We start from the raw sequence: 50212 nt of genomic DNA, 5'->3' as shown, positions 1-50212 counted from the left end.
ATATCTGGCGTTGACTTTTGGCACGCTGTTGAGTTCTCAAGGAACGGACGCTTCCTTCGCGCCGCCTTCCGGCAGGCCCTCCGGGCTTCGTTCTTCCGTGTCTCCAGCTTATCAGATGTTTTCCGCTCCGTTTCCGGGGCTTCGTTCACCCAACTCGCCGGTGTCTTCCGGGGTTTGACGCCCCGTCCGACGTTCCAAACTCTAGCCGATCCCCGCTCCGAAAGGCGAATCCAGCCGCAATCCGATAAAACGAGCACGCCGAATAAGCACCAGGCCGCGACGCGAAAACGACGAAGCAGCCCGGCCCTAACCGGAAGTGGTGTTTCAAGGGATTGGCCGCCCCGGGACCGTCCGCGCGGCTGCGTGTCCGGTGCTCCCTGTCAGGCGACTAGGAGACACTACCCCTCCTGCGGGCCCACGCCAAATGCCCCAGGCGTCCTGTACCCGTCAACGGCGGCGTTCATCGTTTGTCTACCGCCCTCCGCCAAGCTCGTGCCCCGACAGCGCCCCGAGGACCCGGTGGCCCACGGACGCACGAGAGAACGACGACGTACACGGGGACATGAAGACGGCGAAGGCCCTCCGGCAGATCGCCCCGGCCGCTGCCACCACCGCGCTCGCCGTGGCCGGGACCGTGGCCTCGACCGGTACGGCGCAGGCGGCCGTCGAGCGGCAGATCGACCACGTCTCGATCTGGGACGACGAGCCGCTCTACCCGGGCTGGTACATCGAGTCCGGCTCCACCCGGATGATCATGCAGCCCGACGGCAACTTCGTCGTCTACCAGTACGGGACCCAGGTCAAGATGGCCAGCAACACCGTCGGCTGCGGCTACAAGGCCGTCATGCAGGTCGACGGCAACTTCGTCGTCTACTCCGCCAACGGCGGCGCCTGCTGGTCCTCCGGCACCTACGGCCACCCGCACGCCAAGCTGACCGTCACCGCCGCCGGCACCTCGGGCGTCTACTGGGAGGGCAGCGGCATCCCCCGTCTGCCCCACTCCTCCACCTCCGGCCCCGTCTCCGGCTCCGGCGCGGTCTTCTTCTCCTCCGACCTGTACTGAGCCCGGCCCCGGCCCGTCACCGGGCCCGGCCCAGCCCGTCCCCCCGCAGGGCGAGCCAGCGCACCAGGTCGGCCACCGACCACTGCGGACGGGCGGCGAGCCGCTCCGCCGCCGTCCGCAGCAGGACCGGCAGGTGGCCGCAGAGCGCGGCCACCTCGGCCACCGCCTCCGGCTCCCGGCGGACCCGGTCCGCGCCGGCGATCCGGGCCAGCAGCTCGTAGGCGTCGTGCGGCTCCAGCGGTCCCACCGCCAGCCGTACGGCGCCGTCGGGCAGCGCACCCGGCTCGGCGCCGGCCACCACCGCCGCGCAGCCGGCCACCGGGGGCAGTAGAGCTCCCGGCTCGGCCACCCCGTCGAGCAGCACCAGCACCCGGCGCCCGGCCAGCACGGCGCGGTAGCGCGCGGAGAGCTCGTCAAGACCGGCCGAGGGGCTCAGCCGCTCCCCCAGGGCCCGCAGGAAGCCGGCCAGCACCACTCCGGCCTCACCGCCGGCGGCGTACAGCCGGCCGTCCGGAAAGGCGTCCTGGACGGCGTGCGCCACGTGCACCGCCAGCGCCGACGCACCGCAGCCCGCCGGACCGGACAGCCCCAGGACCGGCGTCCCGCCGGCCCGCAGCACCCGCTCCGCCTCCCGCACCTGCCCGGCCCGCCCGACCAGGTCGGGGATGTCCGGCGGCAGCTGGCTCGGCCTCGGCAGCCGCCGCAGCGCCACCGGGGCCCCGCCGCGCCGGAGCTGCTCGGCCAGCTCGACCAGCGCCGGCGCCGGTTCGAGCCCGAGCTCCCCGTCCAGCCGCTCCCGCAGCGCCTCGTACCCCGCCAGCGCCTCCGCCGTCCGTCCGCAGCGGTGCAGCGCCAGCAGGTGCAGCCGGTGCAGCTCCTCGTCCTGCGGCTGCTCGGCGGCCAGGGCGGCCAGCGGCTCCAGCGCCTCGGCGTGCCGGCCGAGCGAGAGGTCCAGGCCGAGCAGCGTCTTCACCGCCGCGAACCGCCCGGCGGCCAGCCGCTCCCGGACCCGTGCCGCGAACGCCCCGGGCACGCCGTCCAGTGCCCGCTGCCCCTCCCAGGAGTCCAGCGCACGCGCCAGCGACTCGCGCGCCCGGAGCGGATCGCGGTGACGCAGCGCGACGGCCTCCGCCACCTCGGCCTCGTAGCGGAAGAGGTCCACCGTGGTGCGCGGCACCTCCAGCCGGTAGCCGCCGGCCGCCCCGACCAGCAGCCCCGGCTCGTCCAGGGCGCGCCGCAGGCGGTGGACATGGGTGCCGATCTGCCCGACCGGATCCTTCGGCCAGCGGCTGTCGTCCGCCCCCCACAGGTCCTCGACCAGGCGATCCGTCGGCACCAGCTGCCCCGGCGGAATCAGCAGGGCCGCCAGCACGGCCCGCTGCTGCGGCCGGCCGAGGTCGAGCTCACGACCGTCCTGCCGGGCCCGCAGCGGCCCCAGCAGGCTGAAAACGAGCCCCACGGCCCACCCCTCGCAGCCCTCGATCCGGTGCACAATCTGTGACAGAGCATAGGCCGCCGGGGTATGGGGGCCCCGCCGTCCGGACGGAACTGGCGGGATCCCGGCACAGAACGACTCTTCGGGGACGGGACATGGGTGACGTGGGGGGATCCGGGCTGCGGTTCGGACTGCTGGGACCGCTGCGGGCCTGGTACGGCGAACGGGAGTTGGAACTGGGCCGACCGCAGCAGCGGGCCGTGCTCGCCGTGCTGCTGGCCGCCGCCGGGCGCCCGGTGTCCGTCCCGGTCGTGGTCGAGGGGGTGTGGGGCGGTGCCGCGCCGGCCGATCCGCGCAAGGCCGTCCAACTCGCCGTCTCCCGGCTGCGCACCGCGTTCCGGCCGTACGCCGGGGCGGACCCGGAGCGGATGCCGCTGGTCCGCGTCGGCGACGGCTACGCGTTCCGGGCGCCCGGCGCCGAGCTGGACACCGCCGAGTGGGAGGCGCTGCTGGCCGAGGCCGGACGGCTGCGCGAGTCGGCGGCGCCGCCGCAGGAGGTGCGGGAGGTGCTGCGCCGCGCCCACCGGCTGTGGGTCGGCGAGGCGCTGGCCGGGCTGCCCGGACCGCACGCCGACGCCGTCCGCGCCCGCCTCACCGAGCAGCGGATCTCCGCCAAGGAGACGGAGCTGGAGCTGGACGCCGATCTCGGCGACCGCCCCGACCTCACCGCGGCGATCGCCGCCCTCGCCCTGGAGCAGCCCGGCCGCCCCCGGCTCACCACCGTCCTGATGCGCGCCCTCTACCAGGCGGGCCGCAAGGCCGAGGCGCTCGCCGTGTACGAGGACGCCCGCGCCTCGCTGCCCCCCGGGGCGGAAGCGCCCGCCGAGCTTCAGCTGCGCATCCTGCGCGAGGACGCCGCCCTGCTGCCCGCGACCGCCGCCGCCGAGCCCGCCGCCGAGCCCTGGCGGGCGCCCGACCAACTGCCCTCCGGCCTGCCCGACTTCACCGGACGCACCGAGGAGGTCGCGGCCCTCACCGACCGCCTCGCCGGCGCCGGCGGGCGGGCCGTCGTGGTCTCCGCCCTGGACGGCATGGGCGGCGTCGGCAAGACCACCCTCGCCGTGCACGCGGCCCGCCGGGCCCGCGACCGCTTCCCCGACGGGCAGCTCTTCGCCGACCTGCGCGGCGCCGACCGCACCCCGCCCGACCCCGGCACGGTACTCGCCGGCTTCCTGCGCGACCTCGGCGTCGCCCCGGGCGAGATCCCCCCGGACACCGGGGAGCGCAGCGCGCTCTACCGCTCAGCGCTGGCCGGGCGCCGCGTCCTGGTCGTCCTCGACAACGCGGCCACCCCCGCCCACGTCGAACCGCTGCTGCCCGGCTCCCCCGGCTGCGCCGTGCTCGTCACCAGCCGCCACCGGCTGACCGGCCTGTCCGGCGCGCACCAGCTGCGCCTGGACACCCTGCCGGCCGGGCAGGCGCTGGAGCTGCTCACCCGGATCGTCGGCGCCGAGCGCGTCGCCGCCGAACCCGCGGCCGCCGAGGAGGTCGTCCGGGCCTGCGGGCTGCTGCCGCTCGCCGTCCGCATCGTCGCCTCCCGGCTCACCGCCGACCCGGCGCTCACCCTGGCCGCCCTCGCCGAAGGCCTGCGCCGGGAGCACCGGCTGGCCGAACTCAACGACGGCGAGCGGACGGTGGAGGCCAGCTTCGCGCTCTCCTACCACCGCCTGGACGTCGAACTGGCCCGCGCCTTCCGGCTGCTGTCGCTGCCCGACGCCCCCGACATCCCGCTGCCCTGCGCCGCCGCCCTGCTCGACCGCAGCGAGACCGAGACCGACGAACTGCTGGAGACCCTCGTCGACCTCAACCTCCTGCACTCCCCGCGCTTCGGCCGGTACGGCTACCACGACCTCGTCCGCGCCTACGCCCGCACCCGGCTCGCCGCCGAGGACGGCGCCGCCGAACGCACCGCGGCCACCGGGCGGCTGCTCGACTTCTGCCTCGCCACCGCCCGCAACGCCGACCTCGCCGCCCGCAGGCCCGACCCGGCCGAGCTCAGCCTGCTCGACGTCCCCGTGGCCCACCCCGGCCGGCCCGTCCCGGACGGCACCGAGGCCGTGCGCTGGATGCGCGAGCAGGCCGAGGTGCACGCCGCCGTCATCACCCTGAGCTGCGCCGACCCGGCCCTGCCGCTGGACCGCGCCGCCGAACTCGCCGACCGGATGAGCTCGGTGCTCGCCGAACGCACCCAGACCACCGTCATCGCCGACCTCGCCGAACGCCTCGCCGCCGAGGCCGAGGCCCGCGGCGACCTCGGCCCGCTCGCCCTCGCCCGGTACGTGCGCGGCAGCATGCTCTGGCACGTCAACCGCTACGCCGAGTCCGCGCAGGAGGTCCGCCGGGCCGTCGACGTCTGCACCACCGCCGGCACCGACCGGGTGCTCGCCAAGGCCCTGCTCACCCTCGGCGGCAACGCCCGCGTCCACGGCCGCTACGCCGAGGCCGCCGACCACGCCGGCCGCGCCGCCGGGCTGTTCCGCCGCCTGCAGGCCGCCCGCTCCGAGGGCAGCGCGCTCGGCGAGTTCGCCTTCAGCTGTGCCCGGACCGGCCGGCTCGACGAGGCCCGGGCGGCCGCCGAGCGCAGCGCCCGGCTGATGAGCCGCTCCGGCCCGGTCTCCGCGGCCACCGGCCGCTACTACCTCGCCCGGGTGCTGCGGCTGTGCGGCGACCCGGAGGAGGCGCTCACCCACGCCGTCGGCGCCCGCGACGAGTTCTCCGCCCTCCAGGTCACCGTCTTCGCGGCCGCCGCCGGCGACCTCGCCGCACGTATCCACGCCGAGGCCGGGCGCTGGCTGCTCGCCCTCGACGCCGCCGAGGCCGTCCTCCCGCTCGCCCGCCGCACCAGCGCCGCCCTGGAGGCCGCCCTGCTGCACACCCTCGGCACGGCGCTCGCCGGCCTCGGCCGCCCGAGCCAGGCCCGGGCCTGTCTGACGGACGCGCTGGAGGTGTACGAGCGGCTGGGGCTCGCGGAGGAGTCCGCGCAGGTCAGGGCGGAACTGGCGCGGTAGACGCGGCATCAACAGCCGTACGGGCTGAGCGCGTTGACCACTCGTCTACCGCCGTGCGGAAACGTCTCCTCCGTCAGGCCCCGGACCGCCGAGAGCGCGGCCCGGAGCGACACCACAGACGAGAGGCGCCACCATGCCCACCCTCCCGCAGCACGGCCAGACCTGGACGCTGAAGTCCGCCAACGGAACGGTCGCCGACGTCCGCTCCAGCCAGACCGCCGCCGGCACCGCCATCCAGTCCTGGGCCTCCAACGGCACCACCGCCCAGGGCTGGACCTTCTGGGCCAAGGAGAACGGCAGCTTCCTCCTGGAGACCCTGCTGACCACCGGCAAGCACGTCGGCGGCCAGGCCATGGTCATGGACTACAACTACTCCATCGGCCAGACCTGGCTGTACAACGAGCACAACCAGCCCAACCAGCACTGGTGCTTCGAGCCGCTCGACAACGACTGGATCCGGATCCGCACCACCCGCACCAACGAGGGCATGCTCTTCCTCACTGCCGCCGCCCCCGGCTCGCCGCTCGCCGTGGCCCGGCAGGACGACGGCAACCCGGCGCAGCGCTGGCAGCTCGTCCCGGCGGGCAACGCCGACGGCGGCGGCGGCCGGCAGCAGCCCCAGCCCCAGCCGCAGGCCGGCGGCGGCGACTTCCGCACCGAGATGCTGAACTCCGTCAACGCCGAGCGCGGCCGGGTCGGCGCCCCGCCGGTGCGCCTGGACGACCGGCTCAGCGCGGCCGCCCAGCGCCACGCCGACGACATGGCCTCGCACGACCTCACCCAGCACAACGGCACCGACGGCAGCTCCCCGTGGGACCGCATCGCGGCCGCCGGCTTCGCCTCGCGCGCCTCGGCCGAGAACGTCACCCCGGGCAACAGCGTGCCGGAGGCGATGCAGATGTGGATGAACAGCCCGGGCCACCGGGTGAACATCCTCAGCCCCGACTACAACTGCATCGGCATCGGCTACGCCCCCCGCCGGCGCGGCAACTGGGGCCGCTACGTGCAGACCTTCGGCAAGGCCTGAGCACCCGACCCGCACCCTTCCAGCAACAAGGAGTACACACCCATGTCCTCGAACGCGGCGGACCTGATCCGCGTCGCCCGAGACGAGGTCGGCTACCACGAGGGCCGCAGCGGCGGGCACTGGAACAACATCCAGAAGTTCTCCCCCGCCGTCCCCGGCCTGGAGTGGTCCCAGGGCGAGGCCTGGTGCGCCACCTTCGTCGCCTGGTGCGCCGAGCAGTCCGGCAACGGCGGGCTGTTCCCGGTCACCGCCTCCTGTGCCGAGGGCGTCGCCTGGTTCAAGGAGCGCGGCCGCTTCACCGAGTACCCGGTGATCGGCGGCCAGGTCTTCTTCGGGCCCGGCGGCGGCAGCCACACCGGCATCTGCATCGCCTACACCAGCACCACCATCACCACCGTCGAGGGCAACACCAACGACGGGGGCAGCTCCGAGGGGGACGGCGTCTACCTGAAGACCCGCGAGCGCCGCTCGGACTGGGTCTACGGCTACGGCATCCCGGACTTCGCCGAGGGCGCCGTCCTCGCCGACCCGGAGTGGAAGGACCGGCCCGGGGCGCTCTACTTCGGGCAGGAGGCCTCCGCGGCGGACAGCCCGGGCGACGCCGCCCCGGCCGACCGCGCCGGCGACGGCGGCAGCAGCAGCGACGGCTACGAGCCCTTCCCCGGCGCCGACTTCTTCCACGACGGCCAGAACAGCGACGTCATCACCCGGATGGGCGAGCGCCTCGTCGCCGAGGGCTGCTCCGCCTACGCCGAGGGCCCGGGCCCCGAGTGGTCCGACGCCGACCGCGAGTCCTTCCGCAACTGGCAGCACAAGCTCGGCGACTCGGGCCCGGACGCCGACGGCATCCCCGGCCCCAAGCAGTGGGCCGCGCTCGCCGTCCCGCGCGGCTGACACCGGGCCCGTCCGACCCATCCGAAGGAGAACACCCGTGAACACCACCCGTACCCGTGGGATCCTCGCCACGCTGGGCGCCGTCGCGACCGTCGCGGGGGCGGTCGTGGCCGGCGCGCCGGCGGCGCAGGCCGCGCAGGCCGCGCAGGCCGGCGCCTGCGACATGACGCCCGCCGCCGGGGCACTGACGGCCGTGCACAACGGCTCCGGAGCGGGCGCGCTCGACCTGTTCCACGACGTCGAGGCCAACGGCCAGCCGATCGTCGTCTGGGAGGCCAACCAGTCGCCCGCGCAGACCTGGTGGTTCTGGCGCTACTGCGACGGCACCACCGCGTTCTCGCACGGCCAGGGCAAGGTGATCGACCTCGACACCGGCTCGGGCGCCGTCCGCCTCTGGGACACCCCCGACGGGCTGGACGGCCTCAACCGCCCGGCCGGCGACAGGATGCCCGCCAACCAGAAGTGGCGGCTGACCGACGAGGACCGCGGCTGGTACCTGGTCCGCAGCGCGGCGACCGGCCAGTGCCTCACCTCCAACGGCGGCGGCCAGGCCACCGGGGTGGCCCCCTGCGACCCCGCCGCCCCGGCCCAGCGCTGGCTGCTGGGCTGACGAACCACCCCTGCCCGGCTCCGGCCCCGGGCGGGCGAACCACCGGCCCGGCCCGCTCCCCGACAGGGAGCGGGCCGGGCCTATCCTCGTCCGCGTGCCCCTCATCAGCCTGCACGACCGCACCGCGCTCGCCGCCCGGTTCCGCACCGACCCGGCGCTGCACCTCTTCGAGCTCGGCGACCTGGACGACGCCCTCTGGCCCAACACCACCTGGTACACCGCCGCCGACGGCCAGGGGCCGGTCGCCCTGCTCTACAGCGGCGGGGACACCCCCGTCCTGCTCGCCTCCGCCCGGCCCGCGGACGTCCCCCCGCTGGAGGAGCTGCTGCGCGAGCTCCGCCCCTTCCTGCCGCGCCGCTTCACCGCCGGGCTGCCGGACGGCGCCGAGCGAGCCCTCGCGCCCGACTACGCGGTCGAGCGCCGCACGCCGCTGCTGCGGATGCTCCGCACCGGCGGGACCGACGGGCCGCCCGCCGGAACGCCCCACGGCGCCGAGCAGCTGACCCCCGGCGACGCGGACGCCGTCCGCGCGCTGCTCGCCGAGTCCTACCCCGACTCCTGGTTCGACCCCCGGCTGCTGGCCGACGGCGGGTACGTCGGCGTCCGCGAGGACGGCCGGCTGCTGGCCGTGGCGGGGGTGCACGTCCGCTCCCCCGCCCAGCGGGTCGCCCTCCTCGGCAACGTGGCCACCCACCCAGACGCCCGCGGCCGCGGCCTCGCCAGGGCCTGCGTCAGCGCGCTCTGCCGCCACCTGGCCGCGACCACCGACCACCTGGGCCTGAACGTCCGGACGGACAACGCCCCGGCGATCCGGCTCTACGAGCGACTGGGCTTCACCACCGTCGCCACGTACAACGAGCTGGTGCTCGGCCCGGCGCGGTAGCGCGGACCCCTCCGGTCGCACACGGACCCGTCCACCGGGCCCCCACCCGGCCCGCACCGGTGCCGCACAGCCTGCGCACCGGCGCCGGGCGGCCCCCGCCGCCCCCGGAGCCGTCCGGTGATCACGACTCGGTCTCCCTTGTCACAGCCGCACGGGGAAGTCGTCACGACCGTGTCAGAGAGGCACCGCAACCGTGGTCCCGATCGTTCGCGCTGCGCTATGAACGTCCCTCAGGAGGACCGCCGGGACGGTGGTCCGCAACCACGGGGGACCCCACGTGAAGCCCATCCGCAGCAGTCGCCGCTCCCTGGCCCTGGCCTCGCTGGCCGCTGTCGGCGCGCTCACCCTGACCGCCTGCAACGACGACGCCGCGTCGTCCGACACCGCGACGACCCCGCCGGCGACCGGCGCGCCGGCCACCAAGGCCGCCCCGTCGAGCGCCGCGGCCACCACCCCGGCCGCCTCCGGCTCGGCCTCCGCCCCGGCGGGCGGCGCATCCGGCACCGCGGCCGCGCCCGCGCCGGCCGGCAGTGCCCCGGCCGCCGGGACGACGCTGAAGCTCGGCGACACCGCCACCATCCCGTTCAGCTCGGGCAGCACCAAGGGCACCATCGCGCTCGCGGTCACCTCGATCGAGAAGGGCGACCCGGCCGACCTCGCCGCGCTCAACCTGGGCGACAAGGCCAAGGGCCTGGTGCCGTACTACATCCACTACAAGGTCACCAACGCCGGCAGCACCGACCTCTCCTTCACCAGCGTCAACCACATGAAGGGCCTGCTGGCGGACGGCACCGAGGCGCAGGAGCTGATGGTCATCGGCTCCTTCGCCAAGTGCAAGAGCGAGTCGCTGCCCAAGGGCTTCACCAACGGCCAGTCCGCCACCTCCTGCGCGGTGGCGATGTCCCCGGAGGCGTCCAAGGTCGCGGGCGCCGAGTACTGGGGCGACCCGTACACCCTCGGCAAGGGACTCAACTGGAAGTGACCCGCCAAATCCGGGGCGGGGGCGGCCGGGTGCCGCCCCCGCCCCGCGCGTTCGGCCCCGGGCCGCCGCGGCCCGGGCGATCGACCGGCCCACAGGCCCCCGGCGCGGTTCGTCCGGGTACAGCGGACCCGCCCTCGCCGCCGAACAGACGTGCTCTATGCTGCGTACGGCTTCTACACCTGTGTAGAGGTGATACGGAAGCGCCGCCCCGACTTACGACCGCCCGGGCCCGCGAGGAACCGGCCGACCGGCCACCGGCGTCCGGAACTGGCAGCGCCACGAACAGATTTCCGGACCCGCGGACCGAAGGACCGACGGACGGCACGCGGCGCGGGCGCCGTCGGGGCGCACGGAGCACGGGAACACCGGGGTGAGACGTGGCGGGGCAGCGAGGACGGTCGGCCGACCAGCGGACGCGCCGACGGGCGGCGGACGGACCCGCGGGCGGCGTGCGCCGCCCGCTGCCCGGCGGCCCCGCCCTGCCGGTGGCCGTCGCCCTCGGCCTCCCGGTGGCCGGCGCCGCGGTCGGCGAACTCGCCGGGCTGGGCCCGGCCTTCGCCGTCGCCGCGGTGCTGGGCACCGGCCTGGCCGCGGCGCTGAGCGGCCGCAACGGCTGGTGGTGGCTGCTCGCCACCTCCCCGCTGGTGGTGCTCGGATCGACCGCCGCCGTCGAGCTGGCCGCCCACCGCGACCGGTACCAGGGCAAGGGCCTGGCCACCGGCGCCGCGAAGTGGGTGGTGCACGGCTTTCCCGTGATGGCCGGGGCCGCCGCCGCGGCCGTCATCGTGATCGCGGTCCGGCTGGTCCGGGCGAGGAGGAGGCAGCATGGCTGACAACGCCGGAACCGACGGGACCGCCCGGGCGGGCCGCCCCTCCCCCGCGCTGATCGCGGGCCGGGCGCTGGCCTGCACCCTCGGCTTCGCGGTGTTCGCCGCCAGCGGGGTGGTCTGGTACGAGTACAAGCAGCTCACCGACGGGATGACCACCTCCGGCGTCATCGCCGAGACCAGGAAGGACGCGCCCAAGCACCTCGACAACTCGGTCAACCTGCTGCTGATCGGCCTGGACAGCCGCAAGAACATGGACGGCACCGACCTCCCGCCCGAGTTCGTCCAGGACGAACTGCACGCCGGCCACAGCTCCGACATCGGCGGCTACAACACCAACTCCCTGATCCTGCTCCACATACCCGCCAACGGCGGCAAGGTGCAGGCCGTCTCGATCCCCCGCGACGACTACGTCATGACCTACGACGCCAACGGCGCCCAGATGGGCATGGCCAAGATCAAGGAGGCCTACGGCGCGGCCAAGGACAAGGCCGACGCGGGCCTGCGGGCCAAGGGCCTCAAGGGCGCCGACCTGGAGAAGGCCGGGCGGGACATCGGCCGCGCGGCGACCATCCGCACCGTGCAGAAGTTCCTCGACCAGCCCGTCGACCACATCGCCGAGGTCAACCTGATGGGCTTCTACGACATCGCCAAGGCCCTCCAGCCGATCGAGGTCTGCCTCACCCACGACACCAAGGACCCGGCCATGGAGGGCCAGGGCTCCGGGGCCGACTTCCACAAGGGCGTCAACCAGCTCAACGCCTCGCAGGCGCTCTCCTTCGTCCGCCAGCGCCACAACCTCGACGGCCCGGACGGCAACACCGGCGACTTCGCCCGCACCCACCGCCAGCAGGCCTTCATCTCCTCGGTGGTGCACAACCTCAAGCAGAAGGGCGTCCTCGGCGACCTGGCCAAGATGCAGGAGCTGATGGGGGTGATGCAGAAGGACCTGGTGATCGACAACGAGTGGAACGTCCTCGACTTCGCCCAGCAGGCCCCCAACCTCACCGGCGGCAACGTCGAGTTCAACACCCTCACCTTCGACGGCTTCGGCACCAGGAACGGCCAGGACGTCAACCTGGTGACCCCGGCGAAGGTCCAGAAGGTGGTCAAGCAGCTCTTCGGCTACGCCGACGCCGCGGCCCCGCCCGCCCAGGCCGACCCGGCCGCCGCCTCCGCCGCACCCGCCGCCCAGGCCCCCGCCGCCCCGCCGGCCGTCACCACGCCCCCGGCCGCCACCGCGACCGTCACCGTGGACGTCTTCAACGCCTCCTCCGCCACCGGGGTCACCTCCGCCGGGGAGGCGAAGGCGCTGGCCGGCCTCGGCTTCAAGGAGGGCCGCACCGGGCCGGCCGCCACCCGCCCCAGGACCACCACGGTCAGCTACGGCAAGGGCGCCAAGGCGGCCGCCGAGCAGGTCGCGGCCCGCTACGGGGTGACCGCCACGGAGTCCGCCGCCACCGCCGCCGACCGCGTCGTCGTCACCCTCGGCACCACCTTCACCGGCGTCGCCACCGACCAGCCCGCCGCCCCGACCGGCGCCCCGACCGACCCGGCCGCCAACCTGCCCATGCAGGGCCCGGCCGTCGACGCCCAGTCCGACGGCGGCATCCCCTGCGTCTACTGACGCGCCCCGCACCGACCGCCGAGGGCGGCACCCCGCCCGGGGTGCCGCCCTCGGCGGTTCCCCGCTCCACCGCCCGCACCGGCGGGCGGGCCCGCGGAAATCCTTGGCCAGATTCTCCGTACTATGTATAGTGTACTGCGTACGGGATAACCGTGCGCTGCCGACGAGAGGGTCTCCGCCTTGCAGATCACCAAGTCCGCCGTCTCCCTGACCGTCGAGGACGTCAGCGCCTCCGCCGCCTTCCTCCAGCGGCACTTCGGCTACACCGAGGAGATGTCCGCCGACGGCTTCGTCTCCCTCGCACACCCCGGCGGCGGGGTCAACGTCGTCTACCTGCGACGCGGGCTCGACATCCTGCCCGAGGACCAGCGCCACCGCCTCGCGGACGGCGTGATCCTGGCGTTCGTCGTCGAGGACGCCGCCGCCGAGGAGCGGCGGCTGCGCGCGGAGGGGGTCGCCGTCACCCTGCCCCTGCGCGAGGAACCGTGGGGCGAGAAGCTCTTCCAGGTCGCCGACCCGAACGGGGTGGTGGTCGAGCTGGTCGAGTGGGTCCGCCAGTAGCGGACAGCACGGCGCCCCCGCTCCCGGCCGGGAGCGGGGGCGCCGTGGTCGTCGCGCCGGGCGGTCAGTCCACCGTCCAGGTGTCGCCGCCGGCGAGCAGCGCGGCGAGGTCCCCCGGGCCGCGCTGGGCGGCGGCCGTCTCCAGCTGGCCCGCCATCAGCTCGTCGTAGACCGGCCGCCGGACGCTGCGCAGCACGCCGATCGGCGTGTGGTGCAGGGTGTCCGCGTCGGCGATCCGGGAGAGCGCGAAGGCGGTGGCGGGGCCGGCCGCATGGGCGTCGTGGACCAGGACGTCCGCCGCGTTCTCCGCCGTGACGGGGGCGGTGAACAGCTCGCCGTCCGGCCCCCGGAAGACGCCGTTCGCCAGCTCGGCACCGAAGCGGACGGGCTTCCCGTGCTCCAGCCGGATCAGCGCCTCGTCCCGGCTACCGGCATCCTTCAGCACCTCGAAGGCGCCGTCGTTGAAGATGTTGCAGTTCTGGTAGATCTCCACCAGCGCCGTGCCCTCGTGCTCGGCGGCCGCCCGGAGCACCGACTGGAGGTGCTGGCGGTCCGAGTCGATGGTGCGGGCGACGAAACTGGCCTCGGCACCGATCGCCAGCGACAGCGGGTTGAACGGCGCGTCCAGCGAGCCCATCGGGGTGGACGTGGTGATCTTGCCGATCTCGCTGGTGGGCGAGTACTGGCCCTTGGTGAGGCCGTAGATACGGTTGTTGAACAACAGGATCTTCAGGTTGACGTTCCGCCGCAGGGCGTGGATCAGATGGTTGCCGCCGATCGACAGCGCGTCGCCGTCCCCGGTCACCACCCAGACGCTCAGGTCCCGGCGGGCGGTGGCCAGCCCGGTCGCGATCGCCGGCGCCCGGCCGTGGATCGAGTGCACCCCGTAGGTGTTCATGTAGTACGGGAAGCGCGAGGAGCAGCCGATGCCGGAGACGAACACGGTGTTCTCGCGCCTGACGCCCAGCTCCGGCATGAAGGACTGCACCGCCGCCAGGATCGCGTAGTCCCCGCAGCCCGGGCACCAGCGCACCTCCTGGTCGGTCTTGAAGTCCCGGGCGCTCTGCGGGCCCTCGGCCTTGGGCACCAGCCGCAGGGACGGGAATCCGTTCTCGCTCACCGGTGGTCCTCCTCGTCCAGGCTGCCGACCGCCGCCCACAGCACGTCCGCCAACTGGGCCGCCTTGAAGGGCAGTCCGCGCACCTGGTTGTAGGACTCGGCGTCCACCAGGTACTTCGCCCGCAGCAGCAGGGCCAGCTGCCCGAGGTTCATCTCGGGCACGATGACCTTCTCGTAACTCCGCAGCACCGAGCCCAGGTTGGCCGGGAACGGGTTGAGGTTGCGCAGGTGCGCCTGGGCGACCTCGCCGCCGTCCGCGCGCACCCGGCGCACCGCGGCGGTGATCGGCCCGTAGGTCGAGCCCCAGCCGAGCACCAGCACCCGGGCGTCGCCGGTCGGGTCGTCCACCTCGACCGGCTTCACCGTGATGCCGTCGACCTTGGCCTGCCGGGTGCGGACCATGAAGTCGTGGTTGGCCGGGTCGTAGGAGATGTTGCCGCTACCGTCCTGCTTCTCGATGCCGCCGATCCGGTGCTCCAGCCCGGGCGTGCCGGGCAGCGCCCAGGGCCTGGCCAGGGTCCGCGGATCGCGCAGGTACGGCCAGAAGGCGCCGTCCTCGCGGTTCGGACCGGTGGCGAACGACGGGTCGATCTCCGGCAGTTCGTCCACCTCGGGGATCCGCCAGGGCTCCGAGCCGTTGGCCAGGTAGCCGTCCGAGAGCAGGAACACCGGGGTGCGGTAGGTGACGGCGATCCGGGCCGCCTCCAGCGCCGCGTCGAAGCACTCGGCGGGCGTGGCCGGGGCGACGATCGGCACCGGCGCCTCGCCGTTGCGGCCGAACATCGCCTGGAGCAGGTCGGCCTGCTCGGTCTTGGTCGGCAGCCCGGTGGACGGGCCGCCGCGCTGGATGTCCACGACCAGCAGCGGCAGTTCGAGCGAGACGGCCAGACCGATCGTCTCGGACTTCAGGGCGACGCCGGGGCCGGAGGTGGTGGTCACCCCGAGCGCTCCGCCGAAGGCCGCGCCGAGCGCCGCACCGATGCCCGCGATCTCGTCCTCCGCCTGGAAGGTGCGCACCCCGAAGTTCTTGTGCCGGCTCAGCTCGTGCAGGATGTCCGAGGCCGGGGTGATCGGGTACGAGCCCAGGTACAGCGGGAGGCCGGAGCGCTGCGCGGCCGCGATCAGCCCGTAGGACAGCGCGAGGTTGCCGGAGATGTTGCGGTAGCGTCCGGCCGGGAGCCGGGCCGGCGGCACCTCGTAGGAGACGGCGAAGGACTCCGTGGTCTCGCCGAAGTTCCAGCCCGCCCGGAAGGCGCTGATGTTCGCCTCGGCGATCTGCGGCTTCTTCGCGAACTTGGTGCGCAGGAACGACTCCGTCCCGTGCGTGGGCCGGTGGTACATCCAGGACAGCAGGCCCAGGGCGAACATGTTCTTCGCCCGCTCGGCGTCCTTGCGGGCCAGGCCGCTGTCCTTGAGCGCCTCCAGGGTCAGCGTGGTCAGCGGCACCCTGTGCAGGTGGAAGCCGTCCAGCGAGCCGTCGCTCAGCGGGTCCGCCGGGTAGCCGACCTTGGCCAGCGCCCGCTTGGTGAACTCGTCGGTGTTGACGATGATCTCGGCGCCGCGCGGCAGGTCCGGGAGGTTCGCCTTCAGCGCGGCCGGGTTCATCGCGACCAGCACGTTCGGGGCGTCGCCCGGGGTCAGGATGTCGTGGTCGGCGAAGTGCAGCTGGAAGGAGGAGACGCCGGGCAGGGTGCCGGCGGGCGCCCGGATCTCGGCCGGGAAGTTCGGCAGCGTCGACAGGTCGTTGCCGAAGGACGCCGTCTCCGAGGTGAACCGGTCACCGGTGAGCTGCATGCCGTCGCCGGAGTCGCCGGCGAAGCGGATGATCACCCGATCGAGTCTGCGGATCGGCTTGCCCGGCTTCACCGGAGGGTCGCCCGGGGCGGGTGGTCCGGCCGCCGCCGTGCCCGCGCGCGCGTCGCCGCCCCCGGCGTCGGCCTCGTCGCCGTCCGGGCCGTCCACTGCCTCTGACTGATCGACCTGACTGGTCACTGCCGCGGACCTCCTCGTGGGCGCACCACCGCGGGCGCGGCCCCGTGCCCCGTCCGCCTGGTGCACCTCTCGCATCCTATGCGGGGCGACACGACGGCGGCCGGAACCACGGCAGGAATTTCACCGGCCCGCGGCCCCACCGCACGTGAACGTCAACGCCCGCCCGCCCGAGATCATTCCGGCTCGGCCGGGCGGGCGCAGGCCCTCCCGGGCACATGGCCGAGATGCGCCCCCGGGGCGTGTGCCCCGGGGGCCGGCGCGCCGGTCCGGAGGGCGTCAGGAGTTTCCGGAGGGCGTCAGGAATTGAGGTAGGTGAGCACCGCGAGCACCCGGCGGTGGTCCTCCGGGCTCTGGGCCAGACCCAGCTTGAGGAAGATGTTGCTGACGTGCTTCTCCACCGCGCCGTCGGAGACCACCAGCTGCCTGGCCACCGCCGCGTTGGTGCGGCCCTCGGCCATCAGCCCGAGCACCTCGCGCTCGCGCGGCGTGAGATTGGCCAGAACGTCGCCCTTGCGGCTGCGGCTGAGGAGCTGCTGCACCACCTCCGGGTCCAGCGCGGTGCCGCCCTCGGCGACCCGGACCACCGCGTCGGCGAACTCGCGCACCTCGGCGACCCGGTCCTTGAGCAGGTAGCCGACGCCGCGGGTGGAGCCGGCCAGCAGCTCCGAGGCGTAGCGCTCCTCCACGAACTGCGACAGCACCAGCACGCCCAGCCCCGGGTACCGGCCCCGCAGCTCCACGCAGGCGCGCAGGCCCTCGTCGGTGTGGGTCGGGGGCATCCGCACGTCGGAGACCACCACGTCCGGCAGGGCGTCGGCCGCCGCCAGGTCGTGGACGGTCTTCACCAGGGCCTCGCCGTCCCCGACCCCTGCGACGACCTCCAGGCCCCGGTCGGTGAGCAGCCGGGTGAGTCCCTCCCGCAGCAGTACGGAGTCCTCGGCGATGACGACGCGGCGCATAACGACCTTCCCGGCAGGCGTGTGCTGACGGGAGCCAGTCTCCCCCATCCCGGGGGCGCGCCGGAGTGCCGGGCCCGGCCACCGCCGGCCCGGCCCGCACGGCTCCGCCGGGCTCAGCCGGTGCGGTCCGCCACCTGGTCGCAGAGGAGCGCCAGGGCGGCCTTCGCGGAGCAGTCCGGCAGCGGCGCGAGCAGCGCCCGCGCCTCCTCGGCCCGGCGCAGGGTCTCGGCGCGGGCGCGCTCCAGCGCGGGGTGGGCGCGCAGCAGGCGCAGCGCCTCGGCGTGCAGGGCGTCGTCGGAGAGGTCCTGGTCGAGCAGTTCGCGCAGCCGGGCGTCGTCCGGGTCGTCCGGGTCCGCGGGCATCTGCCGGAGCAGCAGGGTCGGCAGGGTCGGCACGCCCTCGCGCAGGTCGGTGCCCGGGGTCTTGCCCGACTCGTGGCCGTCGCTGGCGATGTCGAGCACGTCGTCGGCCAGCTGGAAGGCGATGCCGATCCGCTCGCCGAACTCGCCGAGGACGTCCACCAGCTCGCGCTCGACGCCGGCCATCAGCGCTCCTATCCGGCAGGAGACGGCGATCAGCGAGCCGGTCTTGCCCTCCAGGACGTCCAGGTAGTGCAGCAGCGGGTCCATGTCCGGGCCGGGGCCGCGGGTCTCCAGGATCTGCCCGGTGACCAGCCGCTCGAAGGCCTCGGCCTGCATCCGCACGGCCTCCGTGCCGAGGTCCGCGAGCACCCGGGAGGCGCGGGAGAACAGGAAGTCGCCGGTCAGGATGGCGACCGAGTTGTCCCAGCGGGAGTTGGCGCTCGGGGCGCCCCGGCGCACCGGCGCCTCGTCCATCACGTCGTCGTGGTACAGGGTGGCCAGGTGGGTCAGCTCGACCACCACGGCCGCGGGCACCACGCCGGGCGCCCCCGGGTCGCCGAACTGCGCGGCCAGCAGCAGGAGCAGCGGGCGGAAGCGCTTGCCGCCGGCTTCGAGGAGGTGGCTGGCGGTGACGTTGATGAAGGGGACGTCGCTCTTGACGACCTCGCCCAGCGCCGCCTCCACCGCGTCCAGTCCGGCCTGGACGTCGCGGGTCAGGTCGCGGTCCTGCACGCTGAGCCCGAAGGGTTCCACGACGGTCACGAAGACCACTCCTCTGTCCCTGGTCGATCTAGCGGCCTGGTCCCTGAGTGCCGCCGCTGGCCATACAGGCAGGGTATCCGGTCGCGAGTGGATCACTGCACGGGCGTGCGGATCCTGTCATGATCGGGCCTGATGCCCTGGTCAGGGCGGCTTCGCGGGCCGGCCGGCGGTGGGGGCGAATTCGGCTGGAAACACGGGTCGGAGAGTTCCGGAAACTCCCGGCCCCGGCTCCGACAAAGGCCCGTCCGGGCCGCGCGGACTGGGCGCGGCCCGGACGGGGCCCTGGTCGGGAGCGGTGGACGCCGAGGTCAGCGCACGAACAGCGAGGCCTTGGAGGCGAGGTCCAGGAAGTACTGCGGCAGCAGTCCCAGCCCGAGGGTGACCAGCACCCCCACCCCGATCGCGGTGGCCGTGAAGGCGCTCGGGATCACCACCGTGGGGCCGCCCGGCTGCGGGTCCGAGAAGAACATCAGCACGATGACCCGGATGTAGAAGAACGCGGCGACCGCCGAGCTCAGCACGCCGACGACCACCAGCGGGGTCGCCCCGCCGCTGGCCGCGGCCTGGAACACCGCGAACTTCCCGGTGAACCCGGAGGTCAGCGGGATCCCGGCGAAGGCCAGCAGGAAGAGCGCGAACACCGCCGCGACCAGCGGCGAGCGCCGCCCGAGCCCGGCCCAGCTGGACAGGTGGGTCGCCTCCCCCTTGGAGTCGCGCACCAGCGTCACCACCGCGAAGGCACCGAGCGTCACGAAGGAGTACGCCAGCAGGTAGAACAGCACCGAGGAGATGCCCTGCTTGTTGACGGCGATCACGCCGGTCAGGATGAACCCGGCGTGCGCGATCGAGGAGTACGCCAGCAGGCGCTTGACGTCCTGCTGGGTGACCGCGAGCACCGCGCCGACGACCATGGTCAGGACCGCCACGCCCCACATCACCGGCCGCCAGTCCAGCCGCAGGCCGGGGAAGGCCACGTAGAACAGCCGCAGGAAGGCCCCGAAGGCCGCGACCTTGGTGGCCGCCGCCATGAAGCCGGTCACCGGGGTCGGCGCGCCCTGGTAGACGTCCGGCGTCCAGGAGTGGAAGGGCACCGCGGCGACCTTGAACAGCAGGCCGACCGCCAGCATCGCCAGCCCGGTCAGCACCAGCGCGTCGCTCTGGGTGGTGCTCAGCTGCGCCGGGGTGGTCATCGCCTTGCCGGAGATGACGTCCCCGATGTCGCCGAGCCGCACGCTGCCCGCGTAGCCGTACAGCAGCGCGGTGCCGAACAGGAAGAACGCCGAGGCGAAGGCACCGAGCAGGAAGTACTTGACCGCCGCCTCCTGGGAGAGCAGTCGGCGGCGCCGGGCCAGCGCGCACAGCAGGTACAGCGGCAGCGAGAAGACCTCCAGCGCCACGAACATGGTCAGCAGGTCGTTGGCGGCGGGGAACAGCAGCATGCCGCCGACCGCGAACATGGTGAGCGGGAAGACCTCGCTGGTGGCGAAGCCGGCCCGGACCGCGGCCCGCTCCTGCTCGCCGCCGGGGGTGGCGGCGGCCTGGGCGGCGAAGGCGTCGGCGGGCAGGCCGCCGGCCCTGGGCTCCAGCCGCCGCTCGGCGTAGGTGAGCACCGCGACCACGGAGGCCAGCAGGATCACGCCCTGGAGGAACAGCGCCGGGCCGTCCATCGCGACGGTCTCCATGGCCAGCAGGTCGATCCTGGTGAAGCCGTGGCTCTGCACGGCCAGCACCACCACGGCGACGAAGGCGCCGACCAGCCCGCCCAGGGCCAGCGTCACCTGCGTCCAGTGCCGGTAGCGGCGGGGCACGAAGGCCTCGACCAGGACACCGGCCACGGCGGCCGCGAACACCACGAGCATCGGGGAGAGCTGTCCGTACTCGATGTGCGGCGCCGGGATGCTGGGGGTGTTGCCGCCCGCGGCGGCGAGCACGGCGGTGGGGCTCACTTCTGCTCACCTCCTGGGGTGGCGGCGACCGGGTGGGCCGGTGCCGGATCGGTCTGGTGGACCTGCGAGAGCGTCGCGTTCACCGCGGGGTCTACCAGGTCGGTGAGCGGCTTGGGGTAGACGCCGAGCAGGATGGTCAGCGCCACCAGCGGGCCGACCACGGCGAGTTCGCGGGCCTTGAGGTCCGGCATCGTGCGCACCCTGTCCCGCACCGGGCCGGTCATGGTGCGCTGGTACAGCAGCAGGGCGTACAGCGCGGCCAGCACGATGCCGAAGGTGGCCACCACGCCGATCGCCGGGTACCGGGTGAAGGTGCCCACCAGGACCAGGAACTCGCTGACGAACGGGGCGAGCCCGGGCAGCGACAGGGTGGCCAGGCTGCCGATCAGGAACGTCCCGGCGAGCACCGGGGCGACCTTCTGCACACCGCCGTAGTCGGCGATCAGCCGCGAGCCGCGACGGGAGATCAGGAAGCCGGCCACCAGCATCCACGCCGCCGTGGAGAGTCCGTGGTTGACCATGTACAGGGTCGCACCGCTCTGCCCCTGGCTGGTCAGGGCGAAGACGCCCATGATGATGAAGCCGAAGTGCGAGATCGACGCGTACGCCACCAGGCGCTTGATGTCCTTCTGGCCGACCGCCAGCAGCGCGCCGTAGACGATCCCGACCAGGGCGAGCACCAGGATCGCCGGGGCGAAGGTCTTCGAGGCGTTCGGGAACAGCCCGAGGCAGAAGCGCAGCATCGCGAAGGTGCCGACCTTGTCCACCACGGCGGTGATCAGCACCGCCGTCCCGGCGGTGGACTCGCCCATCGCGTTCGGCAGCCAGGTGTGCAGCGGCCACAGCGGGGCCTTCACCGCGAAGGCGAAGAAGAAGCCCAGGAAGAGCGCCTTCTCCGCGGTGCCGCTCAGCTGGAGCCGGCCGTCGGCGATCGCCGAGGTCAGCGTCGGCAGGTCGAAGGTGCCGAAGCCCTGGTCCTGCGCGATCACGTACAGGCCGATCACGGCGGCCAGCATCACCAGGCCGCCGAGCAGGTTGTAGAGCAGGAACTTCACGGCCGCGTACGAGCGCTGGCGCGCCGACTCCGGGCCGCCCGCGCGGTCCCCGAAGCCCCCGATCAGGAAGTACATCGGGATCAGCATGGCTTCGAAGAACACGTAGAACACGAAGACGTCGGTGGCGTAGAAGGAGACGACCACCATCGCCTCCACCGCCAGGATCAGGGCGAAGAAGGCCTGGGTGCGGCGCTTGTTCTCGAAGGTGCCGTCGGGCCCGGCCGGCGCCGGGTCGGCGTCGTGCCAGGAGGCGAGGATCACCAGCGGTACGAGCACCGCGGTGAGCAGGGCCAGCACGGCGCCGATGCCGTCCACGCCGAGCGAGAAGGTGATGCCGAAGGAGCGGATCCAGCTGTACGACTCGTTCAGCTGGAAGCGGGCGCCGTGCGGGTCGAACCGCGTCGCCACCACCGCGGCCAGCACCAGGGTGACGGCCGAGGCGCCCAGCGCGACGGCCTTGGTGGTCCTGCGCCGGCTCTCGGAGGCCCCGGCGGGCAGCGCGGCCGTCAGCACCGCGCCGGCCGCCGGGACGGCGCAGGTGGCGGTCAGAAGGACGCTCATGCCCGCTCCCCCCAACGGATATCAGGACGAGTCATCACGTGGACCTCATCAGGAGAGTCGTGGCGACCAGCACCAGCGTGCCGCCGAACATGGAGAGCGCGTACGAGCGGACGAAGCCGTTCTGGACCCGCCGCAGCCGGCCGGAGAGCCCGCCGATCGCGGCGGCCAGGCCGTTGACCACGCCGTCCAGGCCGCGGCTGTCGAAGAAGACCAGCGCGGCGGCGAGCGCCGAGCCCGGCCGCACCAGCACCGCGTGGTTGAAGTCGTCCTGCAGCAGGTCGCGGCGGGCGGCCCGGGTGAGCGGGGAGCCGACCGGGGGCACCACCGGGACCGGCGAGCGCCCGTACATCAGGTACGCCAGGCCGACCCCGGCCAGCATGCAGGCCGTGGTCAGCAGGGTGACCGTCAGCGGGGCGAGCGGGGAGCTGCCCTCGTCGTGCCCGGTGACCGGCTCCAGCCACTTCAGGAAGGAGTCGTTGAAGGCGAACAGCCCGCCCGCGAAGACCGAGCCGAAGGCCAGCAGGACCATCGGGACGGTCATCGTCGCGGGCGACTCGTGCGGGTGCGGGGCGTTGCCGGCCTCGTCCGTCCGCCAGCGCTTCTCGCCGAAGAAGGTCAGCACCATCACCCGGGTCATGTAGAACGCGGTGACCGCCGCGCCGACCAGCGCGCACAGCCCCAGGACCCAGCCCTCGGTGCCGCCCTTGGCGAAGGCCGCCTCGATGATCTTGTCCTTGGAGAAGAAGCCGGACAGGCCCGGGAAGCCGATGATCGCCAGGTAGCCGAGGCCGAAGGTGACGAAGGTGACCGGCATGTACTTCCGCAGGCCGCCGTAGTGGCGCATGTTCACCTCGTCGTCCATGCCGTGCATGACCGACCCGGCGCCGAGGAACAGCCCGGCCTTGAAGAAGCCGTGGGTCACCAGGTGCATGATCGCGAAGGCGTAGCCGATCGGGCCGAGCCCGGCCGCCAGCACCATGTAGCCGATCTGCGACATGGTCGAGCCGGCCAGCGCCTTCTTGATGTCGTCCTTGGCGCAACCGACGACCGCACCGAACAGCAGCGTGACCGCGCCGACCACCACCACGGCGGTCTGCGCGTCCGGCGCCAGGTCGAAGACGGCCGAGGAACGGGTGATCAGGTAGACGCCCGCGGTCACCATGGTGGCCGCGTGGATCAGCGCCGAGACCGGGGTCGGGCCCTCCATCGCGTCCCCGAGCCAGGACTGCAGCGGCACCTGCGCCGACTTGCCGCAGGCCGCCAGCAGCAGCATCAGCCCGATCGCCGTCAGCTTGCCCTCGCTCGCCTGGTGCGCCCCGCCGAAGACCGGGTCGAAGGCGAAGGAGCCGAACTCGGCGAACATCAGCATGATCGCGACGGACAGGCCCACGTCGCCGACCCGGTTGACGATGAAGGCCTTCTTCGCCGCCGTCGCCGCGCTCGGCTTGTGCTGCCAGAAGCCGATCAGGAGGTACGAGGCCAGGCCCACGCCCTCCCAGCCGAAGTACAGCAGCAGGTAGTTGTCCGCGACCACCAGCAGCAGCATGGCGGCCAGGAAGAGGTTGAGGTACGCGAAGAAGCGGCGCCGGCGCTCGTCGTGCGCCATGTAGCCGACCGAGTAGAGGTGGATCAGCGTGCCGACACCGGTGATCAGCAGGACGAAGGTCATCGACAGCTGGTCGAGCCGGAAGGAGACGTCGGCCTGGAAGCCGTTCACCGGGATCCAGCTGAACAGGTGCCGGGTGACGGCCCGGTGCTCGGCGTCCCGGCCGAGCATGTCCGAGAACAGCGCCAGGCCGAAGCCGAACGAGAGCGCCGCGAGGGCGGTGGCCAGCCAGTGGCCGTACCGGTCCAGCGCCCGGCCGCCGAGCAGCAGCAGGGCGGCACCGGCCAGTGGGGCCGCCACCAGCAGCGGAATGAGAGAGTTCACCGAGGCCCTCCGCCTACAGCTTCATCAGGTTGCTGTCGTCGACCGAAGCGGAGTGCCTGGTCCGGAAGATGGAGACGATGATGGCGAGGCCGACCACGACCTCGGCCGCCGCGACCACCATCGTGAAGAACGCGATGATCTGGCCGTCCAGGGTCCCGTGCAGCCGGGAGAAGGTCACCAGGGCGAGGTTCGAGGCGTTCAGCATCAGCTCCACGCACATGAACAGCACGATCGCGTTGCGCCGCACGAGCACCCCGGCCGCGCCGATGGTGAACAACAGCGCCGACAGGTAGAGGTAGTTGACCGGGTTCACTCCGCGCCCTCCTCGCCGGCCGGGTGGTTCACGTCGTTCGCCGGCACCGGGCCGCCGTTGGCGGGCACCCGCTCGCCGTTCACCGGCACCCGCTCGCCGTTCGCCGGCACCGGCTCCAGCGACTTGCGCGGGGACGCCACCGGCGGGCGCTGCGAGGACGGCCGGCCCAGCCAGTCGGCCGTGGAGTTCTCCAGCTCCGCCATCCGCCGGAGCATCGCCTGGCTGACGTCCCGGACCTGGCCGCGCTCGCGCAGCGTCGCCATCACCGAGTCCTCGGCGACCGTGCCGTCCGGCAGCAGCCCCGGGACGTCCACCGCGTTGTGCCGCGCGTACACGCCCGGCGCCGGCAGCGGCGGCACCTGGATGTTGTCCCTGATCCGCTGCGCCGCCAGCTCGCGCTGCGTCTTCGGCGCCGTCACGTGCTCCCGGTGCGTCAGCACCATCGCGCCGATCGCCGCCGTGATCAGCAGCGCGCCGGTGACCTCGAAGGCCCACACGTAGCGGGTGAAGATCAGCCGGGCCAGGCCCGGCACGTTCCCCTCGGCGTTCGCCTCGGACAGCCCGGTGAAGTGGTTCAGCCGCGCGTTGGCGATCCCGGCGATCAGCAGTACGCCGAAGCCCAGCCCGCAGAGCGCCGCGGCGAACCGCTGGCCCTTCAGGTGCTCCTTCAGGGAGTCCTCGCTGGTGACGCCGACCAGCATCACCACGAACAGGAACAGCATCATGATCGCGCCGGTGTAGACCACGATCTGTACCACGCCCAGGAACACCGCGCCCTGGGCCATGTAACAGACCGCCAGCGCCAGCATGGTGGCCGCCAGGCAGAGCGCGCTGTGCACGGCCTTGCGCATCAGCACCATGCCGAGCGCGCCGCCGACCGCGACCACCGCGAGCACCCAGAACTGGACGGCCTCGCCCGTCGAGGTCGTCCCGGTCGCCGCTTCCGCCAGCTCCGCGATCACTGCTGCACCTCCTTCTCCCGGTCGGTGCGCTCCTGCCGGACCGTGCCCGGCGCGGCGGCGGTGATCTCGCCCCGGTAGTACGCGCCCTCGTCGGTGCCAGGGAAGATCGCGTGCGGGGTGTCGACCATGCCCTCGGACAGGCCCACCAGCAGCTGCTCCTTGGTGAAGATGAGGTCCCGCCGGGAGGAGTCGGCCAGCTCGTACTCGTTGGTCATGGTCAGCGCCCTGGTCGGGCAGGCCTCGATGCACAGCCCGCACAGGATGCAGCGGGCGTAGTTGATCTGGTACACCGCGCCGTAGCGCTCGCCCGGGGAGTAGCGCTCCTCGTCCCGGTTGTCCGCGCCCTCCACGTAGATCGCGTCGGCCGGGCAGGCCCACGCGCACAGCTCGCAGCCGACGCACTTCTCCAGGCCGTCCGGGTGCCGGTTCAGCTGGTGGCGGCCGTGGAAGCGCGGAGCGGTGGGCTTCTTCTGCTCCGGGTACTGCTCGGTGAGCCGCTTCTTGAACATGGCCTTGAAGGTCACGCCGAAGCCGGCGGCCGGGCCGAGGATCGACGGGCGGTCGGCCCGCTCGCCGCGGCCCGTACGATCGGACTGGTCGGACATGTCGGTTCAGCTCCCTTCGGAATGGTCGGCCCCGTTGAGGGCGTCCTGGAGTTGTTTCGGGGCCCGGCTGGGCCGGCGCGGAACCGGCGGGAGCGTCTGACCGGGCAGCGGCGGGACGGGGTAGCCGCCCGCCATCGGGTCGAACCCGCCGCCGGCCTCGGCCCGGGAGGCGCCGCCACCGGGCGGGACCGCCTCGGGCTCCGGCTCCTTGCGCAGGAAGTCCCGCACCAGCGCCACCAGCAGCACCGCCCCGACCGGGGCGCCCACGTACAGCACCACCTGGCCGAAGCCGTAGCCCTCGTTGCGCAGGGCCCGCACGCTCGCGATCAGCACCAGCCACACCAGCGAGACCGGGATCAGCACCTTCCAGCCCAGCTTCATGAACTGGTCGTAGCGGAGCCGGGGCAGCGTGCCGCGCAGCCAGATGAAGAAGAACAGCAGCAGCTGGATCTTCAGCGTGATCCACAGCATCGGCCACCAGCCGTGGTTGGCGCCCTCCCAGAAGGTCGACACCGGCCACGGGGCCCGCCAGCCGCCCAGGAAGAGGGTCGAGGCCACCGCCGAGACCGTCACCATGTTCACGTACTCGGCCAGCATGAACATCGCGAACTTCAGCGAGGAGTACTCGGTGTTGAAGCCGCCGACCAGCTCGCCCTCGGCCTCCGGCAGGTCGAACGGCGCCCGGTTGGTCTCCCCGACCATCGCGATGATGTAGACGATGAACGACACCGGCAGCAGCGCCGCGAACCAGGTCGGCTGCTGGTGCGCCACGATCTCCGAGGTCGACATCGAGCCCGAGTAGATGAACACCGCCGCGAAGGACAGGCCCATCGCGATCTCGTAGCTGATCATCTGCGCGGACGAGCGCAGTCCGCCCAGCAGCGGGTACGTCGAACCCGAGGACCAGCCCGCCAGCACGATGCCGTAGATGCCCACCGAGGCCGTCGCCAGGACGTACAGCAGGGCGACCGGGAAGTCGGTCAGCTGGAGCGGCGTGCGGGTGCCGAAGACCGACACCTCGTTGCCGGGCGGGCCGAAGGGGATCACCGCGAAGGCCATGAACGCGGGGATGGCGCAGACGATCGGGGCCAGGATGTAGACCACCTTGTCCGAGCCCTTGACCACCAGGTCTTCCTTGAGCGCCAGCTTCACGCCGTCGGCCAGCGACTGCAGCAGGCCCCACGGGCCGTGCCGGTTGGGCCCGATGCGCAGCTGCATCCAGGCCACCACCTTGCGCTCCCAGACGATCGCGACCAGCACCGTCAGGACCAGGAAGGCGAAGCAGAACACCGCCTTCAGCAGCACCAGCCACCACGGGTCCTGCCCGAAGAAGTGGAGCGTCTCGTACGGCTGCCCAGTCATCGGTCCTCCCCTTCGGCCGCCGCCCGCCCGGCGGCCGCGCCGGTCCGGTCCTGGGCGGCTGCGGGCTCCTGCGCGGCCTGCGGTGCGGGGGCCGGGTCCGACGCCGGCGCGGCCTGCGGACCGTGTTCGGCCGTCGGCTCGGGTACCGGCTCGGCGCCTGGCGCCGGCGCGGGGTCCGGTGCCGCCGCGGGTTCCGGCGCGGGTTCCGGCGCCGGAGCGGCCCCCGGTACCGGCTCCGGCTCGGCCGCGGCGATCGTGACCAGGTGGCCGACGGTGGTGCCGAGCGCGCGGTGGGCGCCGCCCGGCGTGGAGTCCAGCGGAGCCCAGACCGTGCGGTCCGGGATCGAGTCGGTGACCTCCAGCGGCAGGGTCAGCGAACCGGCCGGGCCGGTCAGCCGCAGCGCTCCGGCCGCCTCGGCGCCGATCTCCTTCGCCGTCTCCGGCGAGATCCGGGCCACCGCCCGGTGCCGGGTGCCCGCCAGGTGCGGGTCCCCCTGCTGCAGCACGCCGTTGTCCAGCAGCAGGCGCCAGCCCGCCAGCACCGCCTGGCCCGCGGCCGGACGGGGCAGCAGGCCCGGGTGCGCCGCCGGGTCGGCCGTGCGGTCGCCCGTCCAGGGGGCGAAACGGTCCAGCTCCAGCCGGGCGGCCCGGACGTCCGGCAGGCCCAGCCGGTGGCCCAGTGCGTCGGCCAGCATGCTCAGCACCCGCAGGTCGGACTGGAGGTGACGGCCCATCTGCTGGTCCGGCTTGAGCGCGGACTCGAACATCCGCACCCGGCCCTCCCAGTCCAGGAAGGTGCCGGCCTTCTCCGCCACCGCCGCCACCGGCAGCACCACGTCGGCGCGCGCCGTCACGGCCGATGGGCGCAGCTCCAGCGACACCAGGAACGGCACCGCCGCGAGCGCCTCGTCGGCCAGCGCCGGATCCGGCAGGTCGTCCGGGTCCACGCCGCCGACCAGCAGCGCGTCCAGCTCGCCGACCGCGGCCGCGGCCAGGATCCCGTCGGTGTCCCGGCCCGGCCGGGACGGCGGTTCGGCCCCGCCCCAGACGGCGGCCGCCTCCGCCCGGGCCGCCGGAACGGCCACCGGACGGCCGCCGGGCAGCAGGCCGGGCAGCGCACCCGCCTCGACCGCCCCGCGCTCACCGGCCCGGCGCGGCACCCAGGCGAGCCTCGCGCCCGTCGCGTGCGCCAGCCGCAGCACCGCCGTCAGCCCGCCCGGCACGGCCGCCAGCCGCTCGCCCGCCAGGATCACCGCGCCCGGGGTGCGCAGCAGTTCGGCCGCCCGGCCCGCGGCGTCGTTCAGCGGCTCGTCCGCCGCGAGCGCCGCGAACCACTCCGGTTCGGTGCCGGGGGCGGCCGGCAGCAGCGCCCCGCGCAGCTTGGCCAGGCCCCGGGAGGCGAACGCGGCGACCGAGAACACCTTCAGGCCCGTCGCCCTGGTCGCCTTGCGCAGCCGCAGGAAGACGATCGGCGACTCCTCCTCCGGCTCGAAGCCCGCCAGCAGCACCACGGGTGCCCGGTCCAGGTCCTGGTAGGCCACGCCGGTGCCGTCCACGTCGACGCCCCGCCCGGCCACCGCGGCGGCCAGGAAGTCCGCCTCCTCGCCGCTGTGCGGGCGGGCGCGGAAGTCCACGTCGTTGGTGCCCAGCACCACCCGCGCGAACTTCCCGTACGCGTAGGCGTCCTCGACCGTCACCCGGCCGCCGGCCAGCACCGCCGCCCGGACCCCGCGCAGCCCCTCGGCCGCCCGGGCCAGCGCCTCCGGCCAGGAGGCGGGCACCAGTTCGCCGTCCACCCGCACCAGCGGGGTGGTCAGCCGGTCGCGCTGCTGGGCGTAGCGGAAGGCGAAGCGGCCCTTGTCGCAGTTCCACTCCTCGTTCACCGCCGGGTCCTCGCCGGCCAGCCGGCGCAGCACCTTGCCGCGCCGGTGGTCGGTGCGCTGGGCGCAGCCCGAGGCGCAGTGCTCGCACACGCTCGGCGAGGAGACCAGGTCGAAGGGGCGGGAGCGGAAGCGGTAGGCCGCCGAGGTGAGCGCGCCCACCGGGCAGATCTGGATGGTGTTCCCGGAGAAGTACGACTCGAAGTCGTCGCCCTCGCCGGTGCCGACCTGCTGGAGCGCCCCGCGCTCCACCAGGTCGATGAACGGGTCCCCGGCGATCTGCTGGGAGAAGCGGGTGCAGCGGGCGCACAGCACGCAGCGCTCGCGGTCCAGCAGCACCTGGCTGCTGATCGGCACCGGCTTCTCGTAGGTGCGCTTCATGCCCTCGAAGCGGGAGTCGGCGGCACCGCTGGTCATCGCCTGGTTCTGCAGCGGGCACTCGCCGCCCTTGTCGCAGACCGGGCAGTCCAGCGGGTGGTTGATCAGCAGCAGCTCCATCACGCCGCGCTGGGCCTTCTCCGCCACCGGCGAGCTGAGCTGGGTGCGCACCACCATGCCCTCGGCCACCGGGATGGTGCAGGAGGCGACCGGCTTGCGCTGGCCCTCGACCTCGACGATGCACTGGCGGCAGGCGCCGGCCGGGTCGAGCAGCGGGTGGTCGCAGAAGCGCGGGATCTGGGTGCCGATGGTCTCGGCGGCCCGGATCACCAACGTCCCCTTGGGGACGCGCACTTCGACGCCGTCGATGGTGAGCGTGACCAGTTCGACCGCGGTCTCGGAGGCGGTTGGCTCTGTGATCGTCACGCGTGCACCTCCCTTTCGGTGGCGGACTGGTGGCCGGGGCGGGGGCCGTCGGCCCAGACGGTGGAGGCGGCCGGGTCGAACGGGCAGCGGCGTTCGGCCAGGTGCTGCTCGTACTCGGCCCGGAAGTGCTGGAGCGAGGAGACGATCGGGCTGGCCGCACCGTCGCCCAGCGCGCAGAAGGACTTGCCGTTGATGTTGTCGGCGATGTCGAGGAGCTTCTCCAGGTCCCCGTCGACGCCCTCGCCGGCCTCGATCCGCTGGAGCAGCTGGACCAGCCAGTAGGTGCCCTCGCGGCAGGGGGTGCACTTGCCGCAGGACTCGTGGGCGTAGAACTCCGTCCAGCGGGTGACGGCCCGCACCACGCAGGTGGTCTCGTCGAAGACCTGGAGCGCCTTGGTGCCGAGCATCGAGCCGGCCGCCCCGACGCCCTCGTAGTCCAGCGGGACGTCGAGGTGCCGGTCGGTGAACATCGGGGTGGAGGAGCCGCCCGGGGTCCAGAACTTCAGCCGGTGCCCGGGGCGGACGCCGCCGCTGAGGTCGAGCAGCTGGCGCAGAGTGATGCCGAGCGGGGCCTCGTACTGGCCGGGGTTGGTGACGTGGCCGGAGAGCGAGTAGAGCGTGAAGCCGGGCGACTTCTCGGTGCCCAGGGCCCTGAACCACTCCTTGCCGCGGGCCAGGATCGGCGGCACCGAGGCGATCGACTCGACGTTGTTGACCACCGTCGGGCAGGCGTACAGGCCGGCGATGGCCGGGAACGGCGGCCGCAGCCTCGGCTGGCCGCGGCGGCCCTCCAGGGAGTCCAGCAGCGCCGTCTCCTCACCGCAGATGTAGGCGCCGGCGCCGGCGTGCACGGTGATGTCGAGGTCGACGCCGGAGCCGAGGATGTTCCGGCCCAGCAGCCCCGCACCGTACGCCTCGGCGACGGCCGCGTGCAGCCGGCGCAGCACCGGGACGACCTCGCCGCGCAGGTAGACGAAGGCGTGGTCGCAGCGGATCGCGTAGGAGGCGATGATCATGCCCTCGATGAGGGAGTGCGGGTTGGCGAACAGCAGCGGGATGTCCTTGCAGGTGCCCGGCTCGGACTCGTCCGCGTTGACCACCAGGTAGTGCGGCTTGCCGTCGTTCTGCGGGATGAACTGCCACTTCATCCCGGTGGGGAACCCGGCGCCGCCGCGGCCGCGCAGGCCGGCGTCCTTGACCAGGGCGATCACGTCGTCCGGCGGCATGGCGAGGGCCGCCTTGAGGCCCTCGTAGCCGTGGTGGCGGCGGTAGGTGTCGAGCGTCCACGGGCGGCTGTCGTCCCAGGGGTCGGACAGCACCGGGGTGAGCAGCTTCTCGGCCGGCTCGGCGGAGGTCATCACGCTTCGCTCCCTTCGCGGCCGCTGCCCGGCTGGCCGTTGTCCGGTTGGCTGCTGCCCGGCTGACCGTTGCCTGCCTGGCTGCTGCCCGGCTGACCGTTGCCTGCCTGGCTGCTGCCCGGCTGACCGTTGCCTGCCTGGCTGCTGCCCGGCTGACCGTTGCCTGCCTGGCTGCTGCCCGGCTGACCGTTGTCCGGCTGGCCGTTGCTCTCGGGGCGGGGGGATGCCGGGCGGGGGGAGACGACCTTGGTGCCGGGGGTGCCGGGCAGGGCCTCGCCGCGGGCCAGCCGCAGCCCGGCCAGGGAGGGCGCGCCGCCGGCTCCGGACTCGTCGTTGGCGCCCGGGCGCTCGTCCGGGAAGCCGGCCAGGATCCGGGCGGTCTCCTTGAAGCCGCACAGCCGGGCGCCGCGGGTGGGCCGCACCTCGCGGCCGGCCCGCAGGTCGTCGACCAGCTGCCGGGCGCTGTCCGGGGTCTGGTTGTCGAAGAACTCCCAGTTGACCATCACCACGGGCGCGTAGTCACAGGCGGCGTTGCACTCGATGTGCTCGATCGAGACCTCGCCGTCCTCGGTGGTCTCGTTGTTGCGGATGCCCAGGTGCTCCTGGAGCTCGGCGAAGATCTGGTCGCCGCCGAGCACCGCGCACAGGGTGTTGGTGCAGACCCCGACGTGGTACTTCCCGGCCGGGCGGCGCCGGTACATGGTGTAGAAGGTCGCGACCGCGGTGACCTCGGCGGTGGTGAGGTCGAGCTGCTCGGCGCAGAAGCGGATGCCGGTCGGGCTGACGAAGCCCTCCTCGGCCTGCACCAGGTGCAGCAGCGGCAGCAGCGCCGAACGGGCCTGCGGGTAGCGGGCGACCAGCTCGGCGGCGTCGGCGGCCAGCCGGGCGTGCACCTCCTCGGGGTACGGTGCGGCCGGCAGTGCCGGCAGTCCGAGTTCGACGTTGGTCACCGGTCCACGCCTCCCATCACCGGGTCGATCCCGGCCACTGCGACGATCACGTCGGCCACCTGGCCGCCCTCGCACATCGCCGCCATCGTCTGCAGATTGGTGAACGACGGGTCCCTGAAGTGGACCCGGTACGGGCGCGTGCCGCCGTCGCTGACCACGTGCACGCCCAGCTCGCCCTTGGGCGACTCGACCGCCGCGTACGCCTGGCCGACCGGGACCCGGAAGCCCTCGGTGACCAGCTTGAAGTGGTGGATCAGCGCCTCCATCGAGGTGCCCATGATCTTGCGGATGTGGTCGAGCGAGTTGCCCATCCCGTCCGGGCCGACGGCCAGTTGCGCGGGCCAGGCGATCTTCTTGTCGGCCACCATGACCGGGCCGGGCCGCAGCCGGTCCAGGCACTGCTCGACGATCCGCAGGGACTGCTTCATCTCCTCCAGGCGGATCAGGAAGCGGCCGTAGGAGTCGGCGCTGTCCGCGATCGCGACCTCGAAGTCGTAGTCCTGGTAGCCGCAGTACGGGTCGGTCTTGCGCAGGTCGTGCGGCAGGCCGGTGGCCCGCAGGATCGGGCCGGTGGCGCCGAGGGCCACGCAGCCGGGCAGGTCCAGGAAGCCGACGTCGACCAGGCGGGCCTTGAACACCGGGTTGCCGGTGGCGAGTTTGTCGTACTCGTGCATCCGGGAGCGGAAGACCTTGACCGCCTCGCGGATCTGGTCGACCGCGCCGGGCGGCAGGTCCTGGGCGAGGCCGCCGGGGCGCACGTACGCGTGGTTCATGCGCAGGCCGGTGACCAGCTCGAAGACGTCCAGGATCAGCTCGCGGTCCCGGAAGCCGTAGATCATCAGGGTGGTGGAGCCGATCTCCATGCCGCCGGTGGCCAGGCAGACCAGGTGCGAGGAGATCCGGTTGAGCTCCATCATCATCACCCGGATGACGTTGGCGCGGTCCGGGACGTCGTCGGTGATGCCGAGCAGCTTCTCGACCGCCAGGCAGTAGGCGGTCTCGTTGAACAGCGGGGTCAGGTAGTCCATCCGGGTCACGAAGGTGGTGCCCTGCACCCAGTTGCGGAACTCCATGTTCTTCTCGATGCCGGTGTGGAGGTAGCCGATGCCGCAGCGGGCCTCCTTCACCGTCTCGCCGTCGATCTCCAGGATCAGCCGCAGCACCCCGTGGGTGGAGGGGTGCTGGGGGCCCATGTTGACGATGATGCGTTCGTCGTCGGCCCGGCCGACCGCCTCGACCACCTCGCCCCAGTCGCCGCCGGTGACGGTGAAGACCCGGCCCTCGGTGGTCTCGCGGACGTCCGCCGCCTCGGTCTGTTCATCGTGCTGGGTGTTCATCAGCTGTACGACCTCCGCTGGTCGGGAGCCGGGATCTGGGCGCCCTTGTACTCGACGGGGATGCCGCCGAGCGGGTAGTCCTTGCGCTGCGGGTGGCCCAGCCAGTCGTCCGGCATCATGATCCGGGTGAGTGCCGGGTGGCCCTCGAAGACCAGGCCGAAGAAGTCGTAGACCTCGCGCTCGTGCCAGTCGTTGGTCGGGTAGACGCTGACCACGGAGGGGACGTGCGGGTCCGCGTCGGGCGCGGTGACCTCCAGCCGGATCAGCCGGCCGTGGGTGATCGAGCGCAGGTGGTAGACCGCGTGCAGCTCGCGCCCCTTGTCGCCGGGGTAGTGCACGCCGCTCACCCCCAGGCAGAGCTCGAAGCGCAGCGCCGGGTCGTCGCGCAGGATCCGGACGGTCCTCAGCAGGTGGTCGCGCTCGATGTGGAAGGTGATCTCGCCGCGGTCGACCACCGTCTTCCCGATCGCCTCGGCCGGGTCCAGGCCCTGCTCCTCCAGGGCTCCCTCCAGCTCGTCAGCGACCTCGTCGAACCAGCCGCCGTACGGGCGTTCGCTCGGGCCCGGCAGCACGATCGGAGCGGCCAGGCCGCCGAAGCCGGAGGTGTCGCCGCTGCCCTTGGTGCCGAACATGCCCTGGCGCCGGCCGACCACCTCGACCGGGATCTCGCGGACCGGCTGCTCGCGGCGGGTCTCGGGTACCTGGTCGTTCACTGCAGCCGCCCCCGCATCTCGCTGACCGGCGTGGCCTTGAGGGCGAGTGCCTCGCCGAGCTCCTCGGCACGGCGCTTGTTGACGCCCAACGGCTCGTGCTGGATCTTGTCGTGCAGCTTCAGGATGGCGTCCATCAGCATCTCCGGACGGGGCGGACAACCGGGCAGGTAGATGTCCACCGGGACGATGTGGTCGACGCCCTGGACGACCGCGTAGTTGTTGAACATCCCGCCGGACGAGGCGCAGACGCCCATCGAGATGACCCACTTGGGGTTGGGCATCTGGTCGTACACCTGGCGCAGCACCGGGGCCATCTTCTGGCTCACCCGGCCCGCGACGATCATCAGGTCGGCCTGCCGGGGGGAGCCCCGGAAGACCTCCATGCCGAACCGGGCCAGGTCGTAGCGGCCCGCCCCGGTGGTCATCATCTCGATCGCGCAGCAGGCCAGACCGAAGGTGGCCGGGAAGAGTGACGCCTTGCGCACCCAGCCGGCGGCCGTCTCCACCGTCGTGAGCAGAAAGCCGCTCGGCAGCTTCTCCTCGATTCCCATCAGATCCCTCTCAATGCCCTCGAGTCCGCTGATACGTGGGCCGGCTCTGGCTTGTCCGCTCGTTCACAAGCGGGTGCGCAACCGGCGGACGGGTGGGGCCACCACCCCGCGCTCGGACCACCCCGCGCTCAGTCCCACTCCAGGCCGCCGCGCCGCCACACGTAGGCGTACGCGACGAAGACGGTGGCGATGAACAGGAGCATCTCGACCAGCCCGAAGATCCCCAGGGCGTCGAAGGTCACCGCCCAGGGGTAGAGGAAGACGATCTCGATGTCGAAGACGATGAAGAGCATCGCCGTCAGGTAGTACTTGATCGGGAACCGACCGCCGCCCACGGGCTGCGGGGTCGGCTCGATGCCGCACTCGTACGCCTCCAACTTGGCCCGGTTGTAGCGCTTCGGGCCGGTGAGTGAGGCCATCACGACGGAGCCGACCGCGAACGCCGCCGCGATGGCACCGAGTACGAGGATCGGCGCGTAGGCATTCATAGCCCCCGCTCCCTCCGTCCAGTCGTCCTTGACTGCAGATCGGAACCGGCAGGTCACCCTGAGGTGAAGCCGCGTTCCAGTTCCCGAGATCCACCCCATGTGAGGCAGTTCACAAACCCTGGAACGAGCGCATCCTATGCCCGTCGGCTTGTGATCTGCGACACGCAGTTCACCGCCAACTTTGTGATCTACGACACCCTTCGAATGGGATCGAATGCGAACATGCCCAGATTTGTCGACGCAAAGCAGTCAAACGATCACAAGTAGTCGCATTCACTTGTGAAGCGGCTGGTCAGGGGCGTGTTCCTATATCAACTATGCGTCGGCCGGGGCAAATTTCCGGGCGTCATGTTGACGTGTTATAGCGGCTCACTCGCAGGGGTGGCTGGGTGCCGAACGCTCGCTTGACCCTTCGTTCACAAGCGCGCGAGCCGGGCGTCGGGCGGGGTTCCCCTCCCCTTCCGCGGGCGCTCGCTGCCGGGGGTCGGCGGCGCCCTGACCGTGAGGTCGGCGGCGGCCTGGCCGGGCGGGGAGGCCGGGGGCCGGGGGCCGGGCGGGGTTGGGGGCCGGGCGGGGTCGGGGGCCGGGCGGGGGTGGGGCCCCGGCGGAGGCCGGAGGCCCGTCGGGGCGGCCGCGCCGGGGCGGTGGCAGTGGGCTGCCGAGCGCCGGGCGGGGTTGGGCGCCGGGCGGGGTCGGGGTCGGGCGGGGTCGGGGCCGGGCGGGGTCGGGGCCGGCTACTGGCGGGCCATGGCCTGCTCCCAAACCCAGGCCGCGACGCCCACCCGGTTGCGGGCCCCGATCTTGCGCTGGACGTTGGCGAGGTGGTTCTTCACCGTGCCCGGTGAGATGAACAGCCCCGCACCGATCTCGGCATTGGTCGCCCCATCCGCCACCAGCTCGGCGATCTCCCGTTCTCTCGTGGTCAGCTCCTCCGTCGGCCCGGCTTTCGGGTGCGGCCCCGTCGCCGAGGCCGCCCTCGCACCCGGCACCGGCTTCGGCTCCGCCCCCGGGAGGGTCATGTGCCGCAGGAGCCGGACGGTGATCTGCGGACTGATCAACGCGTCCCCGGCCATCGCCGCTCGGACCGCCTCGATCAGCAGCACCGGCCCCGAGCGCTTCAGCAGGAACCCGGCCGCGCCGTGCCGCAGTGCCGTGTGCACGTACTCGTCGAGGTCGAAGGTGGTCACCACGATCACCTTGCACTGGTCGGCCAACTGGCGGGTGACCTCCAGACCGTCGAGCTTCGGCATCCGGATGTCCGCGAGGACCACGTCCGGCCGCAGCCTCCGGGCCTCCGCCACCGCCGCCGCACCGTCCGCCGCCTCCGCGACCACCGCCATGTCCGGCTGGACGTCCAGGATCATCCGGAACGCGCTGCGGATGTCCGCCTGGTCGTCCGCGACCAGGATCCGAACCGGCCCTCTACCACTGCCCATGTCCCGCACCTCTCCCGTCACCGGACCACCCCGGCCTCTACGATCGCGCCGGCGCCGCGCCGGCCTCCTCCAGCGGCAGCACTGCCGTCACCCGCCAGGCCGCTGCCTCGTGCGGACCGGCCTCCAGTGAGCCGCCGAGGGCCTCCACCCGGGCCGCCAGCCCCGGCAGCCCGCTGCCACCGCCCCGGCGCGGCCGCCCCGGCGGGCCCGGTGCCCGACCGTCGTTGGTCACCGTCAGCTCCAGCCGCCCACCGCTGCGGCGGGCCCTGACCTCGACCATCCGCGCAGCCGGGGCGTGCCTCCGGACGTTCGTGAGGGACTCGACCACGATCCGGTGGACGGTGCCCTCCACCTCGCGCGGGACCGGCCCCTCCGGAAGCTCCAGCCGGACCTCGGCGCCGCCCGCCGCCGTGAACCGCTCGGCCACCTCGGCGAGTTCGGCGAGTCCGGCCTGCGGGCCGCGGCCACCGGCCTCCTCGGTGCGCAGCAGCTGTACCGTCCGGTCCAGCGAGGCCAGCGCCCGCTGCCCGGCCTGCTCTATTCGCTGGAACAGCTCGGCCGCACCGGCCGGATCGATCCCCGCCAGATAGGCCCCCGCCTGGGCCTGGGCGACCATCGCACTGACGTCGTGCGCCACGAAGTCGTGCAGGTCGTGGGCGAGTTCGAGCCGCTGCGCGCGCCGGGCCTCCGCCACCGCCCGGTTCCGCCCCTCGTCCAGGCCGCGCAGGTACAGCCCGACCAGGACGGCCGGCAGGGAGAGCATCGATCCGAAGCCGAAGAGGGTGAGCGTGTCCGCGGGCCCCTCGACGAACGCGAACCGGGACGGCCAGAGGGCGACCGCTGCACAGGCCGTCCAGGCCGCCGCCGCGCAGCGCGGACCGTCCTCCGCCCGCAGACTGACGACCACCGCCAGCAGGAGGACGGCCAACTCGGCCAGGCCCAGCAGCCCGGCCCAGCGCTGGCCCTCCGCCCAGCAGCCGAGGAGCCGGACGGCGACCGTGACCGCGACCGACACCGCCCCGAGCACCGCCGTCACGGCCGCCGCCCCGTACCGCCGCCGTGCCGCCCGGGCCGGCGGCACCAGGACCAGGAGGATCCCGGCCAGGAGCTGAGTCATCGTCACCACCTCTTCTCGACTCTTCGACTGCCGTCACACTACGACGGCCGCCGAGTGCCGCGCCTGTGCCGATCGGCATATTTCAAAGGGCGGTTGAGCAGGGCGAACAGCCCGATCGGCATCTGCCGCGAACCCCTCGTGGGCCTCCAGTCTTGAGTCATCGCACCGGCCACGGAGGCCGGGCCGAAGGGAGACCCCGCACCATGTCGAAGCTCGTGATCAACGCCCGTACCGCCCGCCCGGTCGGGGCTGCCGTTCCGGCCGTCCCGCCCGCCCCGCGCTGGGCCCGGGCCGCCGCGAAGGCCGCCGTCCTCGCCGCCGTCCCCTCCGGGCTGTGGCGGATCGCGTTCGGGTTCGGCGTCCCGGTCGGGTTCACCGGCGCGACGGCCGCGGCGTTCGACGCGCACCAGCCGGGCTGGGGCACGGTCTACTGCGTGGCCCTGAGCGCCCTGGCGGAGTCGCTGGCCTTGCTGACCCTGGGCCTGGTCCGGCCCTGGGGGCAGGTGGCCCCCCGATGGATCCCCCTGATAGGCGGCCGTCGGGTCCGGCCGCTCGCCGCGGTCGTCCCGGCGCTGCTGGGCTCGGCGGTGCTCACCTACGCCGGTGCGGCCGCCCTGTTCGGCGGCTGGGCCCGCAACCTGGCCGAGCCGGACTCCCCGCACGGCTTCGCCGCCGTGGTGATGACACTCGCCTACCTGCCCCTGGTCGCCTGGGGCCCGCTGCTCGGCGCGGTCACCCTCGACTACGCCCGCCGGACCTTGCGCAGGCGCCGGTGACGACGGCGGCAGCAGGTCACACTTCGGCCGGCTCGGCGCTCCGCCGAACGGCGTCGGCCCTGCCTTCGTCCCCGACCACGACCACGGCCGCGGCCGACCGCGGTGCGGGGGCGGTGCGCCGGCCCCACTCGGTCGCGACCAGCACCAGGGCCCCGCCGAGCAGGGCGAGCGGGCCCATCCGGTTCCCGGCGAGGGCGATCCCGAAGACGGCGGCCCACAGCGGCTCGGTGCCGAGCAGCAGGCTCACCCGTGAGGGCGACGTGGCCCGCACGGCCCACATCTGGACGAAGAAGGCGAACAAGGTGCAGAACAAGGACAGGTGCAGCAACCAGGCCCACTGGCCGGCCCCGTACGAGCGCGCGACCGTCCAGGGCGCCGGCCCGACCAGAAGCGCGACGACGGCGAACACCCCGGTGGCCACCGCGAGCTGGACCCAGGTGACGGCGAGCATGTCGGTGTCGCGGACGGCGCGGGTGCGGGCCGTCGCCAGGACGTACCCCGAGCGGACGAGGGCGGCGCCCAGCACCAGCAGGTCACCGAGCGCCGGAGGGCGCAGTCCACCGTCACCGGTGAGCAGGGCGACGCCGAGGACGGCGAGTCCCGCGGCTGCGAGGAAGGCCTTCGGCGGCGCCGTCCGGTCGAGGGCACTCTCTCCGAGCGGGGTGAGCACCATCGCAAGGCTGATGATCAGCCCCGCATTGGTCGCGGAGGTGTGCACGGCCCCGTAGGTCTCCAGCAGGAAGATCCCGCTGAGCACCAGCCCCAGGGCGGCGGCGCCGAGCCACTCGGCGCGGTTCAGCCTCCGCAGGGCGCGCCGGGCGACCAGACCGAGCAGCGGCAGCACCAGGCCGAAACGCAGCACCAGCATCGCCACGGCCGTCCCGGGTTCGGCCACCCGCTGGACGGCGAGGAAGCTCGACCCCCACACCACGGCCACGAGCAGGACCGGAAGATCACGAAGGGCCGACGAGGGCACACCCTCGGACGGGCCGGACAAGGAGACTGGCATGCGGAAGACCCCTCCGAACGGACGGAACCGGCAGGCGCGAGTACCGTACGGCGTCGGACGGACCCAGGGTCCGGGCGGAAGGCCCGGCGGTGGACGGGGCGGAGCGCGGAGCAGCGAGGCGCAATCCTCGCGCACCGGACCGCCGGTGATCAATGCCCGGCACGGGCACGGGTGGGTCAGGCGGCGAGCAGACCGTTCGCCCCGGCGATCGCCTCGATGTCGGCCGGGGTCCCGGACATGATGGTGCGGACGTGCTCGGTGACCAGCTCGGTCGGCCAGTTCCACCAGGCCGCACGGAGCAGGCGCTCGGTGTCGGCGTCGTCGAAACGGCGCCGGATCGGACGGGCGGGGTTGCCGCCGACGACGGTGTACGGCTCGACGTCGGAGGTGACCATCGCTCCGGCCGCGATGATCGCGCCGTCGCCGATCCGGACGCCGGGCAGGACGGTGGCCCCGTGGCCGAACCAGACGTCGTTGCCGACCACCGTGTCGCCCCGGCTGGGCAGGCCCGTGACGATGTCCAGGGTCCGCTCGGTCCAGCTGCCGCCGAACATCGTGAAAGGGAAGGTGGAGACGCCGACGGTCGGGTGGGCCGCACCGGCCATCAGGAAGCGGGTGCCGGTGGCGATCGCACAGTACCTGCCGATCACCAGCCGCTCGGGGCCGTAGGCGTAGAGGACGTTGCGCTCCTCGAAGCGGGTGGCGCCGTCGGGGTCGTCGAAGTAGGTGTACTCGCCGACCTCGATCCGCGGATCGGTGACGAGCGGGCGCAGCAGGACGACCCGGTCGTGGCCGGCCAGCGGGTGGAGGGAGGTGGGGTCGGGGGTGGTGGTGGCAGTCAAGCGGGCTCCTCTCGTAATGCGACTCAGGTCGCATTACGATGAGCATGGCACGGCCGCCACCCCACGGCAAGACTTAATGCGACTGGAGTCGACTTTGACCGACGACACCCACCCCTCGCCGGAGCCCCGCACCCCCACCCCGCGCCCAGGCGGCCGCAGCGCCCGGGTCCGGGCGGAGGTGGTCGCCGCCACGCTCGCCGAGGTCACCGAGAAGGGGTACGACGGACTCACCGTCGAGGCGGTCGCCACCCGCTCCGGCGTGCACAAGGCCACCCTCTACCGGCGCTGGGGCGGGGTGGACGGCCTGGTCGCCGACGCCCTGACCGCCTCCGCCGACCAGCCCTGGCCCCTGCCCGACACCGGCGACCTCCGGCAGGACCTCCGCCGGATCACCCAGGAGGTGTTCAGCGTCTTCACCGACCCGGAGCTCGGCCCCACGCCCACCGCGCTGATCTCCGCCGCCCAGCGCTCGGACACCGGCGCGGCCGCCCTGCGCGCCTTCTTCGCAGCCCGCCACCGCCAGGCGGCCGAAGTGGCGGAACGGGCCGTCGCCCGGGGCGAGCTGCCCGCCGGAACGGACGGCGCCGAGGTGGTCCGGGCCGCGACCGCGCCGCTCTACTACCGCCTGTTCGTCTCCGGCGAACCGCTGGACGCCCGCACCGCCGAGCGGGCCGCCGACGCCGCCGCCCTGGCCGCCCGCGCCGGGCTCTTCACCCCCACCACAACCGCCTCGGAGGAGAACTGACAAAGCATCACGGCCCTACCGCCCGGTGAGCCACGGCCGCCTCAACCCCTACCGCATCCCCATCCGGCCGTGGATGATGCACCCATGACAATCCAGCCGTCCACCACCCCCCGGAAGGCCCGTCACGTGAAGCGCACCCACTGGGCGCTGGTCGCCGCCGCCACCGTCCTCCCGCTCCTGGCGAGCACCGGCACCGCCATCGCGGACACCCCCGCGACCGCAGCCCCCGCCCCCGCCGCCGGTTGCACCTACACACCGGCCGTCCCGGCCGACAACTTCAAGGGCATCCCGGTGTTCGACGCCAAGAAGGCGGCGAAGCCCTACCGCGCGACCCTGCGGACCAGCCAGGGCCGGATCACCTTCGAGGCACTGACCGACAAGGCGCCATGCACCACCTTCTCGTTCCGGTTCCTCGCCGAGCACGACTACTTCGACCGGAGCCACTGCCACCGCCTCACCACCCAGCGGATCTACGTCCTCCAGTGCGGTGACCCGACCGGCACGGGCAGCGGCGGTCCGGGCTACTCCTTCCCGGACGAGAACCTGACCGGCGCCACCTACCCGGCCGGCACGGTGGCCATGGCCAACGCCGGCCCGAACACCAACGGCAGCCAGTTCTTCTTCGTCTGGAAGGACACCAAGCTCTCCCCCGCCTACACCCCGTTCGGCCGGATCACCGCCGGCTTGGACGTCCTCCAGAAGATCGCCGCCGGCGGCGAGGACGACCAGAACAACCCGGGCGACGGCTTCCCCAACCTCCCGGTGAACATCCGCAACGTGCAGATCAGCGCCCGCTGACCGGGCGGGCCGGACGGCCCCGGCCCGCCACCCGGCCGCCCGCACTCCCGTACGGTGGCAGCACCAACGACACCGCCTGGGAGCAGGAGCAGCACCGCATGGACAGCCGGATCTGGGAGAGCGTCGACCACATGGTCGCTTGGCTGGACGAGAAGGGCACGCAGTCGCCGCAGCAGGAACGGCTGCTGCGGATCCTCAAGCTCTCCGAGGAGGTCGGCGAGGTCGGTGCGGCGGTGATCGGCGCCACCGGCCAGAACCCGCGCAAGGGCGTCACCCACACCTGGGAGGACGTCCAGCACGAGCTCTGCGACGTCGTCTTCGCCGCCCTCGTCGCCCTGAGGACGCTCACCCCCGACGCGGCCCGGGTCTTCGACGAGCGCCTCACCTACGTCGAGCAGCGCTCCGCCGCCTCCCGCCAGGCAGCGCAGGCCGAGACGCAGTAGAGGGCGAAGGAGACGGCGGAGGCGCCCCCGGCACACGCGGAGCCCCCGGCACGGGCGAAGCCCTCGGCGTACGCGGCGCCCCGGGCGGTCGGAGAGGCACGAGCGCCGCTCCGACCGCGACCGGCTCAGGCGTTCGGTGCGACCCGGGCGAGGCCGTTGATCACGCGGTCCATCGCGTCGCCGCCCTGGGGGTCGGTGAGGTTGGCGAGCAGCTTGAGGGTGAAGCGCATCAGCATCGGGTGGGTGAGGCCGCGCTGGGTGGCGATCTGCATCACCTTGGGGTTGCCGATCAGCTTCACGAAGGCACGGCCGAGCGTGTAGTAGCCGCCGTACACGTCCTTGAGGATGCGCGGGTAGGCCTGGAGGGCGCGCTCGCGGCCGCCGTCGGTGACCCGGGCGAGGGCCTGGACGATGACCCCGGCGGCGATCTGGCCGGATTCCATCGCGTAGGCGATGCCCTCGCCGTTGAACGGGTTGACCATCCCGCCCGCATCGCCGACGAGCAGCAGGCCGCGGGTGTAGTGCGGCTGCCGGTTGAAGGCCATCGGCAGCGCGGCGCCGCGGATCGGCTCGGTCATGTTCTCGGGGGTGTAGCCCCACTCCTCCGGCATGCCCGCGCACCAGGCCTTGAGGACCTCGCGCCAGTCCAGCTCGCCGAACGCCGGCGAGGAGTTGAGGATGCCGAGGCCGACGTTGGAGGTACCGTCGCCCATGCCGAAGACCCAGCCGTACCCGGGCAGCAGCTTGCGCTCGCCGCCGCGGGTGTCCCACAGCTCCAGCCAGGACTCCAGGTAGTCGTCGTCGTGGCGCGGCGAGGTGAAGTAGGTGCGGTAGGCGACGCCCATCGGGCGGTCCTCGCGCCGGTGCAGGCCCATGGCGAGCGAGAGCCGGGTGGAGTTGCCGTCGGCGGCGACCACCAGCGGGGCCCGGAAGGTGACCGGCCGCTTCTCCTCGCCGAGCTTGGCGGTGACGCCGACGATCCGGCCGGTGCGCTCGTCCAGGACCGGCCCGCTGACGTTGCAGCGCTCGTAGAGCCGCGCCCCGGCCTTCTCGGCCTGACGCGCCAGCAGCTCGTCGAAGTCGGCGCGCTTGCGCACCAGGCCGTAGTCCGGGAAGGAGGACAGCTCGGGCCAGTCCAGCTCCAGCCGGACGCCGCCACCGATGATGCGCAGGCCCTTGTTGTGCAGCCAGCCGTTCTCGGTGGAGACGTCGATGCCCATGTCCACCAGCTGCTTGGTGGCGCGCGGGGTCAGACCGTCACCGCAGACCTTCTCGCGCGGGAAGGCGGTCTTCTCCAGCAGCAGCACGTCCAGACCGGCCTGGGCCAGGTAGTACGCGGTGGTGGAACCGGCCGGGCCCGCACCGACCACGATGACGTCGGCCGTGCTCTCCACGGGGCTGTCCGGCTTCGTCAGATCGGCTGCGGTCTCGGACACGTGGGCACACTCCTGGAACTGCGGCGGGGGGACGGCGGCTCTGTCTCCGGCAGTCTAGTTCCGCTCACGCCACCGGATGCGCGCCCGCCCCCGACCGCGTCCCGACCGCGTCCCGACCGCGTCCCGGACGCCGCCGGCGCACCACCGGACCCGCCACCGCCGACCCGACGGCCACCGGCCCCGACCCGACCCCACCACCGCCACGGGGCCCGACCGCCGCCGGCCCCGCCCAGGGCTATCCGACCTTGTAGGCCCGGTGCAGCGCGACGATCCCGCCGGTCAGGTTCCGCCAGGCGACCTTCGACCAGCCGTTGTCCTGGAGCCTGGCAGCCAGCCCCGGCTGGTCCGGCCAGGCCCGGATGGACTCGGCGAGGTAGACGTACGCCTCCGGGTTGCTGCTGACGGCGGTCGCCACCGGCGGCAGCGCACGCATCAGGTACTCGGTGTAGACCGTCCGGAACGGCGTCCAGGTGGGGGTGGAGAACTCGCAGATCACCAGCTTGCCGCCGGGCTTGGTGACCCGGTGCATCTCGCGCAGCGCCGCGTCGGTGTCCTGGACGTTGCGCAGCGCGAAGGAGATCGTCACCGAGTCGAAGGTGTCGTCCGCGAACGGCAGCCGGGTGGCGTCGCCCGCGGTGAGCGCCAGCTCGGGGTGGCGCTGCTTGCCCTCGGTGAGCATGCCGACCGAGAAGTCGCACGGGACGACCCGCGCACCGGCCTCGACGAAGGGCAGGGAGGAGGTGCCGGTACCGGCGCCGAGGTCGAGCACGAGGTCCCCCGGCCCGGCGGCCACCGCCTCGGCCACCGCCCGGCGCCAGGCGCGGGCCTGGCCGAGGGAGAGCACGTCGTTGGTGCGGTCGTACTTGGCCGCGACGTCGTCGAACATGGCGGCGACTTCGTGCGGCTGCTTGTCCAGAGAGGCTCGGGTCACGCCCCCCATTGTTCACCCTCACACGGACGTCCCGACCAACGGGGCACGCCGCCTCCGACACGCGCCCTGGAGCCGCCCCGACCACCGCCCCCGCCGCGCGCCCCGGCGCCGCCCCCGGAGCGGCCGCCCGACCCCGGACCCGCCACCCGACCACCGACCCCGCCGCACGCCACCCCGGCCCCGGCCCGCCCGTGCCCCCGCCCGTGCCCGTGTCCCCGCCCCCGCCCGCACCTGCGGCGCAGGACAGGCACCACCGGCCCCGGTCAGTGCTGGGCGCGCCGCCCGCCCGCACGGCGCCGCCGGCGGGACCGCTTGCCGTGGGTTATCGCGGGCATCCCGTCCGCGATCGCCCCCGTCGCCAGGGCCAGGTTGGCGGCCAGCCTGCCCTGCCCGGCGCGGCCCGCGAGGGCCTTGTGGTGCCGCCGGATGCGCAGCACGCAGATCACGAAGAGCACGACGGCCACCGGCACGCTGAACCGGGCCAGCCCCACGCCGACCGGCTGCGGGTAGGTGTCGCCGCAGATCCGCACCGCGCCCGGGTCGTCGGCGGCGTGCTCCAGGCAGACCGGGTCGCCGACCTTGGCGCCGTCCGAGAGCGGCAGCGCGGCCGCGGTGCGCGACTCCCCGGCGGCCCGGTAACTGACCGCGCTGTAGGTGCCGCCACCGGTCGGGAGCTGGGTGATCACCCCCTCGACTCTCACCGGGTGCGCCTCGATCCGGTCGGCCTGGTCGGCCTGGCGCCAACCCAGCAGGCACATGCCGACGGCCAGCACGGCGCTGAGCACGGCGGCGAGGTACCAACCACGGCCCATCCGCGGGGCGCGCGGCGGGGGAACGGTCGCGGTTCGCATGGTTCCTGTCCTGGCTTGCCTTCGGGGCCGGGGACACGGCCCCGCCGCCCGCGGGCGCGGGCGGTGGTGTGGTGAGGGTACGGAGTGAGCTGTCCGGGATCGTATCCGCTGGCGGGCCCTCAGGTCACGACGGAGGGGCAATCACTCTCCGCCGCCGGGAGCGGAGTTCGGGTGCACACGAAGGAAGTCCCGTGCGCCGCAAGGGAATCGACTTACTGACGAGTACGTCACCTGTCCCGTGGCGGCCGTCTCACCGTCGGCGGTACACCAACCGCCCGCCCAGCACCGTGGCCAGGCACCCGCCCGCCACCGGTGCGGCGGGCGCGCCCTTCTCGCCGGCGAACACCGCGAAGTCCGCCCGGCCCCCGGCCGTCACCCGCCCGTACACGGCATCGGCGAACGGGAGTACGACCAGCGGGTCCACGGACCACGCCCCCTCCCCCGCCTCCGACGGCCCCCCGGGCACCACGGACGCCCCCGGCGACCCGCCGGGGCCCAGCCCCACGACCCCCGACCGTGCCACCGCCGTCCGCACCGCGGCCCGCTCGAAGGGCCCGGCCACCGCCGTCACCCCGCACCCCAGCATCCGCTGGAGCCCGCGGCGCGCACTGGCCCCGCACCGCGCCTCGTCCACGCACCCGACGAGCCCGTCCGCCACCGGATCGAGGCCGACCTCCTCCCGCGGGTCCGGGTGGTACGCGCGTTCCAGCAGCCGGTGCCCGTACGGATGACGCAGTCCGGGCGCCAGGACGGCCGCCCCCCAGTCCCGCACCCGCGCGCCGGGGTGCGCGGCCGCCAGGTCCCGGTACGGCCCGACCGCCTCGACCCGCTCGCCGCGCACCACCACCGCCCCGTCCGCGATGGACGGGGCGGTGGGATCGGCCGGGTCGGGCAGCACGAACGCCGCCCGGTGCAGGGTCAGCACCACGGGGGACGGACGCTCAGTTGTCCAGGATCTTCAGCTCGGGGTGGGCGGTGCCGCCCTCGATCGCCGTGGAGGCGATGTGCGAGGCCACCCGCGGGTCGACCGGGTCGTTGGCCGGGTCGTCCAGCACCCGCAGGTGCTCGTAGGTGGTCGAGCGCTGCGCCGGGACGCGGTCGGCGGCCCGGATGAGGTGGATCAGCTCGGTGAGGTTGGAGCGGTGCTTGGCGCCCGCCGCCGAGACGACGTTCTCCTCCAGCATGACCGACCCGAGGTCGTCCGCGCCGTAGTGCAGCGACAGCTGGCCGGCCTCCTTGCCGGTGGTGAGCCAGGAGCCCTGGATGTGGGCGACGTTGTCGAGGAACAGGCGGGCGATCGCGATCATCCGCAGGTACTCGAAGACGGTGGCCTGGGTCGAGCCCTTCAGGTGGTTGTTCTGCGGCTGGTAGGTGTACGGGATGAAGGCCCGGAAGCCGCCGGTGCGGTCCTGCACGTCGCGGATCATCCGCAGGTGCTCGATCCGCTCGGCGTTGGTCTCGCCCGTACCCATCAGCATGGTGGAGGTGGACTCCACGCCGAGGCCGTGGGCGATCTCCATGATCTCCAGCCAGCGCTCGCCGGACTCCTTCAGCGGGGCGATCGCCTTGCGCGGCCGCTCGGGCAGCAGCTCGGCGCCGGCGCCGGCGAAGGAGTCGAGGCCGGCCTTGTGGATCCGGGTGATGGCCTCCTCGACCGTGACGCCCGAGATCCGCGCCATGTGCTCGACCTCGGAGGCGCCCAGCGAGTGGATCACCAGCTGCGGGAAGTCGGCCTTGATCGCCGAGAACGCGCGCTCGTAGTACTCCACGCCGTAGTCCGGGTGGTGGCCGCCCTGGAACATGATCTGGGTGCCGCCCAGCTCGACCGTCTCGGCGCAGCGGCGCAGGATCTCGTCGAGCTCGCGCGACCAGCCCTTGTCGCTCTTCGGCGGCACGTAGAAGGCGCAGAACTTGCACGCCGTCACGCAGACGTTGGTGTAGTTGATGTTGCGCTCGATGATGTACGTCGCGATGTGCTCGGTACCCGCGTAGCGGCGGCGGCGCACCGCGTCGGCGGCGGAGCCGAGCGCGTGCAGCGGCGCGGAGCGGTAGAGCTCCAGCGCCTCCTCCGGGGTGATCCGGCCGCCGGCGGCGGCCCGGTCGAGCACGGCCTTCAGGTCGGTGCTGGACGCATCGAGGGTGGTCGCTGCGAGCTCGGTCACCTGGCGGCCTTCTCTCTACTCAAGTGCTACTCGGGTACGGCCGAACCAGCCTACGCCAGCGCCTTCCGCCCCCCGCGTCAGCCTGCCGGGCCGGACCCCGACCCCCGACCGCGGACCACCGACCGGCCCCGGAGAAGGACCGGACCGCTCTGCCTACGACCCCAGCGGCAGCGCCGCCGGCTCCAGCAGCCGCACCGCGACGTCCGGGGCGAACCCGCTGTCGTGCGCGACCCGCCGGGCGAACTCCGCGACCCCGGCCAGCTGTCGCTCGCCGAGCGAGAAGTCGAGCGCCTCGCTGAAGTACCGCTCCAGCACGTCCGCCCCGAAGGCCTCCCAGCGGGCGGCCTGCTCGGCGACCTTGGCGGCCTCCACCAGCGAGAGGTCACGGGACTCCAGGAAGGCCCGGTGCACCGCGGCGGTCAGCTCCGGGGCGCGCTCGGCGAACTCGCGCCGCACGGCCCAGACCGCGAAGACGAACGGCAGGCCGGTCCACTCCTTCCACATCTCGCCGAGGTCGTGGACGGTCAGCCCGAGGTCGGCGGCCTGTCCGAGATAGGCGCGCAGGGCCGGGTCGCCGATCAGGACGGCGGCGTCGGCCTCGGCCAGCATCGCGCTGAGGTCCGGCGGGCAGCTGAAGTAGTCCGGGCGCACGCCCTCGCGCTCCTCCAGGAGCAGCCGGGCGAGCCGCACCGAGGTCCGGCTGGTGGAGCCGAGGGCGACCCGGCGGCCGTCGAGGTCGGCGAGCGGCACCTTGCTCACGATCAGGCAGGACATCACCGGGCCGTCGCTGCCGACCGCGATGTCCGGCAGGACCAGCAGGTCGTCCGCGTTGCGCAGGTACTCCACGCAGGTGATCGGGCCGATGTCGAGGGCGCCGTCCACGAGCCGGTCGCTCAGCTTCTCCGGAGTGTCCTTGGTGAGGTCCAGGTCGAGCAGGTTGCCGGTCCTGGCGAGCCCCCAGTAGAGGGGGACGCAGTTCAGGAACTGGATGTGGCCGACCCTCGGCCGGACCGGGGTGTCCTGGGTGCCCAGGGTGTCCGGGGTGTCCGGCCGGGGCTCCCGCGTCCGCGCCTCCGGTGTACGTGCTTCCGGTGCTGCCACTGCGCCGCTCCCTTGCTGTTCGTGCCTCCCCGCAGCGTATGCCTGCCGTTCGCGACCGCCCGCACCGGCCACCCGACACGCGCTCCCGGGCCACCGGCGCGCCTTTCCGGGCCGCTCTCCCGCCCTTACGACACGCGCCTTCCACACCCCAAGTGACCTCTGGTCGTCACAGCGGCCGCATGCTAGCGTTGCCCTCAGTTGCAGTTTGATTCCCCTTGCAGTACTTGAAGCCTGCGGAGCATGTAACCGCAGGCTTTTTGTAGTTTTTCAGCAATATCGAAAAATTTCGGACACGTCCGGAGGCAGGGCGATCAGCGCAGCGGACCGGGTGCCACACGGTGTGGCCCCCGACACGCATCGCAAGGAGAACGGCATGGCTCAGGGAACCGTCAAGTGGTTCAACGCTGAGAAGGGCTTCGGCTTCATCGCCCAGGAGGGCGGCGGCCCCGACGTCTTCGTTCACTACTCCGCCATCAACGCGAACGGCTTCCGTTCGCTGGAGGAGAACCAGACGGTCACCTTCGACGTCACCCAGGGCCCGAAGGGCCCGCAGGCGGAGAACGTCACCGCTGTCTGACCATCCTCTGATGATCTGATCGCTCGGGACCCGTACGGGTCCGCCGGCGGCTATCCGACAGCCGTCACCATGAGCACAAGAGCAGTACCCAAGGAGGCCCGCCGGTCCGGCGGGCCTCCTGCCTTTTCGAACGCTTCCGCGAACGCCTTCCGGTACGCCGGGCTGGGGCCCGCGAAGTTCGGGTGCGGAGAAAGGGAATGCGGAAAGGGCCCTCCCCCGTCACCGGGAGAGGGCCCTTTCCGTTCCGCCGGTCGGACGTCCCCTCAGGCGTCCGACCGGACATCCGCCCTCGGCGCCGAGCGCCCGGGCGGGAGGCCGGACGGGCCCCGGGAGCCCCAGGGGTCCGGGGCCCGGGCCTCAGGCCGCGGCCCGGGCCACCCCGCCCTGACCGGCGACGGCCGGCTTCGCGTCCTCCTCGTACAGGTCCCCGGAGGGGTTGTTGTACGCGGCGACGTCCAGGATCCGCTCCCGGGCCGCGACCACGATCGGCACGACGACCTGCCCGGCGACGTTGGTCGCCGTGCGCATCATGTCCAGGATCGGGTCGATGGCGAGCAGCAGGCCGACGCCCTCCAGCGGCAGGCCCAGGGTGGACAGGGTCAGCGTCAGCATGATGATCGCGCCGGTGAGGCCCGCGGTGGCGGCCGAGCCGACCACCGAGACGAAGGCGATCAGCAGGTAGTCCTTGATGCCCAGCTCGACGTTGAAGACCTGGGCGACGAAGATCGCGGCGACGGCCGGGTAGATCGAGGCGCAGCCGTCCATCTTGGTGGTGGCGCCGAACGGCACCGAGAAGGACGCGTACTCGCTCGGGACGCCGAGGCGCTCGGTGACGCGGCGGGTGACCGGCAGCGTGCCGACCGAGGAGCGGGAGACGAAGGCCAGCTGGATCGCGGGCCACGCGCCCTTGAAGAAGTGCAGCGGGTTGAGCCCGGCGGCGAAGCGCAGCACCAGCGAGTAGACGACGAACAGCACCAGGGCGCAGCCCAGGTAGATGTCGAG

General features: G+C 73.1%; 43 protein-coding genes and 2 pseudogenes (1 of these 45 cut by a window edge). 15 read left to right on the top strand and 30 right to left on the bottom strand.

The window, feature by feature from the left end; genetic code table 11:
- Positions 1-562 precede the first annotated feature (562 nt).
- The gene (locus ACH5AR_RS29720) at positions 563-1063 is read left to right on the top strand and encodes a hypothetical protein (RefSeq protein ID WP_396304614.1); all 501 of its coding nucleotides are present in this window, start codon (positions 563-565) and stop codon (positions 1061-1063) included.
- 16 nt (positions 1064-1079) lie between these two features.
- Here the strand turns inward: ACH5AR_RS29720 and ACH5AR_RS29715 are convergent, their stop codons facing one another.
- Entirely contained in the window at positions 1080-2522 is a 1443-nt protein-coding gene (locus ACH5AR_RS29715; RefSeq protein ID WP_396304613.1) for a BTAD domain-containing putative transcriptional regulator, read from the bottom strand.
- 131 nt (positions 2523-2653) lie between these two features.
- Between ACH5AR_RS29715 and ACH5AR_RS29710 the strand changes: the two genes are divergently transcribed.
- The 9 genes from ACH5AR_RS29710 to ACH5AR_RS29670 all read left to right on the top strand — a co-directional run bounded on the left by ACH5AR_RS29710 (position 2654) and on the right by ACH5AR_RS29670 (position 12977).
- Entirely contained in the window at positions 2654-5566 is a 2913-nt protein-coding gene (locus tag ACH5AR_RS29710; protein ID WP_396304612.1) for an AfsR/SARP family transcriptional regulator, read from the top strand.
- Positions 5567-5699: 133 nt separating this feature from the next.
- The gene (locus ACH5AR_RS29705; protein WP_396304611.1) at positions 5700-6593 is read left to right on the top strand and encodes a CAP domain-containing protein; all 894 of its coding nucleotides are present in this window, start codon (positions 5700-5702) and stop codon (positions 6591-6593) included.
- Positions 6594-6635: 42 nt separating this feature from the next.
- Positions 6636-7487, top strand: coding sequence for a peptidoglycan-binding protein (locus ACH5AR_RS29700; protein WP_396304610.1), 852 nt, complete (start codon positions 6636-6638; stop codon positions 7485-7487).
- A gap of 37 nt (positions 7488-7524) precedes the next feature.
- Positions 7525-8097: an RICIN domain-containing protein gene (locus tag ACH5AR_RS29695; RefSeq protein ID WP_396304609.1), complete on the top strand. Its 573-nt coding sequence runs from the start codon at positions 7525-7527 to the stop codon at positions 8095-8097.
- Positions 8098-8191: 94 nt separating this feature from the next.
- Entirely contained in the window at positions 8192-8980 is a 789-nt protein-coding gene (locus ACH5AR_RS29690; RefSeq protein ID WP_396304608.1) for a GNAT family N-acetyltransferase, read from the top strand.
- Positions 8981-9257: 277 nt separating this feature from the next.
- Entirely contained in the window at positions 9258-9962 is a 705-nt protein-coding gene (locus ACH5AR_RS29685) for a hypothetical protein (protein ID WP_396304607.1), read from the top strand.
- Between the two features lie 449 nt (positions 9963-10411).
- Complete coding sequence (locus ACH5AR_RS29680; protein ID WP_396304606.1) at positions 10412-10795, top strand: DUF6542 domain-containing protein; 384 nt, start codon at positions 10412-10414, stop codon at positions 10793-10795.
- Positions 10788-12416: an LCP family protein gene (locus ACH5AR_RS29675; protein WP_396304605.1), complete on the top strand. Its 1629-nt coding sequence runs from the start codon at positions 10788-10790 to the stop codon at positions 12414-12416. The genes ACH5AR_RS29680 and ACH5AR_RS29675 overlap by 8 nt, the downstream gene beginning before the upstream one ends.
- A gap of 180 nt (positions 12417-12596) precedes the next feature.
- Entirely contained in the window at positions 12597-12977 is a 381-nt protein-coding gene (locus ACH5AR_RS29670) for a VOC family protein (protein WP_396304604.1), read from the top strand.
- A gap of 64 nt (positions 12978-13041) precedes the next feature.
- On the opposite strand, the gene ACH5AR_RS29665 is transcribed toward ACH5AR_RS29670, so the two are convergent.
- The 20 genes and pseudogenes from ACH5AR_RS29665 to ACH5AR_RS29570 form a co-directional block, all read right to left on the bottom strand.
- Positions 13042-14097 (bottom strand): 2-oxoacid:ferredoxin oxidoreductase subunit beta, encoded by a 1056-nt coding sequence (locus tag ACH5AR_RS29665; RefSeq protein WP_396304603.1) that lies wholly within the window; start codon positions 14095-14097, stop codon positions 13042-13044.
- Entirely contained in the window at positions 14094-16088 is a 1995-nt protein-coding gene (locus ACH5AR_RS29660) for a 2-oxoacid:acceptor oxidoreductase subunit alpha (RefSeq protein ID WP_396304602.1), read from the bottom strand. The genes ACH5AR_RS29665 and ACH5AR_RS29660 overlap by 4 nt, the downstream gene beginning before the upstream one ends.
- Positions 16089-16384: 296 nt before the next feature.
- The gene (locus ACH5AR_RS29655; RefSeq protein WP_396304601.1) at positions 16385-17047 is read right to left on the bottom strand and encodes a LuxR C-terminal-related transcriptional regulator; all 663 of its coding nucleotides are present in this window, start codon (positions 17045-17047) and stop codon (positions 16385-16387) included.
- A gap of 113 nt (positions 17048-17160) precedes the next feature.
- Complete coding sequence (locus ACH5AR_RS29650) at positions 17161-18171, bottom strand: polyprenyl synthetase family protein (protein WP_396304600.1); 1011 nt, start codon at positions 18169-18171, stop codon at positions 17161-17163.
- A 308-nt stretch (positions 18172-18479) separates the two neighbouring features.
- Positions 18480-20117, bottom strand: a complete 1638-nt coding sequence (gene nuoN / locus ACH5AR_RS29645; protein ID WP_396304599.1) for an NADH-quinone oxidoreductase subunit NuoN — start codon at positions 20115-20117, stop codon at positions 18480-18482.
- Positions 20114-21733, bottom strand: coding sequence for an NADH-quinone oxidoreductase subunit M (locus tag ACH5AR_RS29640; protein ID WP_396304598.1), 1620 nt, complete (start codon positions 21731-21733; stop codon positions 20114-20116). Before ACH5AR_RS29640 ends, nuoN begins: the two co-directional genes overlap by 4 nt.
- Before the next feature lie 34 nt (positions 21734-21767).
- Positions 21768-23663, bottom strand: coding sequence for an NADH-quinone oxidoreductase subunit L (nuoL, locus tag ACH5AR_RS29635; protein ID WP_396304597.1), 1896 nt, complete (start codon positions 23661-23663; stop codon positions 21768-21770).
- A gap of 13 nt (positions 23664-23676) precedes the next feature.
- The gene (gene nuoK, locus ACH5AR_RS29630) at positions 23677-23976 is read right to left on the bottom strand and encodes an NADH-quinone oxidoreductase subunit NuoK (RefSeq protein WP_049652557.1); all 300 of its coding nucleotides are present in this window, start codon (positions 23974-23976) and stop codon (positions 23677-23679) included.
- On the bottom strand, positions 23973-24935 hold the full coding sequence (locus ACH5AR_RS29625) for an NADH-quinone oxidoreductase subunit J (RefSeq protein ID WP_396304622.1): 963 nt from the start codon (positions 24933-24935) through the stop codon (positions 23973-23975). Before ACH5AR_RS29625 ends, nuoK begins: the two co-directional genes overlap by 4 nt.
- Positions 24935-25543 carry an NADH-quinone oxidoreductase subunit NuoI gene (nuoI, locus tag ACH5AR_RS29620; RefSeq protein WP_396304596.1) on the bottom strand — a complete coding sequence of 203 codons (609 nt, stop codon included), beginning with the start codon at positions 25541-25543 and terminating at the stop codon, positions 24935-24937. Before nuoI ends, ACH5AR_RS29625 begins: the two co-directional genes overlap by 1 nt.
- A gap of 6 nt (positions 25544-25549) precedes the next feature.
- On the bottom strand, positions 25550-26905 hold the full coding sequence (gene nuoH / locus ACH5AR_RS29615; RefSeq protein ID WP_396304595.1) for an NADH-quinone oxidoreductase subunit NuoH: 1356 nt from the start codon (positions 26903-26905) through the stop codon (positions 25550-25552).
- Positions 26906-27096: 191 nt separating this feature from the next.
- Positions 27097-29589 (bottom strand): annotated as a pseudogene (locus ACH5AR_RS29610) (NADH-quinone oxidoreductase subunit G); the annotation flags it as partial.
- A complete protein-coding gene (gene nuoF / locus ACH5AR_RS29605; protein WP_396304594.1) occupies positions 29586-30947 on the bottom strand; it encodes an NADH-quinone oxidoreductase subunit NuoF in 1362 nt (453 codons plus the stop codon). The pseudogene ACH5AR_RS29610 and the gene nuoF, both read right to left, overlap by 4 nt.
- Complete coding sequence (gene nuoE / locus ACH5AR_RS29600) at positions 30947-31876, bottom strand: NADH-quinone oxidoreductase subunit NuoE (RefSeq protein WP_396304621.1); 930 nt, start codon at positions 31874-31876, stop codon at positions 30947-30949. The genes nuoF and nuoE overlap by 1 nt, the downstream gene beginning before the upstream one ends.
- A gap of 17 nt (positions 31877-31893) precedes the next feature.
- A complete protein-coding gene (locus tag ACH5AR_RS29595) occupies positions 31894-33234 on the bottom strand; it encodes an NADH-quinone oxidoreductase subunit D (protein WP_396304593.1) in 1341 nt (446 codons plus the stop codon).
- Positions 33234-34034, bottom strand: a pseudogene (locus ACH5AR_RS29590) (NADH-quinone oxidoreductase subunit C); the annotation flags it as partial. The pseudogene ACH5AR_RS29590 and the gene ACH5AR_RS29595, both read right to left, overlap by 1 nt.
- Positions 33944-34498: a NuoB/complex I 20 kDa subunit family protein gene (locus tag ACH5AR_RS29585; RefSeq protein ID WP_396304592.1), complete on the bottom strand. Its 555-nt coding sequence runs from the start codon at positions 34496-34498 to the stop codon at positions 33944-33946. The pseudogene ACH5AR_RS29590 and the gene ACH5AR_RS29585, both read right to left, overlap by 91 nt.
- Positions 34499-34626: 128 nt before the next feature.
- Positions 34627-34986: an NADH-quinone oxidoreductase subunit A gene (locus ACH5AR_RS29580; protein WP_030060100.1), complete on the bottom strand. Its 360-nt coding sequence runs from the start codon at positions 34984-34986 to the stop codon at positions 34627-34629.
- Positions 34987-35720: 734 nt separating this feature from the next.
- Positions 35721-36422, bottom strand: a complete 702-nt coding sequence (locus tag ACH5AR_RS29575; RefSeq protein ID WP_396304591.1) for a response regulator — start codon at positions 36420-36422, stop codon at positions 35721-35723.
- A 37-nt stretch (positions 36423-36459) separates the two neighbouring features.
- Positions 36460-37539, bottom strand: coding sequence for a sensor histidine kinase (locus ACH5AR_RS29570; protein ID WP_396304590.1), 1080 nt, complete (start codon positions 37537-37539; stop codon positions 36460-36462).
- Between the two features lie 203 nt (positions 37540-37742).
- On the opposite strand from ACH5AR_RS29570, the gene ACH5AR_RS29565 reads away from it, so the two are divergent.
- Positions 37743-38315, top strand: coding sequence for a hypothetical protein (locus ACH5AR_RS29565; protein ID WP_396304589.1), 573 nt, complete (start codon positions 37743-37745; stop codon positions 38313-38315).
- A gap of 16 nt (positions 38316-38331) precedes the next feature.
- On the opposite strand, the gene ACH5AR_RS29560 is transcribed toward ACH5AR_RS29565, so the two are convergent.
- Both ACH5AR_RS29560 and ACH5AR_RS29555 read right to left on the bottom strand, forming a co-directional pair.
- Positions 38332-39324: a DMT family transporter gene (locus ACH5AR_RS29560; protein ID WP_396304588.1), complete on the bottom strand. Its 993-nt coding sequence runs from the start codon at positions 39322-39324 to the stop codon at positions 38332-38334.
- A gap of 176 nt (positions 39325-39500) precedes the next feature.
- Positions 39501-40166, bottom strand: coding sequence for a CatB-related O-acetyltransferase (locus ACH5AR_RS29555; RefSeq protein ID WP_396304587.1), 666 nt, complete (start codon positions 40164-40166; stop codon positions 39501-39503).
- A 94-nt stretch (positions 40167-40260) separates the two neighbouring features.
- Here ACH5AR_RS29555 and ACH5AR_RS29550 point away from each other — a divergent pair, with 94 nt between their 5' ends.
- The 3 genes from ACH5AR_RS29550 (at position 40261) to ACH5AR_RS29540 (ending at position 42152) form a co-directional block, all read left to right on the top strand.
- Positions 40261-40911, top strand: coding sequence for a TetR/AcrR family transcriptional regulator (locus ACH5AR_RS29550; protein WP_396304586.1), 651 nt, complete (start codon positions 40261-40263; stop codon positions 40909-40911).
- Between the two features lie 84 nt (positions 40912-40995).
- Complete coding sequence (locus ACH5AR_RS29545; protein ID WP_396304585.1) at positions 40996-41709, top strand: peptidylprolyl isomerase; 714 nt, start codon at positions 40996-40998, stop codon at positions 41707-41709.
- Positions 41710-41807: 98 nt separating this feature from the next.
- Positions 41808-42152, top strand: coding sequence for a MazG-like family protein (locus ACH5AR_RS29540; RefSeq protein ID WP_396304584.1), 345 nt, complete (start codon positions 41808-41810; stop codon positions 42150-42152).
- 125 nt (positions 42153-42277) lie between these two features.
- On the opposite strand, the gene ACH5AR_RS29535 is transcribed toward ACH5AR_RS29540, so the two are convergent.
- The 6 genes from ACH5AR_RS29535 to ACH5AR_RS29510 form a co-directional block, all read right to left on the bottom strand.
- Positions 42278-43567, bottom strand: a complete 1290-nt coding sequence (locus ACH5AR_RS29535) for a geranylgeranyl reductase family protein (protein WP_396304620.1) — start codon at positions 43565-43567, stop codon at positions 42278-42280.
- 256 nt (positions 43568-43823) lie between these two features.
- Positions 43824-44519: a demethylmenaquinone methyltransferase gene (locus ACH5AR_RS29530; protein ID WP_396304583.1), complete on the bottom strand. Its 696-nt coding sequence runs from the start codon at positions 44517-44519 to the stop codon at positions 43824-43826.
- Positions 44520-44782: 263 nt separating this feature from the next.
- Complete coding sequence (locus ACH5AR_RS29525; protein WP_396304582.1) at positions 44783-45370, bottom strand: hypothetical protein; 588 nt, start codon at positions 45368-45370, stop codon at positions 44783-44785.
- Positions 45371-45620: 250 nt separating this feature from the next.
- Positions 45621-46298, bottom strand: coding sequence for an imidazolonepropionase-like domain-containing protein (locus tag ACH5AR_RS29520; RefSeq protein ID WP_396304581.1), 678 nt, complete (start codon positions 46296-46298; stop codon positions 45621-45623).
- 13 nt (positions 46299-46311) lie between these two features.
- Positions 46312-47532 (bottom strand): cyclic dehypoxanthinyl futalosine synthase, encoded by a 1221-nt coding sequence (gene mqnC / locus ACH5AR_RS29515; protein ID WP_396304580.1) that lies wholly within the window; start codon positions 47530-47532, stop codon positions 46312-46314.
- A gap of 153 nt (positions 47533-47685) precedes the next feature.
- On the bottom strand, positions 47686-48564 hold the full coding sequence (locus ACH5AR_RS29510; protein ID WP_396304619.1) for a menaquinone biosynthetic enzyme MqnA/MqnD family protein: 879 nt from the start codon (positions 48562-48564) through the stop codon (positions 47686-47688).
- 442 nt (positions 48565-49006) lie between these two features.
- Here ACH5AR_RS29510 and ACH5AR_RS29505 point away from each other — a divergent pair, with 442 nt between their 5' ends.
- Positions 49007-49210 (top strand): cold-shock protein, encoded by a 204-nt coding sequence (locus tag ACH5AR_RS29505; protein WP_189920031.1) that lies wholly within the window; start codon positions 49007-49009, stop codon positions 49208-49210.
- Between the two features lie 357 nt (positions 49211-49567).
- Here ACH5AR_RS29505 and ACH5AR_RS29500 read toward each other — a convergent pair whose 3' ends face one another.
- Positions 49568-50212, bottom strand: partial view of a dicarboxylate/amino acid:cation symporter gene (locus tag ACH5AR_RS29500; protein WP_396304579.1) — the final stretch only. It continues 699 nt past the right edge of the window; only the last 645 of its 1344 coding nucleotides appear in the window; its start codon lies beyond the right edge, outside the window; it ends in the stop codon at positions 49568-49570.

The sequence above is a fragment of the Kitasatospora sp. NPDC018619 genome (genome assembly GCF_044391605.1).
In the GTDB taxonomy this organism is placed as follows: Bacteria; Actinomycetota; Actinomycetes; order Streptomycetales; family Streptomycetaceae; genus Kitasatospora.
The sequence above is the reverse complement of the archived record's forward strand: the minus strand, read 5'-3'. Positions and strand labels throughout refer to the sequence as shown.

Coding starts and splice junctions, on each gene's coding strand:
- ACH5AR_RS29595 (WP_396304593.1), bottom strand. CDS start 33,234: ATGAACACCCAGCACGATGAACAGACCGAGGCGGCGGACGTCCGCGAG.
- ACH5AR_RS29710 (WP_396304612.1), top strand. CDS start 2,654: ATGGGTGACGTGGGGGGATCCGGGCTGCGGTTCGGACTGCTGGGACCG.
- ACH5AR_RS29705 (WP_396304611.1), top strand. CDS start 5,700: ATGCCCACCCTCCCGCAGCACGGCCAGACCTGGACGCTGAAGTCCGCC.
- nuoF (WP_396304594.1), bottom strand. CDS start 30,947: ATGACCTCCGCCGAGCCGGCCGAGAAGCTGCTCACCCCGGTGCTGTCC.
- ACH5AR_RS29560 (WP_396304588.1), bottom strand. CDS start 39,324: ATGCCAGTCTCCTTGTCCGGCCCGTCCGAGGGTGTGCCCTCGTCGGCC.
- ACH5AR_RS29565 (WP_396304589.1), top strand. CDS start 37,743: ATGTCGAAGCTCGTGATCAACGCCCGTACCGCCCGCCCGGTCGGGGCT.
- ACH5AR_RS29720 (WP_396304614.1), top strand. CDS start 563: ATGAAGACGGCGAAGGCCCTCCGGCAGATCGCCCCGGCCGCTGCCACC.
- ACH5AR_RS29525 (WP_396304582.1), bottom strand. CDS start 45,370: ATGCGAACCGCGACCGTTCCCCCGCCGCGCGCCCCGCGGATGGGCCGT.
- ACH5AR_RS29545 (WP_396304585.1), top strand. CDS start 40,996: ATGACAATCCAGCCGTCCACCACCCCCCGGAAGGCCCGTCACGTGAAG.
- ACH5AR_RS29655 (WP_396304601.1), bottom strand. CDS start 17,047: ATGCGCCGCGTCGTCATCGCCGAGGACTCCGTACTGCTGCGGGAGGGA.
- ACH5AR_RS29580 (WP_030060100.1), bottom strand. CDS start 34,986: ATGAATGCCTACGCGCCGATCCTCGTACTCGGTGCCATCGCGGCGGCG.
- ACH5AR_RS29575 (WP_396304591.1), bottom strand. CDS start 36,422: ATGGGCAGTGGTAGAGGGCCGGTTCGGATCCTGGTCGCGGACGACCAG.
- ACH5AR_RS29675 (WP_396304605.1), top strand. CDS start 10,788: ATGGCTGACAACGCCGGAACCGACGGGACCGCCCGGGCGGGCCGCCCC.
- ACH5AR_RS29540 (WP_396304584.1), top strand. CDS start 41,808: ATGGACAGCCGGATCTGGGAGAGCGTCGACCACATGGTCGCTTGGCTG.
- ACH5AR_RS29640 (WP_396304598.1), bottom strand. CDS start 21,733: ATGAGCGTCCTTCTGACCGCCACCTGCGCCGTCCCGGCGGCCGGCGCG.
- ACH5AR_RS29570 (WP_396304590.1), bottom strand. CDS start 37,539: ATGACTCAGCTCCTGGCCGGGATCCTCCTGGTCCTGGTGCCGCCGGCC.
- nuoI (WP_396304596.1), bottom strand. CDS start 25,543: ATGTCCGACCAGTCCGATCGTACGGGCCGCGGCGAGCGGGCCGACCGC.
- ACH5AR_RS29505 (WP_189920031.1), top strand. CDS start 49,007: ATGGCTCAGGGAACCGTCAAGTGGTTCAACGCTGAGAAGGGCTTCGGC.
- nuoH (WP_396304595.1), bottom strand. CDS start 26,905: ATGACTGGGCAGCCGTACGAGACGCTCCACTTCTTCGGGCAGGACCCG.
- ACH5AR_RS29700 (WP_396304610.1), top strand. CDS start 6,636: ATGTCCTCGAACGCGGCGGACCTGATCCGCGTCGCCCGAGACGAGGTC.
- ACH5AR_RS29585 (WP_396304592.1), bottom strand. CDS start 34,498: ATGGGAATCGAGGAGAAGCTGCCGAGCGGCTTTCTGCTCACGACGGTG.